This is a genomic window from Pseudomonas lactucae, assembly GCF_016937615.1.
Lineage (GTDB): Bacteria > Pseudomonadota > Gammaproteobacteria > Pseudomonadales > Pseudomonadaceae > Aquipseudomonas > Aquipseudomonas lactucae.
Genome location: NZ_JAFHKI010000091.1, coordinates 1 through 57,671, shown reverse-complemented (window position 1 = coordinate 57,671; position 57,671 = coordinate 1). Strand labels below are relative to the sequence as shown.

Below are 57,671 nucleotides of genomic sequence, written 5' to 3'. Positions count from 1 at the left end.
CAGCCTGGTCGAGGCAATCGCGGTAGCGCTCGAGCAATTCGGTCAGGCGGGCGCGGGGCAGGCGCCGCAGTTGGTCCTGGGCCCCCAGTTGCACAGCCAGTACGGCACTGTACTGGGGTTCGGTGCTCTTGACCGGCAGCAGTTTGGGGGCGACAGCCGGCGCGCTGGCCGAAGTGTCGCGCAGGTCGGCGAACGGGTCTTCGTCGTCCGGCTCGTCCTCTTCGGCCTTGAACGCCTTGTGCGCAGCGGGCTTCAAGCCGCCACCGGGGCGTCCTCGACCTCAAACGCTTCGTCGTAGTCGCCGTCATCGAACTCGGGCTCTACCTCAGGCACCACCGGCTCCGGAGCGAAACTGGCATGGAGCTGGCGGGCGAGGTCGCCGATTTCATCCTGGCGATCGGTGGCCGGGGTGTGTTCGTCGATATCCCGCAGCCAGATGCGCAGCTGCATCAATGGCGTGGAGATATGCCGGCCCAGGCGCAGGCTCAAGGCCAGGGCCAATGCCAGCAGGATCGCGCTGAGGATGCCCATGCTCTGCAGGCTGATGGTCATCGGCTGCTGGAACTGCTGCATGTCGAGGCTGATGCGCAGTTGACCGGCTTTAACATCCTGAAAGGTAATGTTGCTCTGATACAGCCCTTCGGCTTCACCCAGCAGGCCATTCTTCGGGCGCTGCCCGGCTTCGGCCATGATGCGGTTGTCCACGCTGTAGATGGCGGCGTGGGCCACCAGCGGGTTCTTGGTCAGGTTATTGAGCAGCACGTTCAGGCTGAGGATGTCGTTGGACACCAGCAACTCAGTCGCCGAGGTGGCCGTCTGGGTGGTCAGGCTCTCGCCCAGGGCGTCGGCTTGCTCATGCATGGCCTGCTTGAACTGCAAACCCATCACACAGGCGTAGATCACCAGGGCCAGGGCGACCAGGATCACGTTATGGCTGGCGATGCGTAATGCGATCGGTACACGGCGGTGGCGCAGTGCCCGGAAGATCAGCAGGAAGAAGTTATCGGTTTTTACTGGCGTGGGCCGGTTCACTTGAGCTCGGCTCTTGGTCCGTGAAGTTGACGCGCAGTATAGCGACAGGCCTAACACCGGCAAAGCGCTGGCTGTGCCCGATGGTCACTGAAAGTGGGTAGAATGCGGTTTTTTTCCAGCCTGGGGGTGCGCCTTGCGCGAAATTGTCCTGATTAACATCACCGGGGAGGACCGCCCGGGTCTTACCGCCGCCATTACCGGTGTCCTGGCCCAGGGTGGTGTGAACATTCTCGACATCGGCCAGGCCGTGATCCACGACACGCTGTCGTTCGGCATCCTGGTGGAAATCCCCAGCACCGAGCAGGCCTCGTCCGTGCTCAAGGACATTCTGTTTACCGCGTACAAACTCGATCAGCAGGTGCGTTTCACCCCGGTGTCCGAAGAGGATTATCGGCATTGGGTGGCCGGTCAGGGCAAGAAACGCCACATCGTTACTCTGCTGACGCGCAAGGTCACGGCTGAACAGCTGCAGCGCGTCAGCTCGATCACCGCGCACTACGGTTTGAATATCGATCATATCGACCGTCTGTCGGGGCGCATGCCGCTGGACACACCGGCTGATCAAGGCAAGGGCTGCATCGAGTTCTCCGTGCGCGGTGAACCGGCCGATCCGCAAGCCCTGCGCGCCGAGTTTCTCAGCGTGGCCCAGGAGCTGAACGTCGATATCGCCTTCCAGGAAGACTCACTGTTTCGCCGTAACCGTCGCCTGGCGGTGTTCGACATGGATTCCACGCTGATCGAAGCCGAAGTCATCGACGAACTGGCCAAGGCCGCCGGGGTGGGCGAGCAGGTGTCGGCGATCACCGAGCGCGCCATGGCCGGCGAGCTGGATTTCCGTGCCAGCTTCAAGGAACGCCTGGCGTTGCTCAAGGGCCTGGATGTGAGCGTGCTGGATTCCATCGGTGCGTCCCTGCGCCTGACCGAAGGCGCCGAAACCCTGTTCGCCGAACTCAAGCGCCTGGGCTACAAGACCGCGATCCTCTCCGGTGGCTTCACCTACTTCGCCAAGCAATTGCAGACCAAGCTGGGCATCGACTACGTGTTCGCCAACGAACTCGAAGTGGTGGACGGCAAAGTGACCGGTGTGGCGGTGGAGCCGATTGTCGACGCCCAGCGCAAGGCGGACTTGCTGAAGGAATTGGCTCACAAGGAAGGCTTGCGTCTGGAGCAGACCATTGCGGTCGGCGACGGGGCGAATGACTTGCCGATGCTGGCGATTGCCGGGTTGGGCGTGGCGTTTCGCGCCAAGCCACTGGTCAAGCAATCGGCGAAGCAGGCGATTTCGACCCTGGGGCTGGATGGCGTGCTTTACCTGCTGGGCTTTCGCGACCGTGATGGTCAGTTGTAACTGAAGAAATGCAGTAAAAATGTGGGAGCAAGCCCCTCCCACATTTGATCCTTGCAGTTTTCAGATCAGGCTTTAGGCAACGCGATACCCTGGCCCATCTGCACCGGCGAACCGGCCACCAGTTCTTCAGCCCACTTCACCTGATCCGGCCCGAACAGCACGATCGCGGTCGAACCCAGCTTGAAGCGGCCCAGCTCGGCACCCTTTTCCAGATGAATCGGCGCACGCGCGGCTTCGTCGTAACGGAAGGTTTTCAGTTCGCGCTTCGGCGGCGTGACCAGACCAGCCCACACGGTTTCAATCGACGCCACAATCATCGCACCCACCAGCACCACGGCCATTGGGCCGCGTTCGGTGTCGAACAGGCAGACAACACGCTCATTGCGCGCAAACAGTTCCGGTACGTTTTCGGCGGTGGTCTGGTTGACCGAGAAAATCCGTCCTGGCACGTAGACCATTTCGCGCAAGGTGCCGGCCAATGGCATGTGCACGCGGTGATAGTCCTTCGGTGACAGGTAGATGGTGGCAAAGTCGCCGCCCATGAAAGGTGCCGCCACGGCCGCATCGCCACCCAGCAATTCCAACACGCTGAAACTGTGGCCCTTGGCCTGGAACACACGACCATGTTCGATCGGACCCAGCTGGCTGACCGCGCCATCGGCAGGGCTCAGCACCGCGCCTGGGGTTTGATCCAGCGGGCGCGCGCCGTCCTTGAGGGCGCGGGTGAAGAAGGCGTTGAAGTGCTCGTAGGCGGTCACGTCTTCCACCAGGGCCTGGGACATGTCCACTTGATAGCGCTTGGCGAACCAGGTGGTGAACGCGTTCTTGAACCAGCGTACACGGCACTCGGCAATGCAGCCGGCCAGGCGCGACAGCAAATGGTGCGGCAGCAAGTACTGGCTGAGGATAAACAACTGCTTTTTCATAACTGTCCTTAAACCTTAAATCTCAACGGGGGTATCGGGGTGGTTGCCCCATTCGCCCCAGGAACCGGCATAACCTTTGACTCGCGGATAACCGAGCGCCTTGGCCACCAGGTAGGTGAAGCCAGAGCGGTGGTGAGTCTGGCAGTGGGTGATGATTTCTTTGTCGCGGGTTAGCCCGAGGTCTTCGAGGATCTGCGGCATGTCGCGGCGGATACGCAGGTTGCGCGCCTTGTCCATGCCGGCGGTCCATTCGAAGTTCACGGCGCCGGGGATGTGCCCGCCTTTGGCGGCAAGCACCTTCTCACCGGAGTATTCCAGCGGGCCGCGTGCGTCCCAGATGCCCAGGTCGCGGCGCCGAGACGGCTTTGCAGGTATTCGCGGGTGGCGGTGGGGCCGTCGTGCAGCGTGAGGCTGACCGGGCCGCCGACGGGGGCGGCACGTCGGTGGAAATCGGGTGCTTTTCTTCCAGCCAGGCCAGCAGGCCGCCGTCCAGGTAGTGGTACTTCTGATGGCCGATCACGTCGAGCATCCAGATGAATCGTCCGGCCCAGCCGCCGCCTTCGTCGTCGTAGACCACGTAGGTGGCGTCCGGGGTGTGGCCCAGTTCGCCGAACAGTTTCTCAAGATCAGCCTTGTTGGGCAGCAGGCCGGGTGCCGGCGGCTGGCCCAGCTGGGTGCGTTTGGGGTCAACGAAATGCGCGCCGGGGATATGCCCTTCGGCGTAGCGGGCGGCGCTGGTGAGGTCCACCAGAATCAGGTGTTCGGCATCAAGGCGACCGATCAGGTCGCTGGATTCGATCACCAGCGGCAAGCCAGAGAAGTCAGGCATGTGAGGTCTCCTGGGCACAAATGTTGGCGATAAAGGAGGGCGATTGTAGCGCAAGCATCAGACGCTGCGGTTGGTAAAGCAGTGCAGGGCTTTTTCGATGCATTGGGCGGTTTTGCCGAAGGCCTGCACGGTGGTTTCCGAGAACGGTCCGCCGCCCTGGTCGGCCACCATCAGCATGACCACCTTGCCGTTGCAGCTCAGCGAGCGCAGCAGCAGGTGTTCACCGTTGAACAGGCGGCGCAGGATCGGCGGCAGTAAGGCCGAGAACTGGGCATGGTTATCCGGGGTGAGGCGTACCTGGGCAGACTTTTCCAGCAGCCGCTGCAACAGCGTGCTGTTGACCGCGTCCAGGCTCAGGTTGGCGGCGTCCTTCGGCAGGCCGTCGACCTGATGCACACGCAAGGTACTCTGGGCGCGGTCGGTCATCAGCAGCATGACCCGCTGCATGCCGCTGGCCACCAGGGCTTCCTTGGCGCAAGTGGTCAGGTGCATGGCGTTGGCAAAGCGGCTTGGCTCTACCAGCAGTTCGGTGCAGCGCTTGCGCCAGATCGCCAGTGCCTCGGCGGTGGGTGGCGCTGCCGGCAGCAGGCCGCGATGAATCTTCTGTACATGCCATGGCCAGATCAACGACAGCGCCGGGTGCCAGAGGTCGGGCATCAGGGTGGTGCGGGCGCTGGTCACGGCTTGTTGATGGGAATGTTGCTGCACCTCGGCCAAGGGCTGTTGCAGGTATAAAGCGGTCAGGTACTGCCAGCGCTGGGTGTGCGGGCAGCTCCAGGATTCCTGGGCGGACATCGCCAGACCATTGGCCAGCAGCACGGTATTGGCTGGCTGGTTCAGCCAGCGGCGCAGGTTGGGCTCGGCGTCGAGCAGTTGCTGGTGGCGCAGGGCGTCGTCCTCGCGGGCGATATGCAGCGCCTTGACCAACAAACGCTGTTCGCTCTGCATCAGGGTATAGCCTTGCGAAACCCAGATCGGCAGATGCCAGGCGTCGCTCAGGCCCAGGCACAGGTCCAGCAGACGCACGCCGAACAGCTCCTGCTCGACCTTGCGTGCCGACTCGCCCTTGTGGATGACGCGCAGCTCCCATTCTTCCAGCAACTTGGGATAAGCCACGGCCATCGGCCACAGCGGCGACAGAAACAGCAGGCTGCCCCAATGAATGTCCTGCCAGAGTCGCGCCAGGCGGTTGCCGAACAAACCATTGGCTTGCTGTGACGCGTGTTGGCTCACCAGCAATAACTGGCGCAGCGCCACGGGAATCTCATGGGCCGGCACCGAGGGCAGGCGCGCCAACAATTCTTCGGCGCGCTTGAGGCCCAGGCGGTTGAGCGCCACTTCGAGGTTTTCAGCCGGTTCCGCCAGGCTGCCATGGGTGTGGCTGTTGGCCTCGCGCATCACACTGAGCACCAGCGCCGGGCTGTTTTGCATCAGTTCGGCAATATCTCGCAACGAACTGCGGCTGTCGCGGATTGCCTTGCATACGCGGTCGTGGCTGGCCTGGGGAACAGGCAGCAGCACTTCGTCCAGACGCTTGATCCAAGCGGCGAGAGAGAAAGGTCTTACAGGTGGGACTGTCGTTTCATTTGCCATGATTGGGGCGCGATCATCACTTGCGGTCAACACGCCCGGAGCGGGCCGAACTGGCTTTTCGCCTTAACGGCCTATAGTCTGGCGCAGTTTTGCCGATAAGTAGAACAAGAGTTTTTCAGTTCCCCCAAATATGTCCATGAACCCGACGGCGCAAGTACTCATCTCCTATGGCTAAAATTATCGGCATCATCGTCGTCTTCGCGAGCGTGCTCGGCGGGTACGTCCTGTCCCACGGTAAAATTGCGGCACTGATCCAACCTTTTGAGGTGATGATTATTGGTGGTGCGGCGTTGGGTGCTTTCCTGCAGGCCAACCCCGGCTACATGACCATGCACGTGATCAAAAAATCGCTGAGCATGTTCGGTTCGCGCTTCACCCACACCTTCTACCTGGAAGTGCTGGGCCTGGTGTACGAGATCCTCAACAAGAGCCGCCGCGAAGGCATGATGGCCATTGAGGCCGACATCGAAGACGCCGCGGCCAGCCCGATTTTCGCCAAGTACCCGGCTGTGCTCAAAGACGAGCGCATGACCGCTTATATCTGTGATTACCTGCGCATCATGTCGTCCGGCAACATGGCTCCCCATGAGCTTGAGGGCCTGTTCGACATGGAGCTGTTCAGTCTTAAAGAGGAGCTGGAGCATCCATCCCACGCCGTGACCGGCGTCGCTGACGGCATGCCCGGTTTCGGTATCGTTGCGGCGGTACTCGGTATCGTGGTGACCATGGCTTCCCTGGGCGAGGGTGACCAGGCGGCTATCGGCATGCACGTAGGTGCGGCCCTGGTGGGGACCTTCTTCGGTATTCTCGCGGCCTACGGCTTCTTCGGCCCGCTGGCGACCTCCCTGGCCCACGACGCCAAGGAAGAAATCAACCTGTACGAGTCGATCAAGGCCAGCCTGGTGGCATCCGCTTCCGGCATGCCGCCGTCGCTGGCGGTGGAGTTCGGTCGCAAGGTCCTGTACCCGAAGCATCGCCCAAGCTTCGCCGAGCTGGAACAAGCGGTTCGCGGTCGCTAAGCCATGGAAAACAACCAGCCGATAATCATCAAGCGCGTCAAGCGCTTCGCTGCGGGGCACCACGGTGGCGCCTGGAAGATCGCCTTTGCCGACTTTGCCACGGCGATGATGGCGTTCTTCCTGGTGCTGTGGCTGATGTCTACGGCCACGCCTGAACAGAAGATCGCCATTGCCGGCTACTTCAAAGACCCGATTGGCTTTTCGGAAAGCGGCACGCCCTTTGTGATCGACCTGGGCGGCTCGCCGCAGTTGGCGCCTGAGCGCACCATCAACCCCGAGGTCAAGACCGAAGCGCCGCAGGAAAAAATTCCGATCGAACGCGATACCGTCGAGACCATGGCCGAGCAGGTCGAGCAGGAGCGCCTTGAGCTGCTGCTGCAAGAGTTGCAGAACAAGGTCGAAGAAAATCCGCAGATGCTGAAGTTCAAGGATCAGATTTCGTTCGAGATCACTCCGGAAGGCTTGCGCATCCAGATCACCGACGCCGCCAACCGGCCGATGTTCGACTCTGGCAGTGCCCGCTTGAAACCGTACTTCGAAGACATCCTGCTGGCCATGGCCGACACCATCAAGACGGTGCCGAACAAGATCAGCATCAGCGGCCACACCGACGCCAAGCCGTATGCAGGCCAGGGCGACTTTGGCAATTGGGAGCTTTCGGCCAACCGCGCCAACGCTGCGCGCCGTGCACTGGTGGCCGGTAGCTACCCGGACCCGCAGGTCGCTCGCGTGGTGGGTTTTGCCTCCTCGCAGCTGTTTGATCACAAGGATCCGTTCAATCCGGCCAACCGGCGCATCGACATTGTCGTGCTGACCAAAAAGGCCCAGCGTGCGATTGAAGGTGATCAGCCGCAGCCGACCCCAGGTGCCGGTGCGCCAGGCGAAGTGCCTGCCGACCCGAACGCGATCCCGCCGGGGCAGGAGCCGTTGCCGGCCCACGAGCTGCGGCAGAAGCTGAACCTGTTTGATGATGGTGGGGTGAAAGATCCTACGGTGCCTAAAGCTGGGTCGTAAGTACTTTATGGAGATGTGGTGAGCGGGCAAGCCAGCTCACCACAGCAAGCGTGCTTACCCGGTACTGCGAGGGGTGTTCAGTAACTGCTCTCCGGCAAACTCGCAATAATCGACCGATAGCTGTTCATCCGCTGCTGCTGCACGCGGCCGTCTTCCAGGGCCTTGAGCAGCGCGCAACCCGGTTCGCGGTCGTGTTTGCAGTCGCGGAAGCGGCAGGTGCCGATCAGGTCGTTGAACTCGATGAAGCCCGCCTCCACATCGCTGCGGCTGACGTGGCCGAGGCCGAATTCACGAATGCCCGGGGAGTCGATCAACTCGCCGCCGCCGGGGAAGTGGAACAACCGCGCCGTGGTCGTGGTGTGGGTGCCCTGGCCGGACAGCTCCGACAGCGGGCCTACGCGGGTGTCGACTTCCGGCAGCAGGCTGTTGACCAGCGACGATTTGCCCACGCCGGACTGGCCGACGAACACACTGATACGCCCGTCGAGCTGCTGCTGCAGCTGTTCCATGCCATTGCCGTGATGGGCCGAGACTTCCAGCACCGGGTAGCCGAGGGTGCGGTAGACCGCCAGCAGCGCATTCAGCGCCGGGGCGTTCTGCTCGTCGATCAGGTCGAATTTGTTCAGCAGCAACAGCGGGCGGATGCCGGCATGCTCGGCGGCCACCAGGTAGCGGTCGATCAGGTTGGCATGAGGCTCGGGCAGTGGCGCGAACACGATCACGATCATGTCGACGTTGGCCGCCACCGGCTTGAGCTGGCCGCGGCTGTCGGGCCGGCGCAGTTCGGTGGTGCGCGGCAACTGGGCGACGATCACGCCGATGCCCTGGTTGCCGGCACGCCACACCACTTTGTCGCCGGTCACCAGCGCAGGCAGGTTGGCGCGCAGGTGGCAACGGGACACTGAGCCCGCGAGCTCGCCTTCCAGGGTCTCGACTTCGACCTGCACCCCGAAGTGCGCGATCACCAGGCCCGTTTGCTCGGGGCCCAGGTCGCCGCCTTCAAGCGCTTCCACGGCGGAGGATTCACGTTTGGCGGCGCGCGCGGCGCGTTCACCTTGAATCTTTTCGATGCGCCAGTTTTGGCGACGATTGAGCTGGCGTTTGGCCATTGGTGTTCCGTGTCGATAATGCAAAGGTTTGGGTAAAACGGTCGCGAGTCTAGCACGGCCCCGCCTGCTAAACTGCGCAGCTACGCCAAGGTGCCAAGAGAATCAAGCCATGCAAAACCCACAGAACCTGATTTGGATCGATCTGGAAATGACCGGTCTGAACCCCGACACCGACGTCATCATCGAGATGGCCACCATTGTCACCGACAGCAACCTCAACACCTTGGCTGAAGGACCGGTGATCGCGATCCACCACAGCGACGCGGTGCTGGCCACCATGGACGAGTGGAACACCCGCACCCACGGCAATTCCGGCCTGACCCAGCGTGTGCGCGACAGCCGCATCAGCATGGCCGAAGCCGAAGCCGAAACCATCGCCTTCCTGGAAAAATGGGTGCCCAAGGGCAAGTCGCCGATCTGTGGCAACAGCATCTGCCAGGACCGTCGCTTCCTTTATACGCACATGAAGGGGCTGGAAAGCTACTTCCACTACCGCAACCTGGATGTGTCGACGCTTAAAGAGCTGGCCGCACGCTGGGCGCCAGAGGTCAAGGACAGCTTCCATAAAGGCAGCACTCACTTGGCGCTGGATGATATTCGCGAGTCGATTGCCGAGCTGCAGCATTACCGCAAGCATTTCATCAAGGCCTGAAGCTGTAGCGACTCAGCTGACGTCATAGTAGGCAAGCCCACACATTTTAGTTTGTGAACACATTCCAAATGTGGGAGGGGGCTTGCCCCCGATGGAAGACGACTCGGTTTATCGCCAAGCGCCCTCTTTTGGTGCCATCAGCAAATGATTAGACTGCCGGCCTCTTTGCAAGGATCGCCATCATGTTGCTGATGCTCTACCTCATCGCCATCACCGCCGAAGCCATGACCGGCGCGTTGTCCGCCGGCCGGCGTGGCATGGACTGGTTTGGTGTGGTGCTGATCGCCTGTGTGACGGCATTGGGCGGCGGCTCGGTACGCGACGTATTGCTCGGCCACTACCCGCTGACGTGGGTCAAGCATCCGGAATATCTGGTGCTGACCTCCATCGCGGCGCTGGTGACGATCTTTATCGCACCCTTGATGCGTCGCCTGCGCTCGCTGTTCCTCGCGCTGGATGCCGTGGGCCTGGTCGCGTTCACCTTGATCGGCTGCATGACCGCGCTGGAAATGGGCCACGGCATGCTGGTGGCCTCGGTCAGCGGGGTGATCACCGGGGTGTTCGGCGGCATTCTGCGGGATATCTTCTGCAACGACATTCCGCTGATCTTCCGCCGCGAGCTGTACGCCAGCGTGTCGTTCCTCGCGGCGTGGTTCTATTTGCTGTGCCTTTATCTGGAACTGCCCAGTGAGCAAGCGATTCTGCTGACCTTGTTCAGCGGCTTTCTATTGCGCCTGCTGGCGATCCGTTTCCACTGGGAAATGCCCAAGTTCGTCTACAACGACGACGTGCACTAGCGTGTGGCGTGCTGGTTCAGCGCCCACTCCACATGTTCGCGTACCAGCTCCGACGGGTAATCCCGGCGCGCCTTCAAGGCTTCCAGCACCACAATACTCGACGGTGCATTGCCCAGGCCCACCGCCAGGTTGCGCAGCCAGCGCTCGTAGCCGGCCCGACGCAAGGGCGAACCTTCGGTGCTGCTGAGGAATTTATCCTCGTCCCACATGAACAATTCGGCCAGTTCCGCGTTATCCAGGTTATGCCGTGGCTGGAAATCGCCCTCGGCGGTGGATCGGGCGAAACGATTCCACGGGCAAACGATCTGACAGTCATCACAACCGAATACACGGTTGCCGATCAGGGGGCGCAGGTCTTCAGGGATCGCGCTCTTCAATTCGATGGTCAGGTAGGAAATACAGCGCCGGGCGTCCAGCACGTAGGGGCCGACGAAGGCGTTGGTCGGGCAGATGTCCAGGCACGCGGTGCAGCGGCCGCAATGTTCAGTGCGGTGGGGCTCGTCGAGCGGCAGCGGTAAATCGACAAACAGTTCACTCAGGAAGAAATAACTGCCGGCCTTGCGATTGAGTACCAGGGTGTTTTTACCGATCCAGCCAAGGCCGGCCTGTTCGGCAATGGCTTTTTCCAGCACGGGCGCGCTGTCGACAAAGGCCCGAAAGCCAAACGGGCCGATTTGCGCCTGGATGCGGTCGGCCAGTTGCTGGACGCGCTTGCGGATGAGCTTGTGGTAGTCGCGGCCCAAGGCGTAGCGCGAGATATAGGCTTTTTCCGGCTGGGCCAGCAATTGCGCCATGTGCGTGTCGCCGGGCAGGTAGTCCATGCGCAGCGACACCACGCGCAAGGTGCCCGGCACCAGTTCTTCGGGGTGGGAGCGTTTGCTGCCGTGGGCGCCCATGTAATCCATCTCGCCGTGGTAACCCGCGTCGAGCCAGCGTTGCAGGTGCTGTTCATGCTCAGCCAGGTCAAGGCCGCTGATGCCGACTTGTTGAAAGCCCAGCTCGCGGCCCCAGTCTTTGATCGATTGGGCGAGGGCGGGCAGATCGAAGGTAATAGCGGGCATGAGACAGGGGAAACCACAGGTTAGATGCGTATAATTCTGCCAGACATCGGAGCTTGAAGACGCATGCCTCAGACAAAACACCCAATAACCGACGTTCAGCCGCTGTTGTTCGGCCATTTGCCGCAACTGGCTGCGCGTTCCCCCAGTGCCCATAAAGGCCAGTTCGGACACTTGCTGGTGCTCGGCGGTGACCATGGTCTTGGCGGCGCGGCATTGCTAAGCGCCGAAAGCGCATTGCGCAGCGGTGCCGGCATGGTCTCGCTGGCGACCCGGCCCGAAAACGTGCCGGGAGCACTGGCAAGACTGCCGGAAGTCATGACGGTCGGCGTGAGCTCGGCCAACCAATTGATGGGCCTGCTGGAAAAAATCTCGGTCATCGTCATTGGCCCAGGCCTGGGCGAGGCGTCCTGGGGTAAAAGCCTGTTGTCAGTCGCCGCCAATGCGCGCCAGCCGCAGGTGTGGGACGCCGATGCGTTGAATCAACTGGCAACCGGCAGCGTGAGCCTTCCAGCCAATTGTGTGATTACACCGCATCCGGGCGAGGCCGCGCGTTTGCTGGGCATTTCGACAGCCGAGGTTCAGGCTGACCGTCTTAAGGTGGCGCGCGCGTTGAGTCAGGCATTTAATGCGGTGGCTATTCTCAAGGGGGCTGGCAGTTTGATTGCAAGCCCGGATGGACGTGTTTCGCGCTGTGATCAAGGCCATCCGGCGATGGCGACGGCGGGGCTGGGCGATGTGCTGGCCGGCCTGGTGGGGGCGTTGCTGACCCAGGGCATGCCCGCCTATGAGGCAAGCTGCCTGGCGGTTTGGGTGCATGCCACGGCGGGAGAGCGCCAGGGCACTTTGGGTCGCGGCTTGGCGGCCAGTGACCTGATCCCTGCCATTCGTCAATTGTTGGAGGAGCAGTCTCCGTGTCTGAAGTAATCCTTTTCCTGGCCGATGAAGACGCCATGGTGGCGTTTGGTCATCGTCTTGCGCGGGCCACACAGGGTCGGGGGCTGATCTTTCTCGAAGGCGATCTGGGGGCGGGCAAGACCACGCTGTCACGCGGGATCATCCGCGGTTTGGGCCATGCCGGGGCGGTGAAAAGTCCGACATTTACCTTGGTCGAACCTTATGAGATCGGCGACCTGCGCGCTTTTCACTTTGACCTCTATCGGCTGGTCGACCCCGAAGAACTGGAGTTCATGGGCATCCGTGATTATTTCGAGGACGATGCGCTGTGCCTGATCGAGTGGCCAAATAAAGGCACAGGCTTTTTGCCAAAGCCGGACCTGACCATTACCATTACGCCGCATGAGCACGGACGTCAGCTGAAGTTGTTGCCCCAGAGCCCGCGCGGTGAATCGTGGTGTGTGGCTCTGGCATTGGAATTCAAATAATTGGTGGGGTTAGGTATGCGCTTTCGCGCGTTGGTTGCTGTCGTAGGGGTGTTGCTTGCGGCAATGACTGTCAATGCTCTGGCTGCTTCACAGGTGAAAAGTGTGCGCCTGTGGCGAGCACCGGATAACACGCGACTGGTGTTCGACCTGTCTGGCCCGGTCCAGCACAGTGTTTTTACCCTCACGGCGCCTGATCGCCTGGTCATCGACATTAACGGCGCGACCCTGGCCGCGCGTTGAAGGTGTCCACGGCCAACACCCCGATCACCTCCATGCGCTCGGCCCAGCGCACGCCGACCGACTTGCGGGTGGTCATCGACCTGAAAAAGGTGGTGACGCCGAAAAGCTTCTCCCTGGCCCCGAATGCCCAGTACGGAAACCGCCTGGTGGTCGACCTGTTCGACAACGCCGCCGATGCCGCACCGCCGCCTGCGCCGACCCCGAGCGTGGCGACGGTGCCGGCCGTGCCGGTCAACCCGTCACAGCCCCAGGTCAAATTGCCGCCGCCACCACCGGCGCCGGCCGGCAAGCGCGACATCATCGTAGTGATCGACGCCGGCCATGGCGGTGAAGACCCGGGCGCCTCCGGCTCACGCGGCCAGCATGAAAAAGACGTGGTATTGGCCATCGCCCGCGAGCTGCAGCGCCAAGTCAACGGCATGAAAGGCTACCGCGCCGAACTGACCCGTACCGGCGACTACTTCATTCCGTTACGCGGACGTACCGAAATTGCGCGCAAGAAGGGCGCCGACCTGTTCGTGTCGATCCATGCGGACGCCGCGCCCTCCAGCGCCGCGTTTGGTGCCTCGGTGTTTGCCCTGTCGGATCGCGGCGCGACGTCCGAGACCGCCCGTTGGCTGGCCGACAGCGAAAACCGTTCCGACTTGATCGGTGGCGCCGGTAATGTGTCCCTCGATGACAAGGACAAGATGCTCGCCGGGGTCTTGCTCGATCTGTCGATGACCGCCTCGCTGACCTCCAGCCTGAACGTGGGTCAGAAGGTCCTGAGCAATATCGGTCGCGTGACGTCGCTGCACAAACAGCGTGTGGAGCAGGCCGGGTTTATGGTGCTGAAATCGCCGGACATCCCGTCGATCCTGGTGGAAACCGGTTTTATCTCCAACGCCAACGAAGCCTCCAAGCTGGCCAGCGCCAGCCACCAGCAGGCGTTGGCGCGCTCCATCAGCGCTGGCGTGCGCCAGTTCTTCCAGCAGAACCCGCCGCCGGGCACTTACATCGCCTGGCTGCGTGACTCCGGCAAAATCGCCCAGGGCTCGCGTGACCATCGCGTCCAGCCCGGCGACACCCTGGCAATGCTGGCGGTGCGCTTCCAGGTGTCGGCGGCGACCTTGCGCAGCGCCAACAATCTGCAAACCGATGAATTGAAAGTTGGACAGGTATTGACCATCCCTGGCACTGAATTGGCGGCACAGTAATGAGCGAATCAACCTTGGATAGCGGGTCGCGCATTGAATTGCTCAGCCCGCGCCTGGCTAACCAGATCGCTGCGGGTGAGGTGGTCGAGCGTCCCGCATCGGTGATCAAGGAGCTGCTGGAAAACAGTATCGATTCCGGCGCCAAGCGCATCGATGTCGACGTGGAGCAGGGCGGTGTCAAACTGTTGCGCGTGCGCGACGACGGCAGCGGCATCTCTTCCGATGACTTGCCGCTGGCCCTGGCCCGCCACGCCACCAGCAAGATCCGCGACCTGGAAGACCTTGAGCGGGTGATGAGCCTGGGTTTTCGCGGTGAAGCTCTGGCGTCGATCAGCTCCGTGGCGCGCCTGACCCTCACCTCGCGCACGCGCAACGCCGAGCAGGCCTGGCAAGTGGAAACCGAGGGCCGTGACATGGCGCCTCGGGTCCAGCCGGCGGCGCACCCAGTGGGCACTTCGGTGGAAGTGCGCGACCTGTTCTTCAACACGCCGGCGCGGCGCAAATTCCTCAAAGCCGAAAAAACCGAATTCGATCATCTGCAAGAAGTCATCAAGCGCCTGGCCCTGGCGCGTTTCGACGTGGCGTTCCACCTGCGCCATAACGGCAAGACCATCCTCAGCCTGCACGAAGCCCATGACGAGGCCGCGCGGGCACGTCGTGTGTCGGCGATCTGCGGTGCAGGCTTCCTGGAGCAGGCGCTGCCGATCGAGATCGAACGCAATGGCCTGCGTCTGTGGGGGTGGGTCGGGTTGCCGACGTTCTCCCGTAGCCAGGCGGATTTGCAGTACTTCTTCGTGAACGGCCGCGCGGTGCGCGACAAACTGGTGGCCCACGCGGTGCGCCAGGCGTATCGCGATGTGCTGTTCAACGGGCGGCATCCGACGTTCGTACTGTTTTTCGAGGTCGACCCTGCCGTGGTCGACGTCAACGTGCACCCGACCAAACACGAAGTGCGCTTTCGTGATGGGCGCATGGTGCACGACTTCCTGTATGGCACCTTGCATCGCGCTCTGGGCGATGTGCGCCCGGATGATCAACTGTCGGCGCCGATTGTGACCGCGGTGGTGCGCCCCAGCGGCCCCGAAGCCGGAGAGTTCGGCCCACAAGGTGAAATGAGCCTGGCGGGCAACCTGCTGCAATCACCATCGCCACAGCCTTCCTACTCGTCGCCGCCGGGTTCCGGCTCGGGTGCGGGTTATCAATACCAATACACCCCGCGTCCACAATCGACCGTACCGGTAGCCGAGGCCCAGGCGGCCTATCGCGAGTTCTTCGCGCCGCTGCCTGGGGCTGAGCCAGGCGCGGCGGTGTCCTTGCCGGAAGGCGGCGGGGACATTCCGCCGCTGGGTTATGCGCTGGCGCAGCTCAAGGGCATTTATATCCTTGCGGAAAACGCCCACGGCCTGGTGTTGGTGGATATGCATGCCGCCCACGAGCGAATCATGTACGAACGCCTGAAGATCGCCATGGCCAGCGAAGGCCTCAGCGGCCAACCGCTGCTGGTGCCGGAATCCCTGGCGGTCAGCCAGCGCGAAGCCGATTGCGCCGAAGAACATGTCAGCGTATTCCAGAAACTGGGCTTCGAACTGCAACGCCTCGGCCCGGAAACCCTGGCGATTCGCCAGATTCCCGCCTTGCTCAAACAAGCCGAAGCCAACCGACTGGTGGCTGACGTGCTGGCGGACCTGATGGAGTACGGCACCAGTGACCGTATCCAGGCGCATATCAACGAATTGCTCGGCACCATGGCCTGTCACGGTGCCGTTCGCGCCAATCGCCGCCTGGCTCTGCCGGAAATGAACGGTTTGCTGCGAGACATGGAGAACACCGAGCGCAGCGGTCAGTGCAACCATGGCCGACCAACCTGGACCCAGATGGGCCTGGACGATCTGGACAAATTGTTTTTGCGCGGCCGTTGATGAGTGCCTTGCCCCCCGCGATCTTCCTGATGGGCCCCACGGCCGCGGGCAAGACCGACCTGGCCATCGAACTGACCAAGGTGCTGCCGTGCGAGCTGATCAGTGTCGACTCTGCCCTGGTTTACCGGGGTATGGACATCGGCACGGCCAAGCCTTCCAGAGCACTGCTGGCCCAGCATCCGCATCGCCTGATCGACATCATCGACCCGGCCGAGAGCTATAGCGCCGCGGATTTTCGCAGCGATGCCCTGGCCGCCATGGCCGAAATCACCGCGCGGGGCAATATCCCGCTACTGGTGGGCGGCACGATGCTCTACTACAAGGCTTTGCAGGAAGGCTTGGCCGACATGCCGGCCGCCGATGCCCAGGTGCGCGCCGAACTTGAAGAAGAGGCTGCACGCCTTGGCTGGCAAGCCCTGCACGACCAGCTGGCGGCGGTGGACCCGGTATCGGCGGCGCGTATTCACCCCAATGACCCCCAGCGCCTCAGTCGCGCGCTGGAAGTCTGGCGTGTCAGCGGCCAGACCATGACTGAACTGCGGCTGAAACAAACTGCGCAAAGTGCTGACGCAGGCGCATCTGGACAGTCACAATTGCCCTATACTGTGGCAAATCTGGCGATTGCTCCGGCAAATCGCCAGGTGCTGCACGAACGAATTGCACAAAGATTCACAATTATGTTGGAACAGGGGTTTATCGACGAGGTCGTAGCACTGCGTTCACGAGGTGACCTGCATCCAGGGCTGCCTTCGATACGTGCTGTAGGCTACCGCCAAGTCTGGGATCATCTGGATGGCAAGCTGACGTCAGCCGAAATGCAGGAGCGCGGCATCATTGCCACGCGCCAATTGGCAAAGCGCCAGTTCACCTGGCTGCGCAGTTGGAGCGATTTGCACTGGTTGGACAGCCTGGACAGCGACAATCTGTCACGCGCCTTGAAATACTTGGGAACGGTCTCCATATTGAGCTGAGTCCTTGCAATTGCCGTCTATCCTTGGGGGTGTGACGGCCCTGAGCTACCTATTTTCCGATTTTTTATTATTGATCCTTAAAGGAGTGCGGCACATGTCAAAAGGGCATTCGCTACAAGACCCTTACTTGAATACTTTACGTAAAGAGAAAGTGGGGGTTTCCATCTATCTGGTCAACGGTATCAAGCTGCAAGGCACGATCGAGTCGTTCGACCAGTTCGTGATCCTGCTGAAAAACACCGTCAGCCAGATGGTTTACAAGCACGCTATCTCGACAGTCGTCCCTGTTCGTCCAATCCGTCTGCCTAGCGCAGCAGGTGATGATGCAGTTGACGCTGAGCCAGGTAACGCCTGATAGGAGTCTCCTTTGTTCTTTGAGCGCCACGGTGGTGGTGAGCGAGTGATCCTCGTTCACTTGGATGGACAGGACCCTGAGGCGCGCGAAGATCCGCAGGAGTTTCAGGAGTTGGCAAATTCGGCCGGCGCCGAGACCGTTGCGTTTTTTAACGTGCCGCGTCATCGGCCAACCGCCAAATTTCTGATTGGCAGCGGCAAGGTCGAGGAATTGCGCGACCTGGTCCACGCCGAAGAAGCCGATCTGGTGATCTTCAATCACACCCTCACGCCCAGTCAGGAACGTAACCTCGAACGTGTTTTCGAGTGTCGCGTGATCGACCGTACCGGCCTGATTCTCGATATTTTCGCCCAGCGCGCCCGTACCCATGAAGGCAAGCTCCAGGTTGAACTGGCCCAGCTTGACCACATGAGCACCCGGCTGGTTCGCGGCTGGACTCACCTTGAGCGTCAAGGTGGCGGTATCGGCATGCGCGGCCCGGGTGAAACCCAACTTGAAACCGACCGGCGCCTGCTGCGGGTTCGCCTGCGCCAGATCAAGGGCCGCCTCGAAAAAGTACGCAGCCAGCGCGAGCAATCGCGACGCGGCCGTTCGCGTGCGGATATCCCGACCGTTTCCCTGGTGGGCTACACCAACGCCGGCAAGTCCACGCTGTTCAACAACGTGACCAAGTCCGATGTGTATGCGGCCGACCAACTGTTCGCCACCCTCGATCCGACCTTGCGCCGTCTGGACATCGACGACCTGGGGCCGATTGTCCTGGCCGATACCGTGGGTTTCATCCGTCACCTGCCCCACAAGCTGGTCGAGGCATTTCGGTCTACGCTCGAAGAGTCGAGCAATTCCGACCTGCTGTTGCACGTGATCGATGCGGCTGAACCGGATCGCATGTTGCAGATCGAGCAGGTGATGGTGGTGCTGGGCGAGATCGGGGCCCAGGACTTGCCGATCCTCGAGGTCTATAACAAACTCGATTTGCTTGAAGGCGTTGAGCCACAAATCCAGCGCGACGAGAACGGCAAGCCCCAGCGGGTATGGCTGTCGGCGCGCGATGGCAGTGGTTTGGAGCTGCTTGAACAAGCCATTGCCGAACTGCTCGGCAGCGATTTGTTCGTCGGCACCTTGCGCTTGCCTCAGCGTTTTGCTCGACTGCGTGCACAGTTTTTCGAGCTGGGCGCGGTACAGAAAGAAGAACACGACGAAGAAGGTGTCAGCTTGCTGGCCGTTCGATTGCCGCGCTCGGAACTGAATCGGCTGGTCAGCCGTGAAGGTGTGGTTCCGGCAGAGTTCATCGAACAACACACTTTGCAATAAAAGCCTCCGAAAGCGGTTGTGCCGCAGTAGCAGGCATTCTGTAGCATTGGTCGCGCGCCGTGGGTGCGTCTTTGCTTTATCAGATGGAGAGCGCTATGGCTTGGAATGAGCCGGGTGGCAACTCGAATAATCAGGATCCTTGGGGTGGTAAACGCCGCAATAATGGCGACCGCAAGGGGCCACCAGATCTCGACGAGGCCTTCCGAAAGCTGCAGGAAAGCCTGAATGGGTTGTTCGGTGGTGGGAAAAAACGCGGTGGTGACGACGGCGGTCGCACAAGCAAGGGCGGCGGCTACGGCCTGCTGGGCCTGGGTCTTGTCGTGCTGGCGGCCGTCTGGCTGTACAGCGCTGTCTACGTAGTCGACGAACAGGAGCAGGCCGTGGTGCTGCGCTTCGGCAAGTACTACGAGACGGTCGGTCCGGGCCTGAACATCTACTTCCCGCCGATCGATAAGAAGTACATGGAGAACGTCACGCGTGAGCGTGCCTACACCAAGCAGGGCCAGATGCTGACCGAAGACGAGAACATCGTCGAAGTGCCGCTGACCGTGCAGTACAAAATCAGTAACCTGCAGGACTTCGTGCTGAACGTTGATCAGCCGGAGATCAGCCTGCAACACGCAACCGAAAGCGCCCTGCGCCACGTGGTGGGTTCCACCGCCATGGATCAGGTGCTGACCGAAGGTCGTGAATTGATGGCCAGCGAAATCAAGGAGCGCCTGCAACGGTTCCTCGATACCTATCGCACCGGTATCACCGTCACCCAGGTGAACGTACAGAGCGCAGCGGCACCGCGTGAAGTGCAGGAAGCCTTCGACGACGTGATCCGCGCCCGTGAAGACGAGCAGCGTTCGCGCAACCAGGCGGAAACCTACGCCAACGGCGTCGTGCCGGAAGCGCGTGGTCAGGCCCAGCGCATCCTTGAGGATGCAACGGTTACCGCGACGAAGTGGTCTCCCGCGCCAAGGGTGAGGCGGATCGTTTCACCAAGCTGGTGGCCGAGTACCGCAAGGCCCCTGAAGTGACTCGTGAGCGTCTGTACCTGGACACCATGCAGGAAGTCTTCAGCAACACCAGCAAGGTCCTCGTGACCGGCAGCAAGGGTGGGCAGAACAACCTGCTGTACCTGCCGCTGGACAAGATGATCGAAGGTGGTCGTAGCAGCTCCAGCGCACCGTCCGCCGGCTCCAATGCCGCTGCCAACGAAGCGAGTGCCCGTGCGGCCGCTGACTTGCTGCAACAGCAAACACGTACCAGGGAGAGTCGTTGATGAGCAATAAATCGCTGACCGCCCTGATTGTGGGCGTCGTCGTGGTCATCGCCGCCTGGAACTGCTTCTACATCGTGGCTCAGACCGAGCGCGCGGTGCTGCTGCAATTCGGTCGCGTGGTCCAGGCGGACGTCCAGCCGGGCCTGCATGTGAAAGTCCCCTACGTCAACCAGGTGCGCAAGTTCGACGCCCGCCTGATGACCCTGGATGCACCGACACAGCGTTTCCTGACCCTGGAAAAGAAAGCCGTGATGGTTGACGCCTACGCCAAGTGGCGCGTCAAGGATGCCGAGCGCTTCTACACCGCGACCTCCGGTCTCAAGCAGCTTGCCGACGATCGCTTGTCGCGTCGTCTCGAGTCGGGCCTGCGCGACCAGTTTGGTAAGCGCACCCTGCACGAAGTGGTCTCCGGTGAGCGTGATGCGCTGATGGCGGATATCACCCGCTCGCTGAACACGATGGCGGAAAAAGAGCTGGGCATCGAAGTGGTCGATGTTCGGGTCAAGGCTATCGACCTGCCCAAGGAAGTGAACCGCAGCGTGTTCGAGCGTATGAGCACCGAGCGTGAGCGTGAGGCCCGCGAGCATCGCGCCAAGGGTAACGAGTTGGCTGAAGGTATCCGTGCGGATGCCGACCGTCAGCGTCGTGTACTGCTGGCGGAAGCGTATCGCGAGTCTGAAGAGACCCGTGGTGATGGTGATGCTCAGGCGGCGGCGATCTACTCCAAGGCCTACGGCCAGGACCAGGAGTTCTACGCGTTCTACCGTAGCCTGCGTGCCTACCGTGAAAGCTTCGCGAACAAAACCGACGTCATGGTGCTGGACCCAAGTAGCGATTTCTTCCGCTACCTGGAAAAATCCAAGTAATCAGCTCGTCACTGTGTAGGACACACTCCGTCGGGCGGCTAAAACGCCTGGCGGGGTGATCCTTTCAGAAAACGGGTGTATGATGCGGCAGCCGGGAAATTCCCGGCTTTTTTGCGTCTGCATGTTTGATTCGGCAGACGTGACAGGTTTTTCGAGGAAGGTGCCCGACGAGGCCGGTGACAGGTCGTTCGTCACGTCGCTCTTGCGCGTGGTTTATGCAGGCTGCGGGTATTTTCTGCTTCACTCAAGGCTCGGCCGAGGGCTGGCCGCCCGGATCATAGGGGAATGGCGTAATGGCAACGGTAGACCGCTGGCTGCTGCCAGATGGCATCGAAGAAGTACTGCCACCGGAGGCTGCGCGCATTGAAGTAGCGCGTCGCCAGGTGTTGGATCTGTTCCAGAGCTGGGGTTACGAGTTTGTCGTGACCCCCCATATCGAGTACCTGGAATCCCTGCTTACCGGTGCGGGCCAGGACCTGGATCTGCGCACCTTCAAGGTCATCGACCCGCAATCGGGCCGGCAAATGGGTTTTCGTGCCGACATCACGCCGCAAGTGGCGCGTATCGATGCGCACACCCTGCGTCGCGAAGGCCCGAGCCGCCTGTGCTACGCCGGCAGCGTACTGCACGCCCAGCCGCGCGCCTTGTCGTCGTCCCGTAGCCCGATTCAGTTGGGCGCCGAGTTGTACGGCGACGCAAGCCCGAGCAGCGACGTTGAAGTGATCAGCTTGATGCTGGCCATGCTGCAACTCGCTGACGTACCGGATGTTCACATGGACCTGGGTCACGTCGGTATTTACCGTGGCCTGGCGCGCGCCGCCGGTTTGTCCGGTGAAGTGGAGCAACAGTTGTTCGATGCCCTGCAACGCAAGGCCATCGATGAGGTCATTGCCCTGACCGAGGGCGTGCCTGCCGACCTGGCCGGCATGCTGCGGGCGCTGGTCAATCTGTGCGGTGGTCCTGAGGTGCTGGTCGCTGCCCGTGAGCGCCTGGCGAATGCGCCGGCGCCAGTGTTGGCGGCATTGTACGACGTGCTGGCGATTGCCGAGCGGTTGTCCGCGCGTTTCCCGCAGTTGCCGTTGTACTTTGATTTGGGCGAGTTGCGCGGTTACCACTACCACACGGGTGTGGTGTTCGCGGTGTTCGTTCCGGGTGTTGGCCAGGCCATCGCCCAAGGTGGTCGTTATGACGATATCGGTGCCGACTTCGGTCGTGCGCGTCCGGCCACCGGTTTCTCCACCGATTTGAAAACCCTGGTGACCCTGGGGCGTGCTGAGGTCGAGCTGCCGTCTGGTGGCATCTGGATGCCCGACAGTACGGACGCAGCACTCTGGCAGCAGGTGTGCCAGTTGCGCAGTGAGGGTCAGCGTGTTGTCCAGGCTTTGCCTGGCCAGCCATTGGCCGCCGCCCGTGAAGCGGACTGCGACCGGCAATTGATTCTGCAGAACGGGCTTTGGCAAGTATCGCCACTGGCTTCTTGAGTTTTCCTGCCGGCCATCGCCGGCACCAAGTTTGCGCGAATGAGGACAAGTGTTATGGGTAAGAATGTCGTAGTCCTGGGCACCCAATGGGGTGATGAGGGCAAAGGCAAGATCGTTGATCTGCTGACCGAACATGCTGCCGCCGTAGTGCGCTACCAAGGTGGTCACAACGCTGGCCACACCCTGGTCATCGACGGCGAAAAAACTGTCTTGCACCTGATCCCGTCGGGTGTCCTGCGCGAAGGCGTGCAGTGCCTGATCGGCAACGGCGTGGTGGTTGCACCGGATGCCCTGTTGCGCGAGATCACCAAGCTGGAAGAGAAAGGCGTGCCGGTGCGCGAGCGCCTGCGTATCAGCCCGTCCTGCCCGCTGATCCTGTCCTTCCACGTTGCGCTGGACCAGGCCCGTGAAAAGGCGCGTGGCGAGTTGAAGATCGGCACCACCGGTCGTGGCATCGGCCCGGCCTACGAAGACAAAGTTGCGCGTCGTGGCCTGCGTGTGGGCGACCTGCTCAACATGCCGCGCTTTGAAGACAAGCTGCGTGAACTGGTGGATTACCACAACTTCATGCTGGTGGGTTACTACAAAGAGCCGGCCATCGAGTTCGACACGACCCTGGCCGAGTGCAAGGAATACGCTGAGCTGCTCAAGCCGCTGATGCTGGACGTGACCGCCGAGCTGCACGACCTGCGTCGCGCCGGCAAGGACATCATGTTCGAAGGCGCCCAAGGTTCGTTGCTGGACATCGACCATGGCACCTACCCGTACGTGACCAGCTCCAACACCACCGCTGGCGGCGTGGCAACCGGTTCTGGTGTTGGCCCGATGTTCCTGGACTACATCCTGGGCATCACCAAGGCTTACACCACTCGTGTCGGTTCGGGTCCATTCCCGACTGAACTGTTCGACGACGTCGGTGCGCACCTGGCTAAACAAGGCCACGAATTCGGCGCGACCACTGGCCGTGCTCGTCGTTGTGGTTGGTTTGACGCCGTTATCCTGCGTCGCGCTATCGATGTGAACAGCATCTCGGGTATCTGCCTGACCAAGCTGGACGTGCTCGACGGCCTCGAAGCCATCAACATCTGCACCGGCTACAAAGATGCACAAGGCAACGCTGTTGCGCCGACCGACGCTGACAGCTACGTGGGCCTGCAGCCGGTATACGAAGAAGTGCCGGGCTGGACCGAATCGACCGTGGGCGCCAAGACCCTGGAAGAGCTGCCGGCCAACGCTCGTGCTTACATCAAACGCGTTGAAGAGCTGATCGGTGCGCCGATTGACATTATTTCGACGGGCCCGGACCGCAACGAAACCATCGTTCTGCGTCATCCGTTCGCTTAATAAGCTGTTGATGTAAAAAGAAAAGGACTCCCTCGGGAGTCCTTTTTCGTTTGGATTCGCCAAGCGGCACGACCCTTGCTGTATTTCCTTCTTTCGCGGTGCTATCAAATTACTGGCACCCGTGGTGGAGGGATTACCGATGTCTGCCGTTCTCTCATTGTTACAAAGCCGTCTGTTGCGGCCGGTGTTCGTTACCCTTGGTATCGCCCTTTTGGTGCAAGTGCTGGTGGCGGTCGCGCTGACCCGGAGCACGGTCACTGCACTGGAAGCCGAGTTAGGCGCGCGCCTGGGTGTGGATAGCCAGAAACTGTCTGGCGAGTTGGCACAGGCCGGCAAGGAGGTCACGTCGAGCCTGGACAGCTTGTCCGCCAGCACACGCCAGCGTCTGACGGCCGGGCTTTCCTCGCGTCTGCAGGAAGAGCAGAAACAACTGCGCGCGACCCTGGAAAAAGACCTGCAAGACTCTGCCAACGATATGGCGCAACTGCTGGCCTCGGTGGCACCGCGCGCCATGTGGGACAGCGATGTACCGACGCTGTCTGAGTTTGCCCGGCGTGCCCAGCGCAATCCCAACGTGCTGTTTGTGGTCTACGACGACGCCGCGGGTGAGCACTTGACCCGTTACCTGAACCGCGAAAACCCGATCAACAAGGCGCTGCTGGAAAAAGGCCAGGGCGACCGCGCCTTGGATAAGGTCCTGAATGCGGCGAAGCATGATCCCTCGGTGTTCTACGTCGAGGCCTCCATCAGCCCCAATGGCGTAGAAATCGGCAAAGTACTCATGGGCGTGTCGACCGCATCGGTCGAGGCTGACCTGCAGGCGCTGGACAAGCGTTTTGCCGCGCTGATCGCCAGCGGTGATCAGCTGGTGGGCGACAGCCTCAAAGGCGCCGCCGCGGACAGTGCTGCCGCCATGGGCGCCCGCCTGCAATCGGCGCAAGCCACCGCCACCCAGATGACCGCCAACACCACTGGCGCCGTGCAAGAGGCCGCCGGCACCTTGCGCTGGCGTATCGGCATGGGCCTGGCGGTCGTCGGTTTTGGTGTATTGCTGCTGATCGCCGTTGTGCTGGGTCGTCGTGTGGTCAATCGCCTGAAACTGCTGATTGCCGCCATGGACGACCTGGCGGCGGGCGAGGGCGATCTCACCAAGCGCGTGCAGATCAGCAGCAAGGATGAAATCGGCGACATGGCCTCGGCGGTCAATCGCTTTGTGGATAAATTACAGCCGATCGTGCGCGAGGCGGGCGATGTGGCCCAGCGTACCGGCGTAGAGATCGGCGCCATGACATTGCGCAATGCCGGCGCTGATGCGGCGGCAGGCCTGCAGCGTGATGAAGTGGCGGAAAGTCTGCGCGCACTCTCGCAAATGGCCGACGAAGCCCAGGCTGAAAGTCATGCCATGCAGGCGGCCTTGCAGCAGGTGGTGGATATTCGCCAGGCCACGGATGAGAACGCGCGTACCTCGGCCGAGGTCGGCAGTTTGATCGAGGCATTGGCGGGGCAGGTCCAGGCGGGTTCGCAGGTGATCGAGCGTCTGGCTCAGCAGAGCGAACAGATCGAGGTAGTGCTGACGGTGATTCACGGTATCGCCGAGCAAACCAACTTGTTGGCCCTCAACGCCGCCATCGAGGCGGCGCGCGCCGGTGAAACCGGGCGCGGCTTCGCGGTGGTGGCGGACGAGGTGCGAGCGCTGGCCAGCAAAACTCAAAGTTCCACGGGGGATATCCAGGCGCATATCGTCGCGTTGCAACAGGGCGCGCGTGAGGCGGTGGAGACCATCGGCAAAGCCGGGCGCCAAGCCAGCGAGGGCTTGTTGGTGCTGCGCGACAGCGTGCGCTTGCAGCAGACGGTGCAGGCGTCGGTGGAGCAGGTTCATGCCGCAATCGGCCTGGCGACGCGAGCGGCCGAGCATCAAGCCCAGGGCGCACATGCGGTGCGTGGGCGGGTCGAGGTGATCCATGCCCAGGCTGAGCGCGCTGCGCAGGCGGTGGTCGAGACAACCGCCAGTGGCAAGGTGCTGGATGGCCTGGCGGCGCAGTTGAAGGCGAGTTTGGGGCAGTTTCGGGCCTAGTGTCGTCTGTTCCGACCTCATTGGGGGCAAGCCCCCCCCCTCCCACGCTGTACACACTCCACGGATGGAGCTCGGTCAATGTGGGAGTGGGGCAAGCCCCCGATAGCGATATCAGAGACTCAGATGTACCCGAGTCGTCAGCAACAGGCACTCTTCGGCTGTCTCACTGCCATGAAGCGTGATGATGAGCGCAAACGCTAAGGTTTCTCATATGCGGAGAAGGGGCAAATCAGGCGCGGGGTTTTTAAACCCCGGAAACGAAAAAACCCGCTTTCGCGGGTTTGATCTGAATTTGGTGCCCAGGAGAAGACTCGAACTTCCACGACCTTGCGATCACCAGCACCTGAAGCTGGCGTGTCTACCAATTTCACCACCTGGGCATTATCAAGCAACGTTGCCGCTGTTGATGGGGCGAACTATACGGCGGGCTTTTTGATCTGTAAACCCCTGATTCAAAAAAATAAATCGAGATTCTCGTTAAAAATCAGAGGCCTGAAACGAAAAAACCCGCTTTCGCGGGTTTGATCTGAATTTGGTGCCCAGAAGAAGACTCGAACTTCCACGGCCTTGCGGCCACCAGCACCTGAAGCTGGCGTGTCTACCAATTTCACCATCTGGGCAGTATCTTCAACGTTGCCGTCGTCGATGGCGCGCACTATACGGAGTGGAATTTTGGCTGTAAACCCCTGGCATTAAAAAAGCCTGGAAAATTTCGCCAATGGTCGCGCAAGGTGCGCGTCGAGGGCGATAAAGGGCTTTTAAACGCTTGTTGATACCTGAAATTTCCCGTTTCAATACGCGTATGCCAAACTAACCCGCATATAGACAAGGTGAAAACTCTCTAATGGCCGATTGGCAGTCCCTCGATCCCGAGGCCGCTCGTGAAGCGGAAAAATATGAAAACCCTATTCCTAGCCGCGAACTGATCCTGGCGCATCTCGCCGATCGGGGCTCGCCTGCTAGCCGCGAGCAGTTGGTTGAAGAGTTCGGTCTGACCACCGAAGACCAACTCGAAGCCCTGCGCCGCCGTTTGCGTGCCATGGAGCGCGACGCTCAGCTGATCTACACCCGTCGTGGCACGTATGCGCCGGTGGACAAGCTTGATCTGATCCTCGGCCGCATTGCCGGCCATCGTGACGGCTTCGGCTTCCTGATCCCGGACGACGGCAGTGACGACCTGTTCATGAGCCCGTCGCAAATGCGCCTGGTGTTCGATGGCGACCGTGCCCTGGCACGCGTTTCCGGCCTGGACCGTCGCGGTCGCCGTGAAGGCGTGATCGTCGAAGTGGTGTCCCGTGCCCACGAGTCCATCGTCGGTCGGTACTTCGAAGAAGGCGGCATCGGCTTTGTGGTCCCGGATAACCCGAAGGTGCAGCAGGAAGTGCTGATCACCCCGGGCCGCAATGGCGCCGCCAAGGTTGGTCAGTTCGTCGAGGTGAAAATCACCCACTGGCCAACCGCGCGCTTCCAGCCCCAGGGCGATATCGTTGAAGTGGTCGGCAACTACATGGCGCCGGGCATGGAAATCGACGTGGCGCTGCGCACCTACGATATTCCTCACGTCTGGCCTGATGCCGTGCTCAAGGAAGCCGCCAAGCTCAAGCCGGAAGTCGAAGAGAAGGACAAAGAAAAACGCATCGACTTGCGCCATCTGCCGTTCGTCACCATTGACGGCGAAGATGCTCGCGACTTCGACGATGCGGTCTACTGCGAAGCCAAGCCCGGCAAGCTACGCCTGTTCTCCGGCGGCTGGAAGTTGTACGTGGCGATTGCCGACGTCTCCAGCTATGTGAAGATCGGTTCGGCGCTGGATAACGAAGCCCAGGTGCGCGGCAACTCCGTGTATTTCCCTGAGCGCGTGATCCCGATGCTGCCCGAGCAGCTGTCCAACGGCCTGTGCTCGCTGAACCCGAAAGTCGACCGTTTGGCCATGGTGTGCGAGATGACCATCTCCAAAACCGGCGAAATGACCGATTACCAGTTCTACGAAGCGGTGATTCACTCCCAGGCGCGGCTGACCTATAACAAGGTCAGCACCATCCTGGAAACGCCGAAGACCAGCGAAGCCAAGGCCCTGCGTACTGAATACGCTGGCGTGGTGCCGCACCTCAAGCAGCTGTACTCGCTGTACAAGGTGTTGCTGGGTGCCCGTCACGTGCGTGGCGCGATCGATTTTGAGACCCAGGAAACCCGGATTGTCTTCGGTTCCGAGCGCAAGATCGCCGCCATCACCCCGACGACCCGCAACGATGCGCACAAGCTGATCGAAGAGTGCATGCTGGCGGCCAACGTGGCCACCGCTGAGTTCCTCAAGAAACATGAGATTCCTGCGTTGTACCGCGTGCACGACGGCCCGCCGCCGGAGCGTCTGGAAAAGTTGCGCGCCTTCCTCGGCGAGCTTGGCCTGTCCCTGCACAAAGGCAAGGAGGGTCCGACGCCGAAGGACTACCAGGCACTGCTGGCCAGCATCAAGGACCGTCCGGATTACCACGTGATCCAGACCGTGATGCTGCGTTCCCTGAGCCAGGCGGTGTACAGCGCCGACAACCAGGGCCACTTCGGCCTCAATTACGAAGCGTACACTCACTTCACCTCGCCGATCCGTCGTTACCCGGACCTGCTCACGCACCGCGCAATCCGCAGCGTGATCCATTCCAAGCAGAACACCCCGCACGTCAAGCGCGCCGGTGCCATGACCATTCCGAAGGCACGGATCTATCCGTACGACGAAGCGGCCCTGGAACAGCTGGGCGAGCAGTGCTCCATGAGCGAGCGCCGCGCCGACGAAGCCACCCGCGACGTGGTGAACTGGCTCAAGTGCGAGTTCATGAAGGACCGTGTGGGCGAATCGTTCCCAGGCGTGATTACCGCCGTGACCGGCTTTGGCCTGTTTGTCGAATTGACCGACATTTACGTCGAAGGCCTGGTACACGTCACCGCATTGCCGGGCGATTACTACCACTTCGACCCTGTGCATCACCGCCTGGCGGGCGAGCGCACCGGTCGCAGCTTCCGTCTGGGCGACACGGTGGAAGTGCAGGTCATGCGCGTCGATCTCGACGAGCGCAAGATCGACTTCGGCATGCCGGACAAGCCAGCTGAGTCGCCGAATAGCCGTAAAAAACGTGGCAGCGAAACCGCAGCGCCTGCGAGCAAGGGCAAAGGTACGCCTGCAAAAACGGCAGAGCCTGAGCCTGCCAAGGCCGGTCGCCGTTCGTCTGCCAAGGACAAGGCGCCCGAAGCCTACCGTCCCAGCGATGCAGCAGCGAAAAACGCCGAACTGCGCAAGAGCCGCGAGTTGAAGCAGCAGTTGCTCAGCGAAGCCAAAAGCGGTGGTAAAGCGGCGTCTGGGGGAAAGTCCCACGGGGCGGAAAAGCCGTCGAGCAAGCCAAGTAAACACCGTAAAGGCCCGCCCAAAGCGGTTCGGCTCCCGCGAAAAGCGGCGGGTCGCGCAAACCTAAGGCCAAGCCATGAGTCTGGAAAAAATCTACGGCGTACACGCCGTAGAAGCACTGCTGCGTCACCACCCTAAACGCGTCAAGCAAGTGTGGTTGGCGGAAGGTCGCAGCGAGCCGCGCGTGCAAGCGCTGGTTGAACTGGCCACCCAAAACAAGGTTGCCATCGGCCAGGCCGAGCGTCGTGAAATGGACGTATGGGTCGAAGGTGTTCACCAGGGCGTGGTCGCGGATGTCAGCCCGAGCCAGGTCTGGGGCGAAGCCATGCTCGACGAGCTGCTCGACCGTACCGAAGGCGCGCCACTGTTGCTGGTGCTGGACGGCGTTACCGACCCGCACAACCTCGGCGCCTGCCTGCGCTCGGCGGATGCGGCCGGTGCGCTGGCGGTGATCGTGCCGAAGGACAAGTCGGCTACCTTGACGCCAGTGGTACGTAAAGTGGCCTGCGGTGCGGCGGAAGTGATTCCGCTGGTGGCCGTGACCAACCTGGCGCGCACGTTGGAGAAGCTCCAGCAGCGCGGCCTGTGGATTGTGGGCACGGCGGGAGAGGCCGAGGTCAGCATTTATGACCAGGACCTCACCGGGCCGACCATCCTGATCATGGGCGCCGAAGGCAAAGGCATGCGCCGTCTGACCCGTGAGCATTGCGATTACCTGGTGCACCTGCCGATGGCCGGTAGCGTCAGCAGTCTGAACGTGTCGGTGGCGACCGGCGTGTGCTTGTTTGAAGCCCAGCGTCAGCGTGGGGCCAAAAAGGCAGTCGCTTCGCGCAAGTCGTAAGCTTCAAGCTGCAAGTTAAAAGCACGGTGGTTGACCACTTGTAGCTTGTAGCTTGCAGCTTCCCCCCTGCTCCTCTACTATTGCGCCCCTTGCCCACCCGGCAGGCGCCTATGTGCCTCCCTTGCGGCAAGATCCATAAGTGTCATTCACTCCTTGTCTGACCGTTTTTGAGCGGCAGGCTACAACCCGTAAGGAGCATTCATGCGTCATTACGAAATCATCTTTTTGGTCCACCCGGATCAAAGCGAGCAAGTCGGCGGCATGGTTGAGCGTTACACCAAGCTGATCGAAGAAGACGGCGGCAAAATCCACCGTCTGGAAGATTGGGGCCGTCGTCAACTGGCCTACGCAATCAACAATGTTCACAAGGCTCACTACGTGATGCTGAACGTTGAGTGCACTGGCAAGGCCCTGGCCGAGCTGGAAGACAACTTCCGCTACAACGATGCAGTGATCCGTAACCTGGTCATCCGTCGCGAAGAAGCCGTTACCGGCCAATCCGAGATGCTCAAGGCTGAAGAAAACCGCAGTGAGCGCCGTGAGCGTCGCGACCGTCCTGAGCACGAAGGCGCTGATAGCGCTGACAGTGATGACAGCGACAGCAGCGATAACGCTGACGAGTAATCCACGGACCTTATTAAGGAGCCTATCAAATGGCACGTTTCTTCCGTCGTCGTAAGTTTTGCCGCTTCACCGCTGAAGAAGTGAAGGAGATCGACTACAAAGATCTCAACACTCTGAAAGCCTACGTATCCGAGACCGGCAAAATTGTTCCAAGCCGCATCACCGGTACCAAAGCTCGTTATCAGCGTCAGCTGGCCACCGCTATCAAGCGCGCCCGCTTCCTGGCCCTGCTGGCCTACACCGACAGCCACGGCCGCTGAGACCGGGCAGTCGACAAGTAGTAAAGGATTGAATGCATGCGCGCCTTAGCTGAGTTCATCATGCGCGGTCGTATGCAGGCCACTCTGGTAGTGGCTGGCTGTGCGGCATTGCCGTTGCTTTATTGGTTGGGTGCTGCCGCAGGTTGCCTTGTGCTGCTGCGGCGCGGTTTGCAGGACGCCGTTGGCGTCCTCGCCCTGGGATTGCTGGCCGCTTTGTTCTGGTGGCTGAAGCTGGATGAGCCCAAGGTACTTCTGGTACTGCTGGGGTCATCGAGCCTTGCGTTGGTTCTGCGCGCAAGTGAGTCCTGGGTCCGTACGCTGCTGGTCAGCGTGGCATTGGGGTTGGTGTTTTCGCTGTTGATTGACGCGGCTTTCCGCCCGCAAATCGAGGTGGTGGCGCAGGAGATCGTCAAGGTCCTGCCGCTGGCCCTCGGGGAACTCTACCAGCAGCTTTCGGTAGATGAGCGAGCGCGTCTGGCAACACTGATTGCACCGGTCCTGACCGGCCTTATGGCGGCAATAATGCAGGTCGTCAGCGTGCTGAGCCTGATACTTGGGCGTTATTGGCAGGCGCTGTTGTACAACCCGGGTGGTTTTGGTCGCGAATTTCGCAGTATCAGAATCCCCGCGGGCCCGGCGATGTTGCTGCTGGCATTGATGGTTGTCGGACCGAACCTCGGTCCACAGATGGCCTTTTTGATGCTGTTTTGCAGCGTACCGCTGGTGTTTGCCGGATTGGCCCTGATTCACGGGCTGGTCGCGCAGAAGCGCCTGGCCAAGTTCTGGCTGGTGGGGTTGTACGTCACGATACTGCCGTTCATGCAGCTGATTTATCCGTTACTCGTGGTGATTGCCATTGTCGACGGCCTGATTGATTTTCGCGGACGTCTGGCGTCGAAAGATGCCGATGGCGCGAACGGTGAAGGTTAAAAGTTAGAGGATTTTCACATGCAACTGATCCTTCTGGAAAAAGTCGCCAACCTGGGCAACCTGGGCGACAAAGTAAACGTTAAGGCCGGCTACGGTCGTAACTACCTGCTGCCATACGGCAAAGCCACCGCTGCAACCGCTGCCAACCTGGCTGCGTTTGAAGAGCGTCGTGCCGAGCTGGAAAAAGCCGCAGCAGACAAGAAAGCCTCGGCTGAAACGCGCGCTGCCCAACTGGCTGAGCTGGAAGTGACTATCACTGCCACCGCCGGTGACGAAGGCAAGCTGTTCGGTTCGATCGGTACTCACGACATCGCTGATGCACTGACCGCCTCCGGCGTTGAAGTGCAGAAGAGCGAAGTTCGTCTGCCGAACGGCACCATCCGCAACGTAGGCGAATTCGACGTAGCCGTGCACCTGCACGCCGAAGTTGAAGCCACCGTACGCGTTGTCGTGGTAGCAGCTTAAGCAGCACCTAACTGACTGGCACCTCGTGTGCCAGGCGGTTAACATCGGGCACGATCCTGTTTACAGGTCGTGCCTTTTGTTTTTCTACAACCCCCAAATTCCAAGTGGCCATGAACGATATTTCAGCTCCTGAGCAATACGATCTGCAAACCGCTGCCCTGAAGGTGCCGCCGCACTCCATCGAGGCCGAACAGGCCGTGCTCGGTGGCTTGATGCTGGACAACAACGCCTGGGAGCGCGTGCTGGATCAAGTCTCGGACGGTGACTTCTATCGCCATGACCACCGCCTGATCTTCCGCGCCATCGCCAAACTGGCCGACCAGAACTCGCCGATCGACGTAGTGACGCTGGCCGAGCAGTTGGACAAAGAAGGTCAAACCTCTCAAGTCGGCGGCCTGGGCTACCTCGGTGAGTTGGCGAAAAACACGCCGTCCGTCGCCAACATCAAAGCCTATGCCCAGATCGTTCGTGAGCGCGCCACCCTGCGCCAGTTGATCGGCATCAGCACCGAAATCGCCGACAGTGCCTTCAACCCCGAAGGCCGCACCGCTGCCGAGATCCTTGACGAGGCCGAACGCCAGATTTTCCAGATCGCCGAAGCGCGTCCGAAAACCGGCGGCCCGGTCAGCGTCAACGATCTGTTGACCAAGGCCATCGACCGCATCGACACGTTGTTCAATACCGACGCCGCCATTACCGGTATTTCCACCGGCTACACCGACCTCGACGAGAAAACCAGCGGCTTGCAGCCGTCTGACTTGATCATCGTCGCCGGCCGTCCGTCCATGGGTAAGACCACCTTTGCGATGAACCTGGTGGAAAACGCCGTGTTACGCAGCGACAAGGCGGTACTGGTGTACTCCCTTGAGATGCCAGGTGAATCGCTGATCATGCGTATGCTCTCGTCCCTCGGGCGAATCGACCAGACCAAGGTGCGTTCCGGCCAGCTGGAAGACGACGATTGGCCGCGTCTGACCTCGGCGGTCAACCTGCTCAACGATCGCAAGCTGTTTATCGATGACACCGCCGGCATCAGCCCGTCGGAAATGCGTGCACGTACCCGCCGCCTGGTGCGTGAGCACGGCGAGATCGCGCTGATCATGATCGACTACCTGCAATTGATGCAGATCCCCGGTTCCAGCGGCGACAACCGCACCAACGAAATTTCCGAGATCTCGCGTTCCCTCAAGGCCCTGGCCAAGGAATTCAACTGCCCGGTGGTGGCGCTGTCCCAGCTCAACCGCTCCCTGGAACAGCGCCCGAACAAGCGCCCGGTCAACTCCGACTTGCGTGAATCCGGCGCGATCGAGCAGGACGCCGACGTGATCATGTTCGTTTACCGCGACGAGGTGTACCACCCCGAAACCGAACACAAGGGCATTGCCGAGATCATCATCGGCAAGCAGCGGAACGGCCCGATCGGCTTTATCCGTCTGGCGTTCATCGGTAAATACACGCGCTTCGAGAACCTGGCGCCGGGTAGTTACAACTTTGATGACGACGAATAAGTCGCTCAGCGCTGAAAAATCGCTCTGATCGTTGCTTCGTCGTATTGGTAATTCCAACGCAGTTCGGTGGCAGCGGGTATATCCTGCGTGGCGAATAGCGCGGTAAGGATCGCCTGTTCCTGCGGTTTTTCGCCGACCTGGGTCATTACCCGAAATTGTGCCGCTTCGGTGTTGTAACCGGTTGCCGCCTGCCTGACCGGCTGCCCGTTCTCATATTCAAAAATAGTGTTGATTCTGGACAGAATGTTGTCTCCCGAGAGCACAGGTTGCATGTTCAGCGCGTAAGGTGAGGTTGGTCTGATATCCCTGATCTGCATCAAGTAAGGGTCTCGACGTCTTCGGGCAATCTCATATGGCAACACCTCCCCGCCATAAACACCCAGGGGCTCGCCTTTACTGATCGCGCGTCTGCTGACCACGGCAGCCTCGCCGATCATTGCGGCCTCCGGTGCAAATTTTTGATGAGCTGCGGTAAAGGTTACGAGCTCCAACTTGTCTTCATAAAGGCGTGCGACGTCTTCAAAACCTTCCCAGCGGATATAAGGCCGAAGCACGTCGCTCTTTCGCACCTCGCCAGTGATCAACGATTTCGAGTGACTTTGTATATGTCTGATACGCATTGGAAGGCCCTGTTCATCGCGCAGCGGGTAGCGCCCGTTGTTGGCGCGGTCATAGATGCGGCGGTAGTTCTGACTGTACTGATAGCCACGCATCGAGCGCATATACGCTAACTCATTGGCGCTGTAGCGTAGTTCCACCGTACCCTCTGTAGCGGACTCATACTCGCTGGCAGAGGACTCGGCGGTGATGAAGTCACTGCTGCTGGTATCCATGGAATCGTCCGGGGATGACGGTAGGTCTTTCAGGCCTCCCAGCAGCGCTCCGTTGACGGGGTCTATTTCCCAGCCGCCGCCGGTTTTGCGGCGCACGTAAGGCTGGTAAGCCCTGAATCGGCTCCGGGCGTCGATCAGTCGCCAGTCTGACCCATCGGGTTTGATTTGAAAGTAAGCGCCCTGTTCCTGTACGTAATAACGATAGCTGCCATCCGGCTGCGCAAGGCTCTGATAGGTACCATCAGCGCGCAGCGTCAAGCCCTCGGGTGGAGTGGGGGCGGCGAAAAGAGGATCGAAAGGCTGACCCTCGCCGGCAACCGCTTGCTCACGATTGATCGCTGCACGCAAAGGGGCTTCTTGGGCCTGCGACCGCGAGCAGGCCTTGCGCACGGCCTCGCGCAAATCCTTTGCTCCTGATTGCTGGAGCAGGTTGTCGCGCTCGGTGTTGGACAGCGTTTGACCAATGGCGTCGAAGAGCGTGGTCGACTCGTGCAGTCGTTTTTTGGTTACGCCATCGTAGGTCGCATACATATCGCGTTCAGTTACCAAGATGTGGTGGGTAGCAGCGCTTTTGTCGCCGATGCGGTAAAGCAACTGACCGTTGCTTTTATTGACTTCGATCTGCCGCAAAGGCGGCCAGCCGGGCAACTGCTCCAGGCTATGCAATATCAGCGGCACGCTGTCGGAATTGTTCATCGAGTCCAAATAGACGCCTTCGTAAACCGCACGATTGCGGGCATCGCTGGCGTACTGTTCGGCTTCCCAGCGTTGCAGGGAACTCAGGCTTTTTTCACGTTGCAGGCGTGTTCGTTCCTGCGGGCCAAGCACGGCAGCCATCTCCTCAAGATGGCTTTTCGAAAGCTCGGGGACGAGTGCGTGAATATCGGTTTGAATCGGGTCGTTTGTCTTGTCATTGATCGACTTGAGCCAGGTAAACAAGGTTTGATGCCGGGTCTGCGCAGTGGCGTGAAGGTTCCTTGCCAGGTTCTCCACTTTGGTCAGGTATGTCAGGTAGAGATTGGGCATCAGCCGGTTGAATTCGGCTTGTGACAACTGTTGTTCCAAGGCGTGCAGCAGTTCGCCTTTTCTGAAGCGTGCCTCTGGGATCCGTATTTCAATCGGGCCGGTGCCTTGACTGATCAGCACGTTTTGCTGCTCATCGACGATTTTCAGCGTGCGATTCGTTGGCCAGTCACGCAGTGAGCACACCAGGTAGAGCTGAATGAAAGGTGAGTGTGGCGTCACGCTCGCACCTTCGGCGCGGTTCAGATCGAACTCCTTGAGTTCTTGTTGCAGGTTGAAGTGCTTGACCGTGTCACGCAGCTTCGGCGCAGGGCGAAGGACATCCTGATGGACCTGGCGCAGGGCCGCCGTGTCGACACCGCCAATCAGCAATATAGGTTCGACCATGGGCTGCTTGATATTCGCGGCGTCGGGCCCCAGTCGTTTTATCAGTTTGAGGTCGTCCCAGTCCCGCGAGCTTTCATGGGCATGGCGCCAGCCGCCAACGCCGTTACTGAGCAATGGCGGCTTGTAAGCTTGCGGATCGGTAGGGTGAGGCAGTTCCCACTGGTCGCCCTTGGCGGTGCGTTGTACCGCGTGAATGCCATCATCGATGTTCAGAAACTGCTGTTGTTTATGCCGGTAGATGCCCTGGCTATCGGCGGCAAGCCCCTGAGGTAGCGTCGTGGGATGCAGGTAGGGAGCCAGGTCCGGGTTCCAGAGACGATAGCCTTTGTTGCGCAAGTGGACTTTCACCAAACCGGCGGTAAACCCCGTGGCTTTGATGGCGCCGGCCGTGACCACGGCTTGCGCGACGGTGTCCACCACATCCAAAAGGTCATTTAAAGCTTCGTCGCTGTCGCCGCGGCTCCAGGCGGCAAAACCGTTATAAACGCTATGAATCAACTGACCGGCCGTGACGGCCAGCAACACTTCCCCAACGATGGGGATAAACGACGCCGCAAAGAACAGCAGTGACTGGCCCAGATCCTTCCAGCGCTGCAGGCGTTTCTGCCGGCTGACGATATCGATATCGGCTGTGGAGACCGCCAGGACGCGTGCGTCACTTTTGATCTGGGCGATACGCCGGCGGGCCATGGCCTGAAACACGTCGCCCTGGGTCGGCGTCAGCGTCATCGGCTCCTTCAGGCGGGCATACGAGGAGACTATTCGCTGTCCGATCAGTTGCCCCTTGTCGACCCATTCAATCCCTCCCGGCTTCAGGGCCAACAATGTGCCTTGATGCTGCAAAGGCACCAGGCGATTGAAAAACGCCAGGTACTCGGGATCGCTCAAGCGTGAAACCAAGGTCTGCTCAATCTCATGCAGCGAACGGTACGCAAAAAAGGGCGCAATCGGGTCTTCCGGGACATATAGCAGGTATTCGTTGATGTGCCTGCGTGCATGAATCATCAGCACATTGGGCAGCACCACGCCGCCGAGGGTCAGGTGACTGCAGGGCAATTCAACGTGACTGCCTGTTTGTTGCAGGCTCTGCAGTTGTGCGTAAAGCCGGGCGTTTATATGTCCCTTCATATAACTGATGGTCAGCGCGACTCCAAAGGCCTGCCGGTCATTCTCACTGAACAAGCCAAGCACCGTTGCAGCGGTGCGCGTGCTGCCAGGCAGGGGGGCGGGTTCAAGCACGTCAGTCAGGTGTTTCAGGTACTTGCCACCGATATCCAGTTCACGACATGCAGTGGCGAAATCCGTCGGCGCAAGCAGGCTCAGTGTTCGGCCGCTTTCGGTCACGTTATAAAGACCGGAGCCTGGTTCCATGCCATCTTTTTCGGCTTCCGAAGATTCAAAATTCTGTAACGCAGCTTCCAGCAAGCTCTGTTCGGTGGTCCTCGTGTGGTTTTTTATCAGGCCCAATAAATGACTGTTTTTCCATTCGCGCACTAACAGGGACGTTTCATCCTTCAGGAACAAGGAAAACTGTGTGTCGATGACCTCGCGTATCAGTGGGCGAGCGTAAGTTTCGGGGCTTTTGAGTTCATCCATGAGGGCTTTGAGCATGTGCCGGGCCTGGTTGCCGGCAATCAGGAGGCGACGCAATTGCTGGCGGGACTCCAACGACCCTTCGCTGAGCCAGTACGGCAATTGCGTGTCGATGAAGTCTTTGTGAAGGCTAAGGGCGGGTATTGCAGCCGGTGTGTCGGGGTGGTTCATGAGTGGGCCATGCAGGGCAGTGATCGATCGTCGGTAGCCTACTCACGATTTTTTTGAACAATGCCTAGCCCGGTAGCCCCTGAGTGCGCTGAAAATAGAAACCCACTACCACCGTCGGAATTGGTCAAATTTTGTGCTATATTCCGCGCCCGCGATTTTCCATCTCAACACCGGTCACCGTCATGCAAACAGCCAAGCCTTTATTTGACTATCCCAAGTACTGGGCCGAATGTTTCGGCCCTGCACCATTCCTGCCGATGAGCAGGGAGGAGATGGATCAGCTTGGCTGGGATTCATGCGACATCATCATCGTCACCGGTGATGCCTATGTTGACCATCCGTCGTTCGGCATGGCAATCATCGGCCGGCTGCTGGAGTCCCAGGGCTTTCGCGTCGGGATCATTGCGCAGCCGAACTGGCAGTCCAAAGACGACTTCATGAAGCTTGGCGAGCCGAACCTGTTCTTCGGCGTCGCGGCCGGCAACATGGACTCGATGATCAACCGCTACACCGCCGACAAGAAAATCCGTTCCGACGACGCCTACACCCCCGGCGGCATGGCCGGCAAACGCCCGGACCGTGCGAGCCTGGTGTACAGCCAGCGTTGCAAGGAAGCCTACAAGAACGTGCCGATCGTGCTTGGCGGCATCGAAGCCTCGCTGCGCCGTATCGCCCACTACGACTACTGGCAGGACCGTGTGCGCAACTCGATCCTGATCGACGCCACCGCCGATATCCTGCTGTACGGCAACGCCGAGCGGGCCATCGTCGAAGTCGCCCAGCGTCTGTCGTGGGGCCACAAGATCGAAGACATCACCGACGTGCGCGGTACTGCGTTCATTCGCCGTGACACGCCGGCGGGCTGGTACGAAGTGGACTCCACGCGCATCGACCGTCCGGGCAAGATCGACAAGATCATCAACCCGTACGTGAACACCCAGGACACCCAGGCCTGCGCCATCGAGCAGGAAAAGGGACCGGTCGATGATCCGGAAGAAGCCAAGGTCGTACAGATCCTGGCCAGCCCGCGCATGACCCGCGACAAGACTGTGATCCGCTTGCCGTCGGTGGAAAAAGTCCGCGGTGACGCGGTGCTCTACGCCCACGCCAACCGCGTGTTGCACCTGGAAACCAACCCAGGCAACGCCCGCGCCCTGGTGCAGAAGCACGGTGAAGTGGACGTGTGGTTCAACCCGCCCCCCATTCCCATGACCACCGAAGAAATGGACTACGTGTTCGGCATGCCCTACGCGCGAGTCCCGCACCCGGCGTACGGCAAGGAGAAAATCCCGGCCTACGACATGATCCGTTTTTCGGTGAACATCATGCGTGGTTGCTTCGGCGGCTGCACTTTCTGCTCGATCACCGAGCACGAAGGCCGCATCATCCAGAACCGTTCCGAAGAGTCGATCATTCGCGAAATCGAAGAGATCCGCGACAAGGTACCGGGCTTCACTGGCGTGATCTCCGACCTCGGCGGCCCGACCGCGAACATGTACCGCATCGCCTGCAAGAGTCCGGAAATCGAATCCGCGTGCCGTAAGCCATCGTGCGTGTTCCCCGGCATCTGTCCGAACCTGAATACCGACCACTCGTCGCTGATCCAGCTGTACCGCAGCGCCCGTGCATTGCCGGGTGTGAAGAAGATCCTGATCGCGTCCGGCCTGCGCTACGACCTCGCCGTCGAGTCGCCGGAATACGTCAAAGAGCTGGTCACCCACCACGTCGGTGGTTACCTGAAGATCGCCCCGGAACATACCGAGGAAGGTCCGCTCAACCAGATGATGAAACCGGGCATTGGCAGCTATGACAAGTTCAAGCGCATGTTCGAGAAGTACACCAAGGAAGCGGGTAAGGAGCAGTACCTGATCCCGTACTTCATCGCCGCCCACCCAGGCACCACCGATGAAGACATGATGAACCTGGCCCTGTGGCTCAAGGGCAACGGCTTCCGTGCCGACCAGGTGCAGGCGTTCTACCCGTCGCCAATGGCCACCGCCACCGCGATGTACCACTCGGGCAAGAACCCGCTGCGCAAGGTGACGTACAAGAGCGACGCGGTGACCATCGTCAAGAGCGAGGAGCAGCGCCGTCTGCACAAGGCGTTCCTGCGTTACCACGACCCGAAAGGCTGGCCGATGCTGCGTGAAGCGCTGACCCGCATGGGCCGCGCCGACCTGATCGGCTCGGGCAAGGACCAGTTGATCCCGCTGCACCAGCCGAGCACGGACAGCTACCAGAGCGCCCGTCGCAAGAACTCGACGCCGGCCGGCAGCCACAAGGTCGCCAAGGAAACGACGACCAAAATCCTCACCCAGCACACCGGCCTGCCACCGCGTGGCAGCGACGGCAGCAACCCGTGGGACAAGCGCGAGCAAGCCAAGGCCGCCGCGCAGGCGCGTAACAAGCAGGCGGCCAAAGAGCGCAGCGATGCGGCCAAGGGCAAGGGCGGCAAGCCCGCGCGCAAGCCGGTTGTGCCGCGTTGATCGTCGCTTGAATATGCAGAACGCCAGCCTTGAGCTGGCGTTTTGCTGTGTGGCGACTGGGTTGCCTGTTTGCTAAGGTGGCGCCCATTAGATCGCCATCGGGGGCAAGCCCCCTCCCACACTTGTTGCGTGAATACATTCAAAATGTGGGAGGGGGCTTGCCCCCGATAGCGTCAGTCCAGTCACCACCCCTTTCAAGGAAGAGCACCCCAATGAGCAACCCCCTGCTCAACATCGGCATGGACTCCAACCGCTCCCAGTTCCTGGCGCGCCAGCGCATCGAAAGCCAGATCAACCTGCCGCGCCTGTTTGCGGCCATTGATGCCGATCCGGCCATCGTGGGGGCGGGCGTCGTGTATATCGATGCCGATTTCAACGTGGTCACGCTGCGTGAGTTCCAGCCGATCTGCAGCATTGCCCCCAAACGCATTATTTTGCGTGAAGCGCAGAAGTACATTGCCCCGGCGCAGTTTGCGCAACAGGTCCAGGACAACCCTCGCGAATCGCGCCTGGTGGGAGAGGCGATCAACACGTCTCTGTCCTGCGCAGGCGCGATCATCGGTTGGATCGTCGTGCTCAGCGGTACCGTCGCCGTGCCTTTCACGGCGGGCGCCAGCAGCGTGATCACGGCCATCGGCTATACCGCCGCCACGGCCAGCACACTGCAGTGTTTCGCCAGTGGCTATCGCGTCAGCAATGAGATCAGTGACCCCTCCAAAAACGACAAGCTCGACAGCTCGGAGTGGTATCAGTACACAATGATCGCGCTGGATGCGGCGTCGTTGATCGGGGTCGGCGCATCGTCGTTGACCACGATAAAGCTGGTGCGACTGAACCAGGCCGCCACCGGCAAAAGCGTGCGGGAGGTATTGCGAGGATTGACCCGGCAAGAGCGCGCCAAGCTCACGAAGGAGCTGCTCAGCATCCAGGACCCGCGCATGACCGCCAAAATGCTCAAGTTGAAGCAACTGTCCGGCGAGGCGACCAAGCGTTTCACCCCCGCCCAGGTCAAGCATGCAACGGTGACCCAGATACAGGATGCCCTGGGCGCGGCCATCGGTTTCTCCGGCAGTGCAATCTCGGGGAATGTGCGCACCATTGCCGTGGGACTGTATGAGGAAATGAGCAATGAATGAGCTACCCAGTATTCGCAGTTTTCTGGCGCAGTACTTTCCGGTCTTCATGGGCGCAATTTTTGCGGCGGTGTTCAGCCTGGTGTTTGCGGTGCCACTGATTTTCGACAGTTATTTCCCGCGCTTGTCGATGGACGACAACCTCAAGTATTCCTTCCTGGGTGGCCTCGCGCTGACGTGGGGCATCGTGCAGTGCAATTTCATGATCGCGCGCGGGCGGCCGCAATGGGTATGGCCGCTGGTGATATTGCTTGCGCTCTGTGTTCTGGGGGTGCTGCCCACCATCGCGTTTGGTCCGCATCCGCTTTCCTATGGCTTGAGCCTGCTGTTCCCGCTGCTGGGGTTGCTGCTGCTCAACAGTAAGCGTCACCGCGAAATGCGCCAGAAACTCGTTGAAGTGAGGCGGCGGCGCCAAGCCATCATCGCAACACACAAAGCACGCTAGGTGGGTAGATTCGCCACCCTGCGCCACAAATATGTGCAGCGCCTGCACCACGCTACGTACATTGGCGCCGTTTTGGTGCTCTACTGCAGCGGGTCTTACGATAACGCGCAATGATCGCCGCTCTGGCATAAGTCTTGCGCACGTTGTGTCCATGCCCTGGCTCGCAGGAGGCCGCCGTGTCGATTCATGTCGCGTTGCACCACGTTACGCATTACCGCTACGACCGCGCTGTTGAACTCGGCCCACAGATCGTGCGTTTACGCCCGGCGGCCCATAGCCGCACGCGGATTTTGTCCTACGCACTCAAAGTACTGCCCGAGCAGCACTTCATCAATTGGCAGCAAGACCCCCAGGGCAATTACCTGGCGCGCCTGGTGTTTCCGGAAAAGACCGATGAACTGCGTATCGAAGTCGACCTGGTCGCCGAGATGGCGGTGTTCAACCCGTTCGACTTTTTCCTCGAGCCCTACGCCGAGAAGATCCCTTTCAGCTACGCCGCCGATGAGCAGCGCGAGCTGGCGCCGTACCTGGAAACCCTGCCGCTGACGCCTAAATTCGCGGCCTACCTGGCCGGTATCGACCGTACGCCATTGCCCGCCGTGGATTTCCTGGTGGGCCTCAACCAGCGCCTGGCCACCGATATCGGCTACCTGATCCGCATGGAGCCGGGCGTGCAAACCCCGGAGTTCACGCTGGAAAACGCCTCCGGCTCGTGCCGCGATTCGGCGTGGTTGCTGGTGCAACTGTTGCGCAACCTGGGCTTGGCGGCGCGATTTGTGTCCGGCTACTTGATTCAGCTGACCGCCGACGTCAAAGCCCTCGATGGCCCATCCGGCACTGAGGTGGACTTCACCGACCTGCACGCCTGGTGCGAAGTGTATTTGCCCGGCGCCGCTGGATCGGCCTGGACGCCACGTCCGGCTTGTTTGCCGGTGAAGGGCATATTCCGCTGGCCTGTAGCCCTGACCCATCGTCCGCTGCACCGATCAGTGGGCTGGTGGAACCGTGCGAGTGCGAATTTACTCACGAAATGTCGGTGGAGCGGATCTGGGAAGCCCCTCGGGTGACCAAGCCCTACACCGAGGAACAATGGCTGGCGATTCAGGCCCTGGGCCGACAGATCGATGGCGACCTGCTCAAGCACGACGTGCGCCTGACCATGGGCGGCGAACCGACCTTCGTGTCCATTGACGACCCCGATGGCGCCGAGTGGAACACCGCCGCCTCGGCCCGGACAAGCGTCGCCTGTCGGCCGAGCTGTTCCAGCGCATGCGCCAGCACTATGCGCCCAAGGGCCTGGTGCATTTCGGCCAGGGCAAGTGGTACCCCGGCGAACAACTGCCGCGTTGGTCGCTCAACTGCTACTGGCGCCGCGACGGCGTGCCGATCTGGCACAACAGCGCGTTGATCGCCGATGAACAGCAGGACTACGGCGCCGATGGCGTGATGGCCGGGCGTTTCCTGGCCAGCGTCGCCGAGCGTCTCAAGCTGCCGGCGCGCTTTGTGTTCCCCGCGTTCGAAGATAATTTTTACTACCTGTGGCGCGAAGGCGCGCTGGCGCAAAACGTCACCGCCCAGGACCCGCGCCTGAGCGACGAGCTGGAGCGCGCACGCCTGCGCAAAGTGTTCAGCCAGGGTCTGGATAAAGTCATCGGCCAGGTACTGCCGCTGGCGCGCACGGCGGCCAATGACCGTTGGCAAAGCGGCCGCTGGTACCTGCGCGACAACCACTGCCGCCTGGTGCCGGGAGATTCGCCGCTGGGCTATCGCCTGCCGCTGGCTTCGCAACCGTGGGTGACGGCGGCGGAATATCCGTTCGTGCACCCCACCGACCCGAATCAGGAGCAGCCGGAGCTGCCCACCACCGCGCAACTGCAAAGCCACGGTGAGCCTGCACCCAGTGAGGACCGCGTGCCGCGGGTGGACGAATCCGCCGATTGGCTGACCCGCACCGCGTTGTGCGCCGAAGCACGTGAGGGCCGGCTGTACCTGTTCATGCCGCCTCTGGAGCGCGTTGAGGATTATCTGGAGCTGGTGGCCGCCATTGAGGCCACCGCCGAAGAGTTGCATTGCCCGGTGCTGTTGGAAGGCTATGAGCCGCCGTTCGATATGCGCCTGAGCAACTTCCGGATTACCCCGGACCCGGGTGTGATCGAGGTCAACGTGCAGCCGTCCGCCACCTGGGACGAGTTGGTCGAGCGCACCGAATTCCTCTACGAAGAGGCCCGGCAAACCCGCCTGACCACTGAAAAATTCATGATCGACGGGCGCCACACCGGTACCGGTGGCGGTAACCACTTTGTGCTCGGGGGCGCCACGCCGAAGGATTCGCCGTTTCTGCGTCGCCCCGACTTGCTGCGCAGTTTGATCAGCTACTGGCATAACCACCCATCGCTGTCCTACCTGTTTTCCGGCCTGTTTATAGGCCCGACCTCCCAGGCGCCACGGGTGGATGAAGCACGTAATGATGCGTTGTATGAGCTGGAAATCGCCTTCGCACAGATGCCCGCCCCCGGCGAAGAATGCCCGCCGTGGCTGGTAGACCGCCTGTTGCGCAACCTGCTGATCGACGTGACGGGCAACACCCACCGCGCCGAATTCTGCATCGACAAGCTCTACTCGCCCGACGGTGCCACAGGCCGCCTGGGCCTGCTGGAGCTGCGCGCCTTTGAAATGCCGCCCCACGCACGTATGAGCCTGACCCAGCAACTGCTGCTGCGGGCGCTGGTCGCGCGTTTCTGGCGTGAACCCTATGCACCGCCAAAACTGGCGCGCTGGGGCACCGAACTGCATGACCGCTTCCTGCTGCCGCACTTTATTGAGCAGGATTTCGCCGACGTCATCGTCGAACTCAACGCCGTCGGCTACCCGCTGCGCGCCGAGTGGTTTGCCGCGCACCTGGAGTTCCGTTTCCCCAAGGTGGGCGACTACGCCGTCAGCGGTATCGAACTGGAACTGCGCCAGGCCTTGGAGCCTTGGCATGTACTGGGCGAGGAGGGCGCGGTGGGCGGTACCGTGCGGTATGTGGACTCGTCGCTGGAACGCTTGCAAGTCAAACTCAGCGGCCTGCCGCCGCAGCGCTACGTGCTGACCTGCAACGGTATTGCAGTGCCGCTGCAACCGACCGGTCGCGTGGGTGAGTTTGTCGCGGGTGTGCGCTACCGCGCGTGGCAACCGGCCAACTGCCTGCAACCGACCATTGCGGTGCACGCGCCGTTGGTGTTCGACCTGCTGGATACCTGGATGCAACGTTCGCTGGGCGGCTGTCAGTACCACGTGGCGCATCCGGGCGGACGTAATTACGACAGTTTGCCGGTGAACGCCAACGGGGCTGAGAGCCGGCGGCAGGAACGGTTTTTCCGCTTGGGGCATACGCCTGGAAAACTGCCGGTGCCAAACCTGGAGATTAATGACGAGCTGCCGATGACTCTGGATCTACGACGTTTCTCCAATAAAAAAGACTGAATGCGATTTCACTGTTCCTGGGTTTTTGTGGTGAGCGAGCTTGCCTCACGCGGGGCAAGCCCGCTCACCACAAAAGCCCGGCGACTCCAGCGGATTTGCAGTGTTTGTTGAGTTAATCTGAGCCCCTTTGCCTCTGCCGAGCGTTCCATGTCCGACTTGCTCGACCGTTACCCGCTGACCGCGGGTACTTATCACGAACTGCTGGACGACAGCGGCGCCGTGCGTGCCCATTGGCGGCGCCTGCTCGATCACCTGCAGCGCAGCACCCCGGCGCAACTGGCCCAGCGCCAGGCGCTGCTGACGCGGCAGATCCAGGAAAACGGCGTGACCTATAACGTCTACGCCGACCCCAAGGGCGCCGACCGCCCGTGGGAGCTGGATTTGCTGCCCCATGTGCTGGCCGCCGATGAATGGCAGCAGTTGTCCGCCGGGATCGCCCAGCGTGCGCGCCTGCTCAATGCCGTGCTCGCCGATCTCTATGGCCCGCAGCGCCTGATCAAGGAAGGCTTGCTGCCGGCGGAACTGGTGTTCGGGCATAACAATTTCCTATGGCCGTGCCAGGGCATCCAACCGCCCGACGGTACTTTTCTGCACCTGTACGCCGTGGACCTGGCGCGCACCCCGGATGGTCGTTGGTGGGTCACCGCCGACCGCACCCAGGCGCCGTCGGCGCCGGTTATGCGTTGGAAAACCGTACCATCGTGTCCCGCGCCTTCCCGGACCTGTACCGCGACTTGCAGGTGCAGCACCTCACCGGGTTCTTTCGCACACTCCAGGAAACCCTGGCCCGCCAGGCGCCGAGCGACAACCAGCCGCCGCTGATCGTGCTGCTCACCCCTGGCCGCTTCAACGAAAGCTATTTCGAACACCTCTACCTCGCCCGCCAGCTCGGCTACCCACTGGTGGAGGGCGGCGACCTGACCGTGCGCGACAGCACCGTATTCCTCAAGACCCTCAGCGGCCTGCGCCGGGTGCACGCGATCATGCGCGCCTGGACGACGACTTCTGCGACCCGCTGGAGCTGCGCACCGACTCGGCCCTGGGCGTGCCCGGCCTGCTCGATGCCGTGCGCCAGGGCAATGTGCTGGTCGCCAATGCCCTGGGCAGCGGCGTGCTGGAGTCCCCGGGCCTGCTGGGCTTTCTGCCCAAGATCAATGAATTCCTGTTCGGCGAAGCACTGATCCTGCCGTCCATCGCCACTTGGTGGTGCGGTGAGGCGCCGGTGCTCGCCGAAGCCTTGGAGAAACTGCCTGAGCTGCTGATCAAGCCGGCCTTCCCGTCGCAGAGTTTCGCCCCGGTGTTTGGCCGCGATTTGAACGATGAGCAACGCCAGGCCCTGGCCGAACGCATGCGTGCGCGGCCCTACGCCTATGTCGCCCAGGAATTGGCGCAACTGTCCCAGGCGCCGGTGTGGCACACCGTGGATGACCACCTGCAACACCGCGCCATCGGCATGCGCGTGTACGCCGTGGCCAGCGCCGAGGGCTACCGCGTACTGCCTGGCGGCCTGACCCGCGTGGCGGCCGAGGCCGATGCCGAAGTGGTGTCGATGCAACGCGGTGGCGCAAGCAAAGACACCTGGGTGCTCGGCGAACGCGCACCGGGCAGCGAGCAGTGGCGCGCGCAGCGCACGATTGGTGCCCATGACCTGGTGCGCCGTGATCCTTATCTGCCGTCGCGCGTGGTAGAGAACCTGTTCTGGTTTGGCCGTTATTGCGAGCGCTGCGATGACAGCGCACGTTGGCTGCGTATCGTGCTGGCGCGCTATGTCGATGGCGACGACCCATTGGCGCTGCAGGCGGCGGTAGAGTTGGGTGAAAACCTGCGTCTGTTGCCGGAGGAAGACGAGCTGCCCGAACGCCTGATGGCGGCGTTGCTCGGCGATGACTGGCCGCAAAGCCTGCGTGCCAACCTGCAGCGCTTGCAGTGGGCGGCGTCCCAGGTGCGTGGCAAGTTGTCCCGCGAGAACTGGCAGGCCCTGGTCGAGTTGCAACGCGAAGCCATGGAGCTGGAGCGTGAAAGCCCGGACTTTGGTGAGTTACTGGATTTCCTTAACCGGCTGGTGATGTCCCTCGCGGCGTTGTCCGGCTTTGCCCTGGACGACATGACCCGCGACGAAGGCTGGCGTTTCCTGATGATGGGCCGGCGTATCGAGCGCCTGCAATTTCTGAGCAGCAGCCTCGCGGCGTTCCTGCGCGGCGTGGCGGTATTCGATCAGGCGGGGCTGGAGTGGTTGCTGGAGCTGGGCAACAGCAGCATCACCTATCGCTCGCGCTACCTGGCGGTGCCGCAGTTGATTCCGGTGCTCGACCTGTTGCTGCTCGACGAGCAGAACCCCCATGCGGTGCTGTTCCAGCTCAAGCTGGTGAGCCGCACCCTGCGTCGTCTCAACGATGACTTCGGCGTGCCCCGCGAAACCGGCCTGGCGCCCTTGGTGGAGCGCCTGGCGCGTTTCGACCTGGGTTGCCTGGAGAACGGACTGTTCGGCGAAACCAGTGTGCGCGCCGCACTGGATGGCCTGGCCGACCTGCTGCAAGCGGTGGCCGATGAAAGCGGGCAAGTGTCGGATCGCCTGGCGCTGCGCCATTTTGCCCATGTGGATGATGTCAGCCAGCAAACGGTGTCGGTGTAATGAGCGCGCGCTACCAGATTTTTCACGATACCCATTACCACTACGACAGCCCGGTGTCCCTGGCCCAGCAGCTGGCGCATTTGTGGCCCCGGCCGTGCGCCTGGCAGCGCTGCACCTCGCAACAGCTGGAGATCAGCCCGCAGCCATCGTCGCGACGCGATGAGCTGGATGTGTTCGGCAACCCGATCACGCGCCTGGCCTTCGAGCGGCCCCACGATGAGCTGTTGGTCAATGCCGGGTTGACCGTGGAAGTGCTGGCACGACCGCTGCTGGACTTCCAACAGTCGCCGCCCTGGGACCGGACGCGAGACAGCCTGACCTACAGCAGCCAGGCAATGACCCCTGAGCGGATCGAAGCGTGCCGCTATCGCTTCGAATCCCCCTACGTGCACCTGAAGAAAACCTTCGTCGAGTTCTCCGAAAGTTGTTTCCCGCCCGGCGAGCCGTTGTTGCTTGGCGTGCAGGCACTGATGGAAAAAATCTTCAGTGAATTTACCTTTGATGCCGAAGCCACCCAAGTCGCCACGCCGTTGGTGGAAGTGCTGGAACGCCGCCGCGGCGTGTGCCAGGACTTTGCCCACCTGATGCTCGCCTGCCTGCGTTCGCGAGGCCTGGCGGCGCGTTATATCAGCGGCTACCTGCTCACCCAGCCACCGCCCGGCCAGCCACGACTGATCGGCGCCGATGCGTCCCATGCGTGGGTTTCGGTGTTTTGCCCGGTGGCGGGCTGGGTGGATTTTGACCCGACGAACAACGTGCAGCCGGCACTGGAGCACATCACCCTGGCCTGGGGCCGGGATTTTTCCGATGTGTCGCCGTTGCGGGGGGTGATTCTGGGGGGAGGGAGCCATGACCCGGAAGTGCGGGTGACGGTGATGCCGCTGGAGTAACGGTGGATTGTGGTGAGCAGGGCGCGCCTGCTCACCACAAAGGAAATTATTCAGCCGGATCTTTTGGTGCTTCAGTCTCGTCGCTCGTTTCTTCTGCGTCGACGTCCGGGTTCAGTGCGCCGGCTTCTTCATCGGCGGCGGCTTTCTTGCGTTGCAGCTTTTCCTCTTTCTTCTGTTCCTTGGCCAGGTCTCTCTGACGTTTGGCGAAGGAGTAATTGGGTTTGGCCATGGGCGATCCTCTAGGGTCGAAGGTGAGGGTGGCGGCGCGCGGCTGCCTTGGGTCGCTATGGTAGCAGCTTAGCAGCGCGCTTGGCCTTCACTTACCGCAGGCATACGCGGCCAACAGGCCGTTGAAGAATTGATTGAAGGGCATGGCTCGGGCTCCAGTGGGTGATGGGGCCGATCATAGGCGGGTGCTGCGACTTTGGCTGGTAGATTGTGTTGATAAGTCTGATAGCCTAAAGTTGTATACAATTTGTTGATTCAGATCATAAGAACTCAAGCCCGTATGAGGCACCCTTACCGCAATCCGCGTTTTTAAACCCTGCCTTGGAGATTCACATGTTTGCGAAAATCTTTGCTGTTTCCCTGCTGACTCTGGCGAGTGGCCAGTTGCTTGCTGCAGAGTGCAAGGTCACCGTCGACTCCACTGACCAGATGTCCTTCAACACCAAAGCCATTGAAATCGACAAAAGCTGCAAGACGTTCACCGTGGAGCTGACTCACTCCGGCAGCTTGCCGAAAAATGTCATGGGGCATAACTGGGTGCTGAGTTCTGCCGCCGATATGCCTGGCATCGCCAGCGACGGCATGGGTGCCGGTATCGACAAGAACTACCTGAAAGAAGGTGACACCCGCATCATCGCCCACACCAAGATCATCGGTGCCGGCGAGAAAGATTCGGTGACATTCGATGTGTCGAAGCTGGCAGCCGGGACCGACTACGCGTTCTTCTGCTCGTTCCCGGGCCACATTTCGATGATGAAAGGCACTGTGGTCGTCAAGTAAGACCGCGTTATCGTTCATCGGGGGCAAGCCCCCTCCCACATTCGACCGCATTCTCATGCTCGAACTCGGTCAAGTGTGGGAGGGGGCTTGCCCCCGATAGCGGCCTGACAATCAATGCAAAACTATCTGACTCGCCTCACGGCGCAAACGGCATCACCCGCTTGTGCTCAGTCTTGCGATACGTCTCACAGATAATCCTGAACGCTTCCTCGCGCACCGGTTCGCCATGCAGGAACGCATCGATCTCGGCATAGGTCACGCCATGTGACGCTTCGTCCGGCTTGCCCGGCGACAGGTCTTCGAGGTCGGCCGTCGGCACCTTCTCCACCAACGACTCCGGCGCGCCAAAGTGGCGTGCGATTGCGCGCACCTGGTTTTTCACCAGCCCGCTCAGTGGCGCCAGGTCGCACGCGCCATCACCGAACTTGGTAAAAAAGCCCATCACCGCTTCCGCCGCATGGTCGGTCCCGATCACCAATCCACCGGCGGCGCCGGCAATGGTGTACTGCGCCACCATGCGCATGCGCGCCTTGGTGTTGCCCAGCACGAAGTCGCGGGACACCGCGGCCTTGCCTTCAAACGCCGCCACTTCATTGGCCAGGGATTTCACCGCCGGGCCGATATTCACGGTGTGACGCTCGTCCGGGTCGATAAAGTCCACCGAGGCCTGGGCGTCGATTTCGTCGAACTGGGTTTCGTAGGGCAGGCGCACGGCGATGAATTTATACGCCTCATCACCGTTACGGGCGCGCAGTTCCTGCATGGCGCGCTGGGCCAACAGGCCGGCGGTGAGGGAGTCGACACCGCCGCTGATGCCCAGTACCAGGGCCTTGAGGCCCGAATTGCGCAGGCAGTCCTGGATAAAGGTCACGCGCCGGGCCACCTCGGCTTCAAGGACGGCCTGGTCTTTGAATGGCGCTTGCACCTTGAGCTGCTGCGCAATCTCACGCTGTACGGCTTGCATGATTCACTCCTTGCTGGAAATGGCAGGTACTTTGAAAACGTGACGTAAATAGGCGACAAAATTCGGGTCGGTGCAGTGGGTCTTGCCCGCTTCATCAGAGATTTTCGCGACGGGCTGGCCATTGCAGGCGGTCATTTTAAGCACGATGCTCATCGGTTCCACGCCTGGAATATCGCAGGTCAGGTTGGTGCCGATGCCGAAGCTCACATTAATGCGGCCACGCAACGCGCGGAAAATCTCCAGGGCCTTGGGCAACGACAGGCTGTCGGAAAACACCAACGTCTTGCTCATTGGTTCGATACCGAGCTTGTGGTAATGGGCGATGGCTTTTTCGGCCCACTGCACCGGGTCGCCGGAGTCGTGGCGCAGGCCGTCGAACAGCTTGGCGAAGTACAAGTCGAAATCGCCGAGGAACGCATCGGTGGTGATGCAATCGGTCAGGGCGATGCCCAGCAGGCCACGGTATTCGCGGACCCAGCAGTCGAGGGCGGCGATCTGGCTGTCGATCAGGCGCGGGCCGAGTTGCTGGTGGGCCATGATCCACTCATGGGCCATGGTGCCCAGGGGTTTCATGTTCAGCTCGCGGGCCAGGTGTACGTTGCTGGTGCCGACAAAGCGCCCGGGGAAGTCGTGCTTGAGCACATTGACCACCTCCTCCTGCACTCGGTACGAAAAGCGCCGGCGCGTGCCGAAGTCGGCCACTTGCAGTTCCGATAGTTCATCGCTGCCGGCATTCGCGGTCAGCCAGTCGAACTTGCGGTACAACTGCTCGCGGGCCTGTTCGAGGATCACAGTCTGGTAGCGGTAGCGGTTACGCACTTCGCTGACGATGGCCAGCAGCGGTACTTCGAACAGGATCACATGCAGCCACGGCCCACGCAGGCGGATAAACAGCTCGCCGTTCTCGATGCCGGTCTGCACATAGCGCAGGTTGAAGCGAAACAGCCCCAGAAAGCGCAGAAAATCCGGTTTCATAAAACTGATGCGTTCCAGGAACCCCAGCTGGTCCGGGCTCAGGCTCAGCTCGGCGAGGCGCTCGATCTGGTAGCGGATCTCCGCCAGGTACGGGCGCAGGTCTTCGCTGTTACGGCAACGAAACTCCCATTCAACTTCCACGTTGGGGTAGTTGTGCAGCACCGCCTGCATCATGGTCAGCTTGTAGAAGTCGGTGTCGAGCAGGTTCTGCACGATGCGATCGGCAAACACACTCTCGCTCATAACGGGAATCTCCAGACGGGTCGGCGATGGCGCCGGCCTTTACGCGCAATTGAGGAAGGGGCTAGTGGCGCATAGACCTGTGGGGTTTTGCCAGTGATTTTTTTTGCCAAAGCTACTGACGCTATCGGGCACTAAATAACCTGAGCCATCATCCACTTCACAAAATCGCGCACCTTGGGCACTTCCGCCGAATGCTCTGGATACGCCAGGTAGTAGGCATCCTGGCTCGGCATCGCATGCTGCCAAGGGATCACCAACTTGCCGTCGGCCAGTTCTTCTTCCACCAGGAAGCGCGGCAGCAGCGCCACGCCACACCCCACCTGTGCCGCACGAATGCACATATAGAACGTATCGAAACGCGGGCCATGGTAGCTGTGCTCAGTCTGGTAACCCTGGCTGGCGAACCAGTCATGCCAGCCCTGGGGGCGGGAGGCGTTTTGCAACAACACCAACTTGCTGAGCTGCGTAGGGTCGGTCAAAGGTTTGGCCGGCAGGCTTTCCGGTGCGCACACCGGCACCAGTTCTTCGCTGAACAGCTTCAAGCTCTCGGTGCCGGGGCGCGAGCCCTGGCCGAAATAGAAGGCCAGGTCGGCCTTGCCCTGCAGCAATTCGTCCGGTTCCTGCTCGTTACACAGGTCCAGGTGGATCTGTGGGTGGCGCAGGCGCCAGCCCTTGAGGCGCGGCACCAGCCAGCGTGCGCCGAAGGTGTAGGGCGTGGACACGCGCAGCACTTCGGTTTCGCCGCCGTAGGAGCGCAGGTAATGGGTGGACATCTCCACCTGGGTGAGGATCTTGCGCACTTCCACCAGGTACAAATCGCCCGCCGGAGTCATTTGCAGGCGGCGACGCACGCGGCGAAACAACAGGTGCTGCAGCAACTCCTCCAATTGCGCCACTTGTTTGCTCACCGCGCTCTGCGTGAGGTTCAGCTCCTCGGCGGCGCGGGTGAAGCTCAGGTGGCGGGTAGCGGCTTCGAAACACTGCAGGGCGGTGATCGAGGGCAAATGTCTTTTGTTCAGCACGGCGTGCCTCTTTTTATGCTTTGCATGAATAAACGGAATGATATCTCGCCTAATCGTCGTTTGTTGGCAAGTCTTGGGCCAGCTACAAATAAGGTCTGGATCGCCGTGCGTGTTGCGGCGCGATTTTTTGTACGCAGATTTGAAGGAGTGACCCATGGTTGCCGCATTGCTTGATCGTCTCGGGGTGAACCCGGCCCTGTACCAGGCGGGTAAACAGCCCGTGCATTCGCCGATTGACGGCAGCCGGATCGGCAGCGTGCACTGGGAAGGCGCCGCCGAGGTGGAGCAACAGGTCAGTCGCGCCGAGCATGCATTCGAGGCCTGGCGCAAAGTCCCGGCCCCACGTCGTGGCGAGTTGGTACGGCAATTGGGCGACATGCTGCGTGAATACAAGGCCGACCTGGGCGAGCTAGTGTCCTGGGAAGCCGGCAAGATCACCCAGGAAGGCCTGGGTGAAGTGCAGGAAATGATCGACATCTGCGACTTCGCCGTCGGCCTGTCGCGCCAGTTGTACGGCTTGACCATCGCCTCCGAACGCCCAGGCCACCACATGCGTGAAACCTGGCACCCGCTGGGCGTGGTCGGCGTGATCAGCGCCTTCAACTTCCCGGTTGCGGTGTGGGCGTGGAACACCGCCCTGGCCCTGGTGTGCGGCAACGCCGTGATCTGGAAACCGTCGGAAAAAACCCCGCTCACCGCCCTGGCGTGCCAGGCGCTGTTCGAGCGCGTGCTGAAGAACTTTAACGATGCCCCGCAGTACCTCAGCCAGGTGATCATTGGTGGTCGCGATGCCGGTGCTGCGCTGGTGGATGACCCACGCGTAGCGTTGATCAGCGCCACCGGCAGCACCCGCATGGGCCGCGAAGTCGCACCGAAAGTCGCCGCGCGTTTCGCTCGCAGCATCCTCGAACTGGGCGGCAACAACGCGATGATCCTCGGCCCAAGCGCCGACCTGGACATGGCCGTACGCGCCATTCTGTTCAGCGCCGTCGGCACCGCCGGCCAGCGCTGCACCACCTTGCGCCGCCTGATCGCCCACGAGTCGGTCAAGGAAGAAATCGTCACGCGCCTCAAGGCGGCCTACGCCAAAGTGCGCATCGGCCATCCGCTGGAAGGCAACCTGATCGGCCCGCTGATCGACAAGCACGGCTTCGACAACATGCAGGACGCCCTGGCGCAAGCCTTGAGCGAAGGCGGCAAGGTGTTCGGCGGCAAGCGCCAGCTGGAAGACACCTTCCCCAATGCCTACTACGTGTCGCCGGCGATTGTGGAAATGCCCGAGCAAAGCGACGTGGTGTGCACCGAGACCTTCGCGCCGATCCTGTACGTGGTCGGCTACACCGACTTCGCCGAAGCCCTGCGTCTGAACAACGCCGTACCGCAAGGCTTGTCATCGTGCATCTTCACCACGGATGTGCGCGAAGCCGAGCAGTTCATGTCGGCGGTGGGCAGTGACTGCGGCATCGCCAACGTCAACATCGGCCCGAGTGGCGCGGAAATCGGCGGCGCGTTTGGCGGTGAGAAAGAGACCGGCGGCGGGCGTGAGTCGGGGTCGGATGCGTGGCGTGGGTATATGCGTCGGCAGACCAATACCGTGAATTACTCGTTGGAGCTGCCGCTGGCGCAGGGCATCACCTTCGACTGATCCCACATACGACCGCATTGCACATCAAGATTGTTGTTTGTTGGGTCTCATCGGAGTCTGGCAATGGCACTACGCGAAACATGTTTGTGGGAACACCTCACCCCCAGTCGGCCGGACCGTGCCGCGCTCAAGGGTGAGGTCGACGTGGATGTGTGCGTGATCGGCGCCGGCATCACCGGTTTGTCGGCGGCCATTCATTTGCTGGAACAGGGTAAAAGCGTCGCCGTGCTCGAAGCCCATCGCACCGGTCATGGTGGCTCGGGGCGTAACGTCGGGCTGGTGAACGCCGGGTTGTGGATCCCGCCGGACGAGATCGAAGCCGGTTTCGGCGAAGCGGTGGGCAGCCAGCTCAACCGCATGTTGGGCGCGGCGCCGTCGCTGGTGTTCAGCCTGATCGACAAATACAACATCGATTGCCAATTGCGCCGCGAGGGCACGTTGCACATGGCGCACAACGCCCGTGGCGAGGCGGATTTGCGCAGCCGTGAAGAACAATGGAAACGCCGTGGCGCACCGGTGGAACTGCTCACCGGCCAGGTCTGCGAACAGGCGACCGGCACGAAAAAGATCGCCGCCGCCTTGCTGGATCGACGTGCGGGCACGTTGAACCCGATGGCCTACACCTCGGGGCTTGCCACGGCCGCCGTCGGCCTTGGCGGACAACTGTTCGACCATTCGCCCGTCACTCAACTCGAACGCCAGGGTTCGAACTGGTCGGTGCAGACTGCCCAGGGGGCAGTGCGAGCCGCACAGGTGGTCATCGCCTCCAACGCCTACACCGAAGGCGAATGGACCGAACTGCGGCGTAACTTTTTCCCCGGTTATTACTATCAGGTGGCGTCGGCGCCGCTGACCGACGACGGCGCCAAACAAATCCTGCCTGGCGGCCAGGGTTCGTGGGACACGCGTCAGGTATTGAGCAGCATCCGCCGCGACGCCGATGGTCGTTTGTTGCTCGGCAGCCTGGGCAACGGCAACCAGAAACCGGCCTGGTTCCTCAAGGCGTGGGCCGATCGGGTGCAGCAGCACTATTTCCCGTATCTCAAATCGGTGCAGTGGGAATACACCTGGACCGGTTGCATTGCCTTCACCCCCGATCACTTGATGCGTCTGTTCGAGCCGGCGCCGGGCCTTGTGGCGGTCACCGGCTATAACGGGCGGGGCGTGACCACTGGCAGTGTGGTCGGCAAGGCGTTTGCCGACTATCTGTGTCACCAGAATCCCCAGGCGTTGCCGATTCCGTTCGCGCCGATGCAACCTTTGGCCGGCGTGGGTCTGCGCAGTTGTTTGTATGAGGCGGGATTCTCGCTGTATCACGCCGGGCAATGCCTGCGAATCGTGATCTGATCAGCGAAATACTGCGCAAAAGGCCGCATCCTGTTCGCGGGCGCCTAATCTGTATTGGTGCAAGTCGTAGCAATCGCGCACTGTAAATGTGCAGTTCCGTTACGCATGTTGTAACAAGTGCAGGAACAGTCGTTTATGCATCCGGTTGCAGGTGTGACCCGCAAGGGTTGTACTTTTTATGGCTGCCGGTTGCACCTTTGTAAGCTAGAGGGTTGCACGTACTGGCAAGCGGCAGCGAAACGCCTGTAATAACAATGACACCGTGTCTTTTTGAAGAATAAAAACGTACTGGCACGACGCTTGCTCTGAGCTTTCGGTGAAAGGTTTGAATGCAAGTTGTCGTGCCAAAAATCAAAAATATCGGAGCACCACTCATGTCCCAGACGTTTTACAAGAAAGGTTTTCTGGCCCTCGCCGTTGCAGCGGCGCTGGGTGTTTCTACGTTTGTTCAAGCTGATGTGAAGATTGGCGTAGCGGGGCCCATGACGGGCGCCAACGCGTCGTTCGGTGAGCAGTACATGAAGGGTGCCCAGGCGGCAGCCGAAGTCATCAACAAGGCCGGCGGCATCAACGGTGAGAAAGTCGTGCTGGTGGCCGGCGACGACGCCTGCGAACCCAAGCAGGCCGTGGCCGTGGCCAACCGTCTGGCCGACCAGGACAAAGTGATCGGCGTGGTCGGGCACTTCTGCTCGTCCAACACCATACCGGCCTCCGAGGTCTACGACGAGGCGGGCATCATCGCGATCACCCCAGGCTCCACCAACCCACAAGTGACCGAGCGCGGCCTTGGCGCCATGTTCCGCATGTGCGGGCGTGACGACCAGCAAGGCATCGTCGCCGGCGACTACATCGTCGACGTGCTCAAGGGCAAGAAAGTCGCGGTCATCAACGACAAGGACACCTACGGCAAAGGCCTGGCCGACGCCACCGCTGCCCAGTTGACCAAGCGCGGCGTCAAGCCGGTGCTGGAAGAAGGCCTGACCCGTGGCGAGAAAGACTTCAGCGCCCTGGTCACCAAGATCCGCTCCCTGGGCGCCGACGTGGTGTACTTCGGTGGCCTGCACCCGGAAGCCGGTCCACTGGTCCGCCAGATCCGTGAAGCAGGCCTCAAGGACGTCAAGTTCATGTCCGACGACGGTGTCGTGACCGACGAACTGGTGGCCACCGCCGGCGGCGCGCAGTACGTCGATGGCGTGTACATGACCTTCGGCGCCGACCCGCGCCTGCTGCCGGACAGCAAGGCCGTGGTGGAAGAGTTCCGCAAGGCCGGTTACGAGCCTGAAGGCTACACCCTGTACGCCTACGCCTCGTTGCAGGCCCTGGCCGCCGGTTTCAACGGCGCCAAGTCCAACAAGGGTGAAGACGCCGCCAAATGGCTGAAGGCTCACCCGGTCAAGACCGTGATGGGCGAGAAGACCTGGGACGCCAAGGGTGACCTGAAAGTGTCCGACTACGTGGTTTACCAGTGGGATAAAGAAGGCAAATACCACCAGCTGGAAAAGCAGAAGTAAGGCATAGCGCCCACGTCCAAATGTGGGAGGGGGCTTGCCCCCGATGACGGTGTGTCAGCCACCCGATGTACAGCTGACCCACTG

The 57,671-nt window shown here is 61.1% G+C and carries 38 protein-coding genes, 2 tRNA genes and 7 pseudogenes (1 of these 47 running past the window's edge); 34 read left to right on the top strand and 13 right to left on the bottom strand.

Features of this window, described 5'->3' with window-relative positions; genetic code table 11:
• Nucleotides 1-1,032 (bottom strand): annotated as a pseudogene (locus JWR98_RS17225) (AhpA/YtjB family protein) (it extends 458 nt beyond the left edge of the window).
• Between the two features lie 133 nt (nt 1,033-1,165).
• Between JWR98_RS17225 and serB the strand changes: the two are divergent.
• A complete protein-coding gene (serB, locus tag JWR98_RS17220; RefSeq protein ID WP_078731310.1) occupies nt 1,166-2,380 on the top strand; it encodes a phosphoserine phosphatase SerB in 1,215 nt (404 codons plus the stop codon).
• Nucleotides 2,381-2,445: 65 nt separating this feature from the next.
• On the opposite strand, the gene asd is transcribed toward serB, so the two are convergent.
• From asd to JWR98_RS17205, 3 genes and pseudogenes are all read right to left on the bottom strand, one after another.
• Complete coding sequence (asd, locus tag JWR98_RS17215; RefSeq protein WP_003171334.1) at nt 2,446-3,306, bottom strand: archaetidylserine decarboxylase; 861 nt, start codon at nt 3,304-3,306, stop codon at nt 2,446-2,448.
• A 15-nt stretch (nt 3,307-3,321) separates the two neighbouring features.
• Nucleotides 3,322-4,135, bottom strand: a pseudogene (locus JWR98_RS17210) (rhodanese-like domain-containing protein).
• A 57-nt stretch (nt 4,136-4,192) separates the two neighbouring features.
• The gene (locus JWR98_RS17205; protein ID WP_078731312.1) at nt 4,193-5,728 is read right to left on the bottom strand and encodes an HDOD domain-containing protein; all 1,536 of its coding nucleotides are present in this window, start codon (nt 5,726-5,728) and stop codon (nt 4,193-4,195) included.
• A gap of 167 nt (nt 5,729-5,895) precedes the next feature.
• On the opposite strand from JWR98_RS17205, the gene motA reads away from it, so the two are divergent.
• Entirely contained in the window at nt 5,896-6,747 is an 852-nt protein-coding gene (gene motA, locus JWR98_RS17200; protein WP_003171338.1) for a flagellar motor stator protein MotA, read from the top strand.
• Nucleotides 6,748-6,750: 3 nt separating this feature from the next.
• Complete coding sequence (gene motB, locus JWR98_RS17195) at nt 6,751-7,761, top strand: flagellar motor protein MotB (RefSeq protein ID WP_078731313.1); 1,011 nt, start codon at nt 6,751-6,753, stop codon at nt 7,759-7,761.
• Between the two features lie 77 nt (nt 7,762-7,838).
• Here motB and rsgA read toward each other — a convergent pair whose 3' ends face one another.
• Nucleotides 7,839-8,870 (bottom strand): small ribosomal subunit biogenesis GTPase RsgA, encoded by a 1,032-nt coding sequence (rsgA, locus tag JWR98_RS17190; protein WP_205490633.1) that lies wholly within the window; start codon nt 8,868-8,870, stop codon nt 7,839-7,841.
• A 109-nt stretch (nt 8,871-8,979) separates the two neighbouring features.
• Here rsgA and orn point away from each other — a divergent pair, with 109 nt between their 5' ends.
• Together orn and JWR98_RS17180 are read left to right on the top strand one after the other, a co-directional pair.
• Nucleotides 8,980-9,522: an oligoribonuclease gene (gene orn, locus JWR98_RS17185; protein ID WP_003171343.1), complete on the top strand. Its 543-nt coding sequence runs from the start codon at nt 8,980-8,982 to the stop codon at nt 9,520-9,522.
• A 179-nt stretch (nt 9,523-9,701) separates the two neighbouring features.
• Nucleotides 9,702-10,319: a trimeric intracellular cation channel family protein gene (locus JWR98_RS17180; RefSeq protein WP_175403002.1), complete on the top strand. Its 618-nt coding sequence runs from the start codon at nt 9,702-9,704 to the stop codon at nt 10,317-10,319.
• Here JWR98_RS17180 and queG read toward each other — a convergent pair.
• On the bottom strand, nt 10,316-11,380 hold the full coding sequence (gene queG, locus JWR98_RS17175; RefSeq protein WP_078731314.1) for a tRNA epoxyqueuosine(34) reductase QueG: 1,065 nt from the start codon (nt 11,378-11,380) through the stop codon (nt 10,316-10,318). The genes JWR98_RS17180 and queG overlap by 4 nt on opposite strands.
• Before the next feature lie 63 nt (nt 11,381-11,443).
• On the opposite strand from queG, the gene JWR98_RS17170 reads away from it, so the two are divergent.
• From JWR98_RS17170 to JWR98_RS17115, 12 genes and pseudogenes are all read left to right on the top strand, one after another.
• Nucleotides 11,444-12,304, top strand: coding sequence for an NAD(P)H-hydrate dehydratase (locus tag JWR98_RS17170; protein WP_205490632.1), 861 nt, complete (start codon nt 11,444-11,446; stop codon nt 12,302-12,304).
• Nucleotides 12,292-12,762: a tRNA (adenosine(37)-N6)-threonylcarbamoyltransferase complex ATPase subunit type 1 TsaE gene (tsaE, locus tag JWR98_RS17165; RefSeq protein WP_078731316.1), complete on the top strand. Its 471-nt coding sequence runs from the start codon at nt 12,292-12,294 to the stop codon at nt 12,760-12,762. The genes JWR98_RS17170 and tsaE overlap by 13 nt, the downstream gene beginning before the upstream one ends.
• Nucleotides 12,763-12,777: 15 nt before the next feature.
• A pseudogene (locus tag JWR98_RS17160) lies at nt 12,778-14,198 on the top strand (N-acetylmuramoyl-L-alanine amidase).
• Nucleotides 14,198-16,117, top strand: a complete 1,920-nt coding sequence (gene mutL / locus JWR98_RS17155; protein ID WP_078731317.1) for a DNA mismatch repair endonuclease MutL — start codon at nt 14,198-14,200, stop codon at nt 16,115-16,117. Before JWR98_RS17160 ends, mutL begins: the two are co-directional and overlap by 1 nt.
• The gene (gene miaA, locus JWR98_RS17150; protein ID WP_078731318.1) at nt 16,117-17,088 is read left to right on the top strand and encodes a tRNA (adenosine(37)-N6)-dimethylallyltransferase MiaA; all 972 of its coding nucleotides are present in this window, start codon (nt 16,117-16,119) and stop codon (nt 17,086-17,088) included. The genes mutL and miaA overlap by 1 nt, the downstream gene beginning before the upstream one ends.
• Before the next feature lie 94 nt (nt 17,089-17,182).
• Nucleotides 17,183-17,443, top strand: a complete 261-nt coding sequence (gene hfq / locus JWR98_RS17145; protein ID WP_028615514.1) for an RNA chaperone Hfq — start codon at nt 17,183-17,185, stop codon at nt 17,441-17,443.
• Nucleotides 17,444-17,455: 12 nt separating this feature from the next.
• The gene (gene hflX, locus JWR98_RS17140; RefSeq protein ID WP_003171356.1) at nt 17,456-18,757 is read left to right on the top strand and encodes a ribosome rescue GTPase HflX; all 1,302 of its coding nucleotides are present in this window, start codon (nt 17,456-17,458) and stop codon (nt 18,755-18,757) included.
• A gap of 95 nt (nt 18,758-18,852) precedes the next feature.
• Nucleotides 18,853-20,027 (top strand): annotated as a pseudogene (gene hflK / locus JWR98_RS17135) (FtsH protease activity modulator HflK).
• Nucleotides 20,027-20,893: a protease modulator HflC gene (hflC, locus tag JWR98_RS17130; RefSeq protein WP_003171359.1), complete on the top strand. Its 867-nt coding sequence runs from the start codon at nt 20,027-20,029 to the stop codon at nt 20,891-20,893. Before hflK ends, hflC begins: the two are co-directional and overlap by 1 nt.
• 293 nt (nt 20,894-21,186) lie before the next feature.
• Nucleotides 21,187-22,374: an ATP phosphoribosyltransferase regulatory subunit gene (locus tag JWR98_RS17125; RefSeq protein WP_205490631.1), complete on the top strand. Its 1,188-nt coding sequence runs from the start codon at nt 21,187-21,189 to the stop codon at nt 22,372-22,374.
• Between the two features lie 54 nt (nt 22,375-22,428).
• On the top strand, nt 22,429-23,718 hold the full coding sequence (locus JWR98_RS17120) for an adenylosuccinate synthase (RefSeq protein ID WP_078731320.1): 1,290 nt from the start codon (nt 22,429-22,431) through the stop codon (nt 23,716-23,718).
• A gap of 139 nt (nt 23,719-23,857) precedes the next feature.
• Nucleotides 23,858-25,792: a methyl-accepting chemotaxis protein gene (locus JWR98_RS17115; protein ID WP_205490630.1), complete on the top strand. Its 1,935-nt coding sequence runs from the start codon at nt 23,858-23,860 to the stop codon at nt 25,790-25,792.
• Between the two features lie 293 nt (nt 25,793-26,085).
• On the opposite strand, the gene JWR98_RS17110 is transcribed toward JWR98_RS17115, so the two are convergent.
• A tRNA-Leu gene (locus JWR98_RS17110) sits at nt 26,086-26,172 on the bottom strand.
• Nucleotides 26,173-26,325: 153 nt separating this feature from the next.
• Nucleotides 26,326-26,412: transfer RNA gene (locus JWR98_RS17105), tRNA-Leu, on the bottom strand.
• Nucleotides 26,413-26,636: 224 nt separating this feature from the next.
• Between JWR98_RS17105 and rnr the strand changes: the two are divergent.
• The 7 genes and pseudogenes from rnr (at nt 26,637) to dnaB (ending at nt 33,814) form a co-directional block, all read left to right on the top strand.
• Nucleotides 26,637-29,266: pseudogene (rnr, locus tag JWR98_RS17100) on the top strand (ribonuclease R).
• A complete protein-coding gene (rlmB, locus tag JWR98_RS17095; protein WP_078731323.1) occupies nt 29,263-30,027 on the top strand; it encodes a 23S rRNA (guanosine(2251)-2'-O)-methyltransferase RlmB in 765 nt (254 codons plus the stop codon). Before rnr ends, rlmB begins: the two are co-directional and overlap by 4 nt.
• 201 nt (nt 30,028-30,228) lie before the next feature.
• Nucleotides 30,229-30,651, top strand: coding sequence for a 30S ribosomal protein S6 (gene rpsF, locus JWR98_RS17090; protein WP_003171371.1), 423 nt, complete (start codon nt 30,229-30,231; stop codon nt 30,649-30,651).
• A gap of 29 nt (nt 30,652-30,680) precedes the next feature.
• Entirely contained in the window at nt 30,681-30,911 is a 231-nt protein-coding gene (gene rpsR / locus JWR98_RS17085) for a 30S ribosomal protein S18 (RefSeq protein WP_003171373.1), read from the top strand.
• 36 nt (nt 30,912-30,947) lie between these two features.
• The gene (locus JWR98_RS17080) at nt 30,948-31,841 is read left to right on the top strand and encodes a YybS family protein (protein WP_078731324.1); all 894 of its coding nucleotides are present in this window, start codon (nt 30,948-30,950) and stop codon (nt 31,839-31,841) included.
• Between the two features lie 18 nt (nt 31,842-31,859).
• Nucleotides 31,860-32,306, top strand: coding sequence for a 50S ribosomal protein L9 (gene rplI / locus JWR98_RS17075; RefSeq protein ID WP_003171376.1), 447 nt, complete (start codon nt 31,860-31,862; stop codon nt 32,304-32,306).
• 110 nt (nt 32,307-32,416) lie between these two features.
• Complete coding sequence (dnaB, locus tag JWR98_RS17070) at nt 32,417-33,814, top strand: replicative DNA helicase (RefSeq protein WP_042944101.1); 1,398 nt, start codon at nt 32,417-32,419, stop codon at nt 33,812-33,814.
• Nucleotides 33,815-33,819: 5 nt separating this feature from the next.
• Here the strand turns inward: dnaB and JWR98_RS17065 are convergent, their stop codons facing one another.
• Nucleotides 33,820-37,821: a dermonecrotic toxin domain-containing protein gene (locus tag JWR98_RS17065; RefSeq protein WP_205490629.1), complete on the bottom strand. Its 4,002-nt coding sequence runs from the start codon at nt 37,819-37,821 to the stop codon at nt 33,820-33,822.
• Between the two features lie 182 nt (nt 37,822-38,003).
• On the opposite strand from JWR98_RS17065, the gene JWR98_RS17060 reads away from it, so the two are divergent.
• The 6 genes and pseudogenes from JWR98_RS17060 to JWR98_RS17035 all read left to right on the top strand — a co-directional run bounded on the left by JWR98_RS17060 (nt 38,004) and on the right by JWR98_RS17035 (nt 48,872).
• Nucleotides 38,004-40,307: a YgiQ family radical SAM protein gene (locus tag JWR98_RS17060; RefSeq protein ID WP_078731326.1), complete on the top strand. Its 2,304-nt coding sequence runs from the start codon at nt 38,004-38,006 to the stop codon at nt 40,305-40,307.
• 212 nt (nt 40,308-40,519) lie between these two features.
• A complete protein-coding gene (gene ssp4 / locus JWR98_RS17055; protein ID WP_078731327.1) occupies nt 40,520-41,443 on the top strand; it encodes an Ssp4 family T6SS effector in 924 nt (307 codons plus the stop codon).
• Nucleotides 41,436-41,885 (top strand): hypothetical protein, encoded by a 450-nt coding sequence (locus JWR98_RS17050; RefSeq protein WP_205490628.1) that lies wholly within the window; start codon nt 41,436-41,438, stop codon nt 41,883-41,885. The genes ssp4 and JWR98_RS17050 overlap by 8 nt, the downstream gene beginning before the upstream one ends.
• A gap of 176 nt (nt 41,886-42,061) precedes the next feature.
• Nucleotides 42,062-45,350: pseudogene (locus JWR98_RS17045) on the top strand (transglutaminase family protein).
• 147 nt (nt 45,351-45,497) lie between these two features.
• Nucleotides 45,498-47,982: pseudogene (locus JWR98_RS17040) on the top strand (circularly permuted type 2 ATP-grasp protein).
• Nucleotides 47,982-48,872: a transglutaminase family protein gene (locus JWR98_RS17035; protein WP_003171384.1), complete on the top strand. Its 891-nt coding sequence runs from the start codon at nt 47,982-47,984 to the stop codon at nt 48,870-48,872. The pseudogene JWR98_RS17040 and the gene JWR98_RS17035 overlap by 1 nt, the downstream one beginning before the upstream one ends.
• 46 nt (nt 48,873-48,918) lie before the next feature.
• Here JWR98_RS17035 and JWR98_RS17030 read toward each other — a convergent pair whose 3' ends face one another.
• Nucleotides 48,919-49,101 (bottom strand): hypothetical protein, encoded by a 183-nt coding sequence (locus tag JWR98_RS17030; protein WP_003171385.1) that lies wholly within the window; start codon nt 49,099-49,101, stop codon nt 48,919-48,921.
• A gap of 332 nt (nt 49,102-49,433) precedes the next feature.
• Between JWR98_RS17030 and azu the strand changes: the two genes are divergently transcribed.
• Nucleotides 49,434-49,880: an azurin gene (azu, locus tag JWR98_RS17025; RefSeq protein ID WP_078731332.1), complete on the top strand. Its 447-nt coding sequence runs from the start codon at nt 49,434-49,436 to the stop codon at nt 49,878-49,880.
• Between the two features lie 136 nt (nt 49,881-50,016).
• On the opposite strand, the gene nadE is transcribed toward azu, so the two are convergent.
• The 3 genes from nadE to JWR98_RS17010 form a co-directional block, all read right to left on the bottom strand.
• Entirely contained in the window at nt 50,017-50,844 is an 828-nt protein-coding gene (nadE, locus tag JWR98_RS17020) for an ammonia-dependent NAD(+) synthetase (protein ID WP_205490626.1), read from the bottom strand.
• Between the two features lie 3 nt (nt 50,845-50,847).
• The gene (pncB, locus tag JWR98_RS17015; RefSeq protein WP_003171388.1) at nt 50,848-52,062 is read right to left on the bottom strand and encodes a nicotinate phosphoribosyltransferase; all 1,215 of its coding nucleotides are present in this window, start codon (nt 52,060-52,062) and stop codon (nt 50,848-50,850) included.
• Nucleotides 52,063-52,193: 131 nt separating this feature from the next.
• Nucleotides 52,194-53,084, bottom strand: coding sequence for a LysR substrate-binding domain-containing protein (locus JWR98_RS17010; protein WP_205490614.1), 891 nt, complete (start codon nt 53,082-53,084; stop codon nt 52,194-52,196).
• Nucleotides 53,085-53,238: 154 nt separating this feature from the next.
• On the opposite strand from JWR98_RS17010, the gene amaB reads away from it, so the two are divergent.
• From amaB to JWR98_RS16995, 3 genes are all read left to right on the top strand, one after another.
• Nucleotides 53,239-54,729, top strand: coding sequence for an L-piperidine-6-carboxylate dehydrogenase (gene amaB / locus JWR98_RS17005; protein ID WP_078731334.1), 1,491 nt, complete (start codon nt 53,239-53,241; stop codon nt 54,727-54,729).
• Between the two features lie 63 nt (nt 54,730-54,792).
• Nucleotides 54,793-56,076 carry an L-pipecolate oxidase gene (gene amaA / locus JWR98_RS17000; RefSeq protein ID WP_205490613.1) on the top strand — a complete coding sequence of 428 codons (1,284 nt, stop codon included), beginning with the start codon at nt 54,793-54,795 and terminating at the stop codon, nt 56,074-56,076.
• Nucleotides 56,077-56,450: 374 nt separating this feature from the next.
• Nucleotides 56,451-57,587 (top strand): branched-chain amino acid ABC transporter substrate-binding protein, encoded by a 1,137-nt coding sequence (locus JWR98_RS16995; RefSeq protein WP_003171394.1) that lies wholly within the window; start codon nt 56,451-56,453, stop codon nt 57,585-57,587.
• Nucleotides 57,588-57,671: the final 84 nt, after the last annotated feature.

Coding starts and splice junctions, on each gene's coding strand:
- asd (WP_003171334.1), bottom strand. CDS start 3,306: ATGAAAAAGCAGTTGTTTATCCTCAGCCAGTACTTGCTGCCGCACCAT.
- JWR98_RS17205 (WP_078731312.1), bottom strand. CDS start 5,728: ATGGCAAATGAAACGACAGTCCCACCTGTAAGACCTTTCTCTCTCGCC.
- motA (WP_003171338.1), top strand. CDS start 5,896: ATGGCTAAAATTATCGGCATCATCGTCGTCTTCGCGAGCGTGCTCGGC.
- motB (WP_078731313.1), top strand. CDS start 6,751: ATGGAAAACAACCAGCCGATAATCATCAAGCGCGTCAAGCGCTTCGCT.
- rsgA (WP_205490633.1), bottom strand. CDS start 8,870: ATGGCCAAACGCCAGCTCAATCGTCGCCAAAACTGGCGCATCGAAAAG.
- orn (WP_003171343.1), top strand. CDS start 8,980: ATGCAAAACCCACAGAACCTGATTTGGATCGATCTGGAAATGACCGGT.
- queG (WP_078731314.1), bottom strand. CDS start 11,380: ATGCCCGCTATTACCTTCGATCTGCCCGCCCTCGCCCAATCGATCAAA.
- JWR98_RS17170 (WP_205490632.1), top strand. CDS start 11,444: ATGCCTCAGACAAAACACCCAATAACCGACGTTCAGCCGCTGTTGTTC.
- mutL (WP_078731317.1), top strand. CDS start 14,198: ATGAGCGAATCAACCTTGGATAGCGGGTCGCGCATTGAATTGCTCAGC.
- miaA (WP_078731318.1), top strand. CDS start 16,117: ATGAGTGCCTTGCCCCCCGCGATCTTCCTGATGGGCCCCACGGCCGCG.
- hfq (WP_028615514.1), top strand. CDS start 17,183: ATGTCAAAAGGGCATTCGCTACAAGACCCTTACTTGAATACTTTACGT.
- hflC (WP_003171359.1), top strand. CDS start 20,027: ATGAGCAATAAATCGCTGACCGCCCTGATTGTGGGCGTCGTCGTGGTC.
- JWR98_RS17125 (WP_205490631.1), top strand. CDS start 21,187: ATGGCAACGGTAGACCGCTGGCTGCTGCCAGATGGCATCGAAGAAGTA.
- JWR98_RS17120 (WP_078731320.1), top strand. CDS start 22,429: ATGGGTAAGAATGTCGTAGTCCTGGGCACCCAATGGGGTGATGAGGGC.
- JWR98_RS17115 (WP_205490630.1), top strand. CDS start 23,858: ATGTCTGCCGTTCTCTCATTGTTACAAAGCCGTCTGTTGCGGCCGGTG.
- rlmB (WP_078731323.1), top strand. CDS start 29,263: ATGAGTCTGGAAAAAATCTACGGCGTACACGCCGTAGAAGCACTGCTG.
- rpsF (WP_003171371.1), top strand. CDS start 30,229: ATGCGTCATTACGAAATCATCTTTTTGGTCCACCCGGATCAAAGCGAG.
- rpsR (WP_003171373.1), top strand. CDS start 30,681: ATGGCACGTTTCTTCCGTCGTCGTAAGTTTTGCCGCTTCACCGCTGAA.
- JWR98_RS17080 (WP_078731324.1), top strand. CDS start 30,948: ATGCGCGCCTTAGCTGAGTTCATCATGCGCGGTCGTATGCAGGCCACT.
- rplI (WP_003171376.1), top strand. CDS start 31,860: ATGCAACTGATCCTTCTGGAAAAAGTCGCCAACCTGGGCAACCTGGGC.
- dnaB (WP_042944101.1), top strand. CDS start 32,417: ATGAACGATATTTCAGCTCCTGAGCAATACGATCTGCAAACCGCTGCC.
- JWR98_RS17065 (WP_205490629.1), bottom strand. CDS start 37,821: ATGAACCACCCCGACACACCGGCTGCAATACCCGCCCTTAGCCTTCAC.
- JWR98_RS17060 (WP_078731326.1), top strand. CDS start 38,004: ATGCAAACAGCCAAGCCTTTATTTGACTATCCCAAGTACTGGGCCGAA.
- ssp4 (WP_078731327.1), top strand. CDS start 40,520: ATGAGCAACCCCCTGCTCAACATCGGCATGGACTCCAACCGCTCCCAG.
- JWR98_RS17050 (WP_205490628.1), top strand. CDS start 41,436: ATGAATGAGCTACCCAGTATTCGCAGTTTTCTGGCGCAGTACTTTCCG.
- JWR98_RS17035 (WP_003171384.1), top strand. CDS start 47,982: ATGAGCGCGCGCTACCAGATTTTTCACGATACCCATTACCACTACGAC.
- JWR98_RS17030 (WP_003171385.1), bottom strand. CDS start 49,101: ATGGCCAAACCCAATTACTCCTTCGCCAAACGTCAGAGAGACCTGGCC.
- azu (WP_078731332.1), top strand. CDS start 49,434: ATGTTTGCGAAAATCTTTGCTGTTTCCCTGCTGACTCTGGCGAGTGGC.
- nadE (WP_205490626.1), bottom strand. CDS start 50,844: ATGCAAGCCGTACAGCGTGAGATTGCGCAGCAGCTCAAGGTGCAAGCG.
- pncB (WP_003171388.1), bottom strand. CDS start 52,062: ATGAGCGAGAGTGTGTTTGCCGATCGCATCGTGCAGAACCTGCTCGAC.
- amaB (WP_078731334.1), top strand. CDS start 53,239: ATGGTTGCCGCATTGCTTGATCGTCTCGGGGTGAACCCGGCCCTGTAC.
- amaA (WP_205490613.1), top strand. CDS start 54,793: ATGGCACTACGCGAAACATGTTTGTGGGAACACCTCACCCCCAGTCGG.
- JWR98_RS16995 (WP_003171394.1), top strand. CDS start 56,451: ATGTCCCAGACGTTTTACAAGAAAGGTTTTCTGGCCCTCGCCGTTGCA.